This is a genomic window from Thauera sp. (assembly GCF_035444905.1).
GTDB lineage: Bacteria > Pseudomonadota > Gammaproteobacteria > Burkholderiales > Rhodocyclaceae > Thauera.
Map to the genome: position 1 here is coordinate 1 of NZ_DAOMPS010000034.1, position 48,007 is coordinate 48,007.

At 68.4% G+C, this 48,007-nt stretch carries 48 protein-coding genes; 16 read left to right on the plus strand and 32 right to left on the minus strand.

The window, feature by feature from the left end; genetic code table 11:
• Positions 1-186 precede the first annotated feature (186 nt).
• Positions 187-1,350, plus strand: a complete 1,164-nt coding sequence (locus tag PLC66_RS14640) for a UbiH/UbiF family hydroxylase (RefSeq protein WP_324541681.1) — start codon at positions 187-189, stop codon at positions 1,348-1,350.
• Positions 1,351-1,366: 16 nt separating this feature from the next.
• Complete coding sequence (locus PLC66_RS14645) at positions 1,367-2,095, plus strand: DsbC family protein (RefSeq protein ID WP_324541683.1); 729 nt, start codon at positions 1,367-1,369, stop codon at positions 2,093-2,095.
• A 71-nt stretch (positions 2,096-2,166) separates the two neighbouring features.
• Here PLC66_RS14645 and mltA read toward each other — a convergent pair whose 3' ends face one another.
• Complete coding sequence (gene mltA / locus PLC66_RS14650) at positions 2,167-3,417, minus strand: murein transglycosylase A (protein WP_324541685.1); 1,251 nt, start codon at positions 3,415-3,417, stop codon at positions 2,167-2,169.
• A 122-nt stretch (positions 3,418-3,539) separates the two neighbouring features.
• On the opposite strand from mltA, the gene PLC66_RS14655 reads away from it, so the two are divergent.
• Positions 3,540-4,418, plus strand: coding sequence for an ATP-binding protein (locus tag PLC66_RS14655; protein ID WP_324541687.1), 879 nt, complete (start codon positions 3,540-3,542; stop codon positions 4,416-4,418).
• On the plus strand, positions 4,415-5,362 hold the full coding sequence (locus tag PLC66_RS14660; RefSeq protein WP_324541689.1) for a Nudix family hydrolase: 948 nt from the start codon (positions 4,415-4,417) through the stop codon (positions 5,360-5,362). The genes PLC66_RS14655 and PLC66_RS14660 overlap by 4 nt, the downstream gene beginning before the upstream one ends.
• Positions 5,363-5,395: 33 nt before the next feature.
• Here PLC66_RS14660 and PLC66_RS14665 read toward each other — a convergent pair whose 3' ends face one another.
• The 12 genes from PLC66_RS14665 to PLC66_RS14720 form a co-directional block, all read right to left on the minus strand.
• Positions 5,396-5,632: a DNA gyrase inhibitor YacG gene (locus PLC66_RS14665; protein WP_324541691.1), complete on the minus strand. Its 237-nt coding sequence runs from the start codon at positions 5,630-5,632 to the stop codon at positions 5,396-5,398.
• 7 nt (positions 5,633-5,639) lie between these two features.
• Positions 5,640-6,395, minus strand: coding sequence for a cell division protein ZapD (gene zapD / locus PLC66_RS14670; protein ID WP_324541693.1), 756 nt, complete (start codon positions 6,393-6,395; stop codon positions 5,640-5,642).
• 90 nt (positions 6,396-6,485) lie between these two features.
• On the minus strand, positions 6,486-7,109 hold the full coding sequence (gene coaE / locus PLC66_RS14675; protein ID WP_324541695.1) for a dephospho-CoA kinase: 624 nt from the start codon (positions 7,107-7,109) through the stop codon (positions 6,486-6,488).
• Between the two features lie 26 nt (positions 7,110-7,135).
• Positions 7,136-8,050, minus strand: a complete 915-nt coding sequence (locus PLC66_RS14680) for an SPOR domain-containing protein (RefSeq protein ID WP_324541696.1) — start codon at positions 8,048-8,050, stop codon at positions 7,136-7,138.
• A gap of 90 nt (positions 8,051-8,140) precedes the next feature.
• On the minus strand, positions 8,141-9,505 hold the full coding sequence (locus tag PLC66_RS14685; protein WP_324541697.1) for a TrpB-like pyridoxal phosphate-dependent enzyme: 1,365 nt from the start codon (positions 9,503-9,505) through the stop codon (positions 8,141-8,143).
• Between the two features lie 24 nt (positions 9,506-9,529).
• Positions 9,530-10,267: a type III pantothenate kinase gene (locus tag PLC66_RS14690; RefSeq protein WP_324541699.1), complete on the minus strand. Its 738-nt coding sequence runs from the start codon at positions 10,265-10,267 to the stop codon at positions 9,530-9,532.
• The gene (locus tag PLC66_RS14695) at positions 10,264-11,076 is read right to left on the minus strand and encodes a biotin--[acetyl-CoA-carboxylase] ligase (RefSeq protein WP_324541701.1); all 813 of its coding nucleotides are present in this window, start codon (positions 11,074-11,076) and stop codon (positions 10,264-10,266) included. The genes PLC66_RS14690 and PLC66_RS14695 overlap by 4 nt, the downstream gene beginning before the upstream one ends.
• A gap of 255 nt (positions 11,077-11,331) precedes the next feature.
• Positions 11,332-12,750 (minus strand): nitrogen regulation protein NR(I), encoded by a 1,419-nt coding sequence (gene ntrC, locus PLC66_RS14700; RefSeq protein ID WP_324541703.1) that lies wholly within the window; start codon positions 12,748-12,750, stop codon positions 11,332-11,334.
• Positions 12,751-12,781: 31 nt separating this feature from the next.
• Entirely contained in the window at positions 12,782-13,849 is a 1,068-nt protein-coding gene (glnL, locus tag PLC66_RS14705; protein WP_324541705.1) for a nitrogen regulation protein NR(II), read from the minus strand.
• Between the two features lie 56 nt (positions 13,850-13,905).
• A complete protein-coding gene (locus PLC66_RS14710) occupies positions 13,906-14,394 on the minus strand; it encodes a DUF4124 domain-containing protein (protein WP_324541707.1) in 489 nt (162 codons plus the stop codon).
• A 136-nt stretch (positions 14,395-14,530) separates the two neighbouring features.
• Positions 14,531-15,940, minus strand: coding sequence for a type I glutamate--ammonia ligase (gene glnA, locus PLC66_RS14715; RefSeq protein WP_324541709.1), 1,410 nt, complete (start codon positions 15,938-15,940; stop codon positions 14,531-14,533).
• Positions 15,941-16,156: 216 nt separating this feature from the next.
• Positions 16,157-17,332 (minus strand): cation diffusion facilitator family transporter, encoded by a 1,176-nt coding sequence (locus PLC66_RS14720; RefSeq protein WP_324541711.1) that lies wholly within the window; start codon positions 17,330-17,332, stop codon positions 16,157-16,159.
• A 58-nt stretch (positions 17,333-17,390) separates the two neighbouring features.
• Between PLC66_RS14720 and PLC66_RS14725 the strand changes: the two genes are divergently transcribed.
• Together PLC66_RS14725 and nadA are read left to right on the plus strand one after the other, a co-directional pair.
• On the plus strand, positions 17,391-17,843 hold the full coding sequence (locus PLC66_RS14725) for a rhodanese-like domain-containing protein (protein WP_324541713.1): 453 nt from the start codon (positions 17,391-17,393) through the stop codon (positions 17,841-17,843).
• Between the two features lie 56 nt (positions 17,844-17,899).
• Positions 17,900-19,000 (plus strand): quinolinate synthase NadA, encoded by a 1,101-nt coding sequence (gene nadA / locus PLC66_RS14730; RefSeq protein ID WP_324541715.1) that lies wholly within the window; start codon positions 17,900-17,902, stop codon positions 18,998-19,000.
• 28 nt (positions 19,001-19,028) lie between these two features.
• Here nadA and PLC66_RS14735 read toward each other — a convergent pair whose 3' ends face one another.
• Positions 19,029-19,961, minus strand: a complete 933-nt coding sequence (locus tag PLC66_RS14735) for an AraC family transcriptional regulator (RefSeq protein ID WP_324541717.1) — start codon at positions 19,959-19,961, stop codon at positions 19,029-19,031.
• 309 nt (positions 19,962-20,270) lie between these two features.
• Here PLC66_RS14735 and antA point away from each other — a divergent pair, with 309 nt between their 5' ends.
• The 5 genes from antA to clsB all read left to right on the plus strand — a co-directional run bounded on the left by antA (position 20,271) and on the right by clsB (position 25,458).
• Positions 20,271-21,659 carry an anthranilate 1,2-dioxygenase large subunit gene (gene antA / locus PLC66_RS14740; protein ID WP_324541719.1) on the plus strand — a complete coding sequence of 463 codons (1,389 nt, stop codon included), beginning with the start codon at positions 20,271-20,273 and terminating at the stop codon, positions 21,657-21,659.
• Positions 21,660-21,663: 4 nt separating this feature from the next.
• Positions 21,664-22,155: an anthranilate 1,2-dioxygenase small subunit gene (gene antB, locus PLC66_RS14745; RefSeq protein ID WP_324541721.1), complete on the plus strand. Its 492-nt coding sequence runs from the start codon at positions 21,664-21,666 to the stop codon at positions 22,153-22,155.
• 147 nt (positions 22,156-22,302) lie between these two features.
• A complete protein-coding gene (locus tag PLC66_RS14750) occupies positions 22,303-23,430 on the plus strand; it encodes an ABC transporter substrate-binding protein (RefSeq protein ID WP_324541769.1) in 1,128 nt (375 codons plus the stop codon).
• 127 nt (positions 23,431-23,557) lie between these two features.
• A complete protein-coding gene (locus PLC66_RS14755; RefSeq protein ID WP_324541723.1) occupies positions 23,558-24,304 on the plus strand; it encodes an endonuclease/exonuclease/phosphatase family protein in 747 nt (248 codons plus the stop codon).
• Positions 24,304-25,458 (plus strand): cardiolipin synthase ClsB, encoded by a 1,155-nt coding sequence (clsB, locus tag PLC66_RS14760; RefSeq protein ID WP_324541725.1) that lies wholly within the window; start codon positions 24,304-24,306, stop codon positions 25,456-25,458. The genes PLC66_RS14755 and clsB overlap by 1 nt, the downstream gene beginning before the upstream one ends.
• A 147-nt stretch (positions 25,459-25,605) precedes the next feature.
• On the opposite strand, the gene gluQRS is transcribed toward clsB, so the two are convergent.
• On the minus strand, positions 25,606-26,517 hold the full coding sequence (gene gluQRS, locus PLC66_RS14765) for a tRNA glutamyl-Q(34) synthetase GluQRS (RefSeq protein WP_324541727.1): 912 nt from the start codon (positions 26,515-26,517) through the stop codon (positions 25,606-25,608).
• A 255-nt stretch (positions 26,518-26,772) separates the two neighbouring features.
• Here gluQRS and PLC66_RS14770 point away from each other — a divergent pair, with 255 nt between their 5' ends.
• Positions 26,773-27,189, plus strand: coding sequence for a c-type cytochrome (locus PLC66_RS14770; protein ID WP_324541729.1), 417 nt, complete (start codon positions 26,773-26,775; stop codon positions 27,187-27,189).
• A 124-nt stretch (positions 27,190-27,313) separates the two neighbouring features.
• Here PLC66_RS14770 and PLC66_RS14775 read toward each other — a convergent pair whose 3' ends face one another.
• The 10 genes from PLC66_RS14775 to nosZ form a co-directional block, all read right to left on the minus strand.
• Positions 27,314-27,949, minus strand: a complete 636-nt coding sequence (locus PLC66_RS14775; RefSeq protein WP_324541731.1) for a nitrous oxide reductase accessory protein NosL — start codon at positions 27,947-27,949, stop codon at positions 27,314-27,316.
• Positions 27,946-28,311, minus strand: a complete 366-nt coding sequence (locus tag PLC66_RS14780; protein WP_324541733.1) for a hypothetical protein — start codon at positions 28,309-28,311, stop codon at positions 27,946-27,948. The genes PLC66_RS14775 and PLC66_RS14780 overlap by 4 nt, the downstream gene beginning before the upstream one ends.
• Positions 28,308-28,580, minus strand: coding sequence for an MJ0235 family protein (locus PLC66_RS14785; protein ID WP_324541735.1), 273 nt, complete (start codon positions 28,578-28,580; stop codon positions 28,308-28,310). The genes PLC66_RS14780 and PLC66_RS14785 overlap by 4 nt, the downstream gene beginning before the upstream one ends.
• Positions 28,581-28,593: 13 nt before the next feature.
• The gene (locus PLC66_RS14790) at positions 28,594-29,133 is read right to left on the minus strand and encodes a nitrous oxide reductase accessory protein NosL (RefSeq protein ID WP_324541736.1); all 540 of its coding nucleotides are present in this window, start codon (positions 29,131-29,133) and stop codon (positions 28,594-28,596) included.
• Positions 29,134-29,172: 39 nt separating this feature from the next.
• Positions 29,173-29,988 carry an ABC transporter permease gene (locus PLC66_RS14795; RefSeq protein ID WP_324541737.1) on the minus strand — a complete coding sequence of 272 codons (816 nt, stop codon included), beginning with the start codon at positions 29,986-29,988 and terminating at the stop codon, positions 29,173-29,175.
• 10 nt (positions 29,989-29,998) lie between these two features.
• Positions 29,999-30,946 (minus strand): ABC transporter ATP-binding protein, encoded by a 948-nt coding sequence (locus tag PLC66_RS14800; RefSeq protein WP_324541738.1) that lies wholly within the window; start codon positions 30,944-30,946, stop codon positions 29,999-30,001.
• Positions 30,918-32,213: a nitrous oxide reductase family maturation protein NosD gene (locus PLC66_RS14805; RefSeq protein WP_324541740.1), complete on the minus strand. Its 1,296-nt coding sequence runs from the start codon at positions 32,211-32,213 to the stop codon at positions 30,918-30,920. Before PLC66_RS14805 ends, PLC66_RS14800 begins: the two co-directional genes overlap by 29 nt.
• A 101-nt stretch (positions 32,214-32,314) precedes the next feature.
• Positions 32,315-32,737: a transcription regulator gene (locus PLC66_RS14810; RefSeq protein WP_324541742.1), complete on the minus strand. Its 423-nt coding sequence runs from the start codon at positions 32,735-32,737 to the stop codon at positions 32,315-32,317.
• A gap of 18 nt (positions 32,738-32,755) precedes the next feature.
• Positions 32,756-34,939: a 4Fe-4S binding protein gene (locus tag PLC66_RS14815; RefSeq protein ID WP_324541744.1), complete on the minus strand. Its 2,184-nt coding sequence runs from the start codon at positions 34,937-34,939 to the stop codon at positions 32,756-32,758.
• A gap of 161 nt (positions 34,940-35,100) precedes the next feature.
• Positions 35,101-37,053, minus strand: coding sequence for a TAT-dependent nitrous-oxide reductase (gene nosZ, locus PLC66_RS14820; protein ID WP_324541746.1), 1,953 nt, complete (start codon positions 37,051-37,053; stop codon positions 35,101-35,103).
• A gap of 223 nt (positions 37,054-37,276) precedes the next feature.
• Here nosZ and PLC66_RS14825 point away from each other — a divergent pair, with 223 nt between their 5' ends.
• The 3 genes from PLC66_RS14825 to PLC66_RS14835 are packed head-to-tail and all read left to right on the plus strand — an operon-like array spanning position 37,277 to position 40,061.
• Positions 37,277-38,629, plus strand: a complete 1,353-nt coding sequence (locus PLC66_RS14825) for an ATP-binding protein (protein ID WP_324541748.1) — start codon at positions 37,277-37,279, stop codon at positions 38,627-38,629.
• Complete coding sequence (locus PLC66_RS14830) at positions 38,626-39,168, plus strand: response regulator transcription factor (RefSeq protein WP_324541750.1); 543 nt, start codon at positions 38,626-38,628, stop codon at positions 39,166-39,168. The genes PLC66_RS14825 and PLC66_RS14830 overlap by 4 nt, the downstream gene beginning before the upstream one ends.
• Entirely contained in the window at positions 39,165-40,061 is an 897-nt protein-coding gene (locus PLC66_RS14835) for a DMT family transporter (protein WP_503012219.1), read from the plus strand. The genes PLC66_RS14830 and PLC66_RS14835 overlap by 4 nt, the downstream gene beginning before the upstream one ends.
• Before the next feature lie 33 nt (positions 40,062-40,094).
• On the opposite strand, the gene PLC66_RS14840 is transcribed toward PLC66_RS14835, so the two are convergent.
• The 4 genes from PLC66_RS14840 to ychF form a co-directional block, all read right to left on the minus strand.
• Positions 40,095-41,033, minus strand: a complete 939-nt coding sequence (locus PLC66_RS14840) for a mechanosensitive ion channel family protein (RefSeq protein WP_324541754.1) — start codon at positions 41,031-41,033, stop codon at positions 40,095-40,097.
• 1 nt (position 41,034) lies between these two features.
• Positions 41,035-41,841, minus strand: a complete 807-nt coding sequence (locus tag PLC66_RS14845) for a hypothetical protein (RefSeq protein WP_324541756.1) — start codon at positions 41,839-41,841, stop codon at positions 41,035-41,037.
• A gap of 13 nt (positions 41,842-41,854) precedes the next feature.
• Positions 41,855-42,727 (minus strand): hypothetical protein, encoded by an 873-nt coding sequence (locus PLC66_RS14850; RefSeq protein ID WP_324541758.1) that lies wholly within the window; start codon positions 42,725-42,727, stop codon positions 41,855-41,857.
• Positions 42,728-43,242: 515 nt separating this feature from the next.
• Complete coding sequence (ychF, locus tag PLC66_RS14855; protein WP_324541760.1) at positions 43,243-44,334, minus strand: redox-regulated ATPase YchF; 1,092 nt, start codon at positions 44,332-44,334, stop codon at positions 43,243-43,245.
• Positions 44,335-44,563: 229 nt separating this feature from the next.
• On the opposite strand from ychF, the gene PLC66_RS14860 reads away from it, so the two are divergent.
• Positions 44,564-45,481, plus strand: a complete 918-nt coding sequence (locus PLC66_RS14860; protein ID WP_324541762.1) for an ATP adenylyltransferase family protein — start codon at positions 44,564-44,566, stop codon at positions 45,479-45,481.
• Positions 45,482-45,487: 6 nt separating this feature from the next.
• On the opposite strand, the gene pth is transcribed toward PLC66_RS14860, so the two are convergent.
• The 3 genes from pth to PLC66_RS14875 all read right to left on the minus strand — a co-directional run bounded on the left by pth (position 45,488) and on the right by PLC66_RS14875 (position 47,858).
• Positions 45,488-46,168, minus strand: a complete 681-nt coding sequence (gene pth, locus PLC66_RS14865) for an aminoacyl-tRNA hydrolase (protein WP_324541764.1) — start codon at positions 46,166-46,168, stop codon at positions 45,488-45,490.
• A gap of 45 nt (positions 46,169-46,213) precedes the next feature.
• Complete coding sequence (locus tag PLC66_RS14870; RefSeq protein WP_324541765.1) at positions 46,214-46,819, minus strand: 50S ribosomal protein L25/general stress protein Ctc; 606 nt, start codon at positions 46,817-46,819, stop codon at positions 46,214-46,216.
• 88 nt (positions 46,820-46,907) lie between these two features.
• Positions 46,908-47,858 (minus strand): ribose-phosphate pyrophosphokinase, encoded by a 951-nt coding sequence (locus PLC66_RS14875; RefSeq protein WP_324541767.1) that lies wholly within the window; start codon positions 47,856-47,858, stop codon positions 46,908-46,910.
• Between the last annotated feature and the right edge of the window lie 149 nt (positions 47,859-48,007).

The window sequence follows — 48,007 nt, forward strand, 5'->3', positions numbered from 1 at the left end:
GCCGATGATAGTGAGGTCCGCCCTCGTGAAAGTAGGTCATCGTCAGACTAAACCATTCAGCACAAGCCCGAGTCGCGTCCAGCGTGATTCGGGCTTTTGTGCTTTGAGCGCGGGGCGCTGCCCGTACGTGACGCCCATTCGCAGCTCGGGCAGAATCAACTGCTCTTGTTGCTCGGCGGGAACCAGATGAAATTCGATGTGGTCGTCGTTGGTGGCGGTTTGGCCGGTGCCGCACTAGCAGTCGCGTTGCGCCGCAGCAGACTCAGCATTGCCGTGGTGGAGCATGCGCCGCCAGTGCGCCGCACTGACTGGGATCAGCGTATTTACGCCTACAGTCCCGCAAGCGCGACCTTCCTCGCCGAACTCGGCGTGTGGTCGCACCTCGATCGGGCACGGCTGATGCCCGTGGGCGAGATGCAGATCTTCGGTGATGCGGGCGGCGAGCTCAGGTTTTCCGCTTACGACAGCGGTCTCGCGGAGCTCGCATGGATCGGCGAATCGAGCCTGGTGCATCTGGAACTGTGGGAAAGTCTCAAGCGCCAGCACAATGTCACGCTGTTCTGTCCGGGCGTGCCCGCCGACCTCGTCGTGGAAGACGGCGGGGTGACGCTCCGCCTCGCGGATGGGCGCAACATCGCCGCGGGACTGGTGGTCGGCGCGGACGGTCGCGATTCCTGGGTCAGGGAAACGCTCGGCATCGAGGCGAGGCAGACGCCCTATGGTGAGCGGGCGGTTGTGGCCAACTTCCGCTGCGAACACCCGCATCGCGGTACGGCGTTCCAATGGTTTCGCGAGGACGGTGTGCTGGCCTGGCTACCGCTGGCTGACGGCTTGATGTCCATGGTATGGTCGGCGCCGGATGTGGTCGCGGACGAGCTGATGAGCATGGACGAGGCGGGTTTTTGCCGCCGGGTGGCGGAGGCCGGTGGAGGGCGTCTCGGCGCCCTCGAGCTGATTACGCCCCGGGCTGCGTTCCCGTTGCGGCTGATGCGGGTTGAAGAGATCGTGCGCCCTCGCGTCGCCCTGATCGGCGATGCGGCGCATGCGATCCATCCGCTGTCGGGGCACGGGATCAACCTCGGTTTTCAGGATGCCAAGGTGCTGGCGCAGGAGCTCGCGGCCGTGCCCTCATGGCGGGATGTCGGGGACCATGCGGTGCTGCGCCGGTATGCCCGCCAGCGCGCCGAAGAGCCCTTCCTGCTTCAATACCTGACGCACGGACTCAATCGCCTGTTCGGAGCACGCAACCCCGTGGCGGGCCTGTTGCGCAACACCGGAATGAACCTCACCGACCGGCTTCCGGTCGTAACGGATGCGCTCATTCGCTATGCCGTCAATGGCCGCTTCTGACCCCTCGGAGAAACTGATGCAATCCCTGTTCATGCGTTCTGCCCTCAAACCCCTCTCACTTGCACTTGCACTCGTGATCAGCGCGGCCGCTCAGGCGAGCGAGGCTGACGTGAAGAAGGGCATGGAGGCGTTCATCGGCGCGCCCGCGGTCGAGTCGGTCACCCGCACCGAGTACGGCGGCCTGTATGAGGTGGTGCTGAAGAATGGCCAGCTCGTCTACACCGATGCGAAGACCAGCTTCATCATCGACGGCAATGTGATCGATACCGCGACGCGGCGCGACGTCACCCAGGCGCGCCTGACCCAGCTCGCCGCGATCGATTTTTCCACGCTGCCGCTCGAGCAGGCGGTGAAGGTGGTGAAGGGCAAGGGCACGCGCGTGATCGCGACCTTCGAGGACCCGAATTGCGGCTACTGCAAGCGCCTCGGCAAGGAGCTGGCGCAGATGGACGACATCACCATCTACACCTTCCTGTACCCCATCCTGAGCGAGGACTCGGCGATCAAGTCGAACAACATCTGGTGCGCGAAGGACCAGGGTGACGCCTGGACCTCATGGGTGGTCGACGGCAAGGAGCCTGCCAAGGCCGACTGCGATGCCGCGGTGGTGGCCCGCAACGTGGAGCTCGGGCAGAGTCTGCGCATCAGTGGCACGCCGACCATCTTCCTGGCCGACGGCACCCGGATCGGTGGCTATGTTCCGGCAGCCGAGCTGGAGAAAGCGCTCGCCAAGGTCAAGCGCTGATCGCTCACCGACTCGCATTCGCGTCCCCAGCCGCCGACCCAGGTGAGCATCGGCGGCAGGGCGTCCCGCAGTCAGCGCGCCACGGGGGGTGACATGCCGCGCGGCAGCAAGACCCACATGCTGCCCTGCTGACGCATGCGGCCGGCTTCCCGCCCGGCCTCGGCCCCGAAGCCCCAGAAAAAGTCCGCGCGCACCACGCCCTTGATCGCACCACCGGTGTCCTGCGCGAGCACGAGGCGGTTCAGCGGCCGGGTGCTCAAGGGGTAGGTGGTAGACAGGAAGACCGGTGCGCCCAGCGGGACGTAGCGTGGATCGACAGCGATACTGCGGCCTTCGGTCAGCGGGACGCCGAGTGCGCCGATTGGCCCACCGTCGGAGGCGGGCAGTTCGCGGAAGAACACATAGCTCGGGTTGGCATTGAGCAGCTCGGCCAGGCGCTTCGGGTTGTCCTGTGCCCAGCGCTTGATGCCGTCCATCGACGCCTTGTCCAGCGTCAGCTCCCCCTTTGCCACCAGCCAGCGGCCGATCGACTGATACGGGTGTCCGTTCTGGTCCGCATAGCCGACGCGGACCATGCTGCCGTCCGCCAGTCGCACGCGCCCCGAGCCTTGCACCTGCAGGAAGAACAGGTCGATCGGATCGTCGGCCCACAGCAGCACCGGCGCAGGGACATCGGCCCCCCGTTCGGCGATCTCCTCGCGCGTCCAGTAGGGCAGCACCTTGTTTCCCACCACCCGGCCGCGCAGGCGCAGGTGCTTGAGATCGGGATAGACGTCACCCAGTTCGATGGTCAGCATGTCCTTCGGTGCGCCGTGCACCGGCCAGCGGCTGCGATTGTTGCGCGTGCGGCTGCCGTGGATGAGGGGCTCGTAGTAACCGGTGACCAGACCCTCGGTGCTGCCGTCGGCGTTGACCAGGCGCCATGGGACGAAGTGCGTCTCGAAGAAGCGGCGCGCATCGGCCGACGTGGGCGCGCGACCGAGGAGCCCTGCTGCTTCGCACACGTCCTTCCAGGCCGCCTGACGTACCAGGGTCGAGCATGAGGTGCGCAGTGCAGGCCAGGCGGCAGCCGGGTCGTCCTCCGCCCATGCGCCCAGTTGCTCCCAGGTGGCAGGCTGCAGCGGCGGGGCGGCTTCGGCCGGTGCTGCGGTGGGAGCGGCACCGGGGCAGACCGGACAGGCCGGGCAGGCAGGCGGTGGCGGGCAGGTCGCAGCGGCCGCGTGAACGGGCGCGGGGGGCTGATGAGCGCAGCCAGCCGCGAGAAGGCCGAGGAAGATGGGAAGCGCAAGGCGCCTGGCGAAGGCCGGAATCATCGGATGCATCGGTTAAACTCGAAAGCAGGAACCGCGCAGTATACCGGCCGCGGCGAGTCACGGGCCGGCTGGCCGGGCCCCGCTGCGTGGCTGCCGAGTGACCCCTATGAATGGATGCCCCTGACGCAAAGATGACTGAGTTTGCAGACCTGCTGAGCCGTGCCGAGCGCGTGCTCGAACGCCTCGAAACCCTTCTTCCTGGTTCGGCCGAGGCCCCCGATTGGGGGGGCGCCGTCGCCTTTCGCTGGCAGCGCCGCCATGGCCGCGCAGCCTTGAAGCCCGTCCGCCTGCCGCACCGCATCGCGCTTGCCGATCTGCAGGACGTCGATGAGCAGAAAGCGCGGATCGACCGTAATACGCGTCAGTTCCTCGCTGGGCACCATGCCAACAACGTCCTGCTCACCGGGGCACGGGGCACGGGCAAATCCTCGCTGGTCAAGGCCTTGCTCAACGAGTACGCCGCGCAGGGGCTGCGACTGATCGAGGTCGACAAGAGCGACCTGGTGGACCTGCCCGAGATCGTCGAGCTCGTCGATGGGCGGCCCGAACGCTTCATCCTGTTCTGCGACGACCTCTCCTTCGAGGAGGGCGAGGACGCCTACAAGGCGCTCAAGAGCGTGCTCGACGGCTCGGTTTCGGCGATGTCGGACAACGTGCTGGTGTATGCGACCTCGAACCGTCGCCACCTGATGCCCGAGTATCACGACGAGAACTTGCAGGCTCGTCATGTCGACGGCGAGCTGCACCCCGGTGAGGCAGTCGAGGAGAAAATCTCGCTGTCCGAACGCTTCGGCTTGTGGATTTCCTTCTACCCCTTCAGCCAGGATGACTACCTGGACATCGTTGCGCACTGGCTGCGCAGCTTCGGCGTGTCGCGCAAGGCCATCCTCGCTGCGCGCCAGGATGCGCTGCAATGGGCCTTGATGCGCGGCTCGCGCTCCGGGCGAGTGGCCTGGCAGTTCGCCCGCGACCATGCCGGCCAGCTGCAGGACAAGGGGCGCGGACGATGACGCGCAAGCTCGTCGATGTGGCCGCCGGAGTGCTGCTGCGCGCGGACGGCAGCTACCTGCTGGGGCAGCGGGCGGCAGACACGGTGTACGCCGGCTACTGGGAGTTTCCCGGTGGCAAGGTCGAGCCGGGCGAGACGCCGGCGCAGGCCTTGTGCCGCGAGCTCGAAGAGGAACTCGGCATACGCGTCACGCGGCTGCGACCCTGGCTGCGTCGCGAGCACCTCTACGAGCATGCGCACGTCAGGCTTCATTTCTTCGAGGTGGCGGCCTGGGAGGGCGAGCTCGATGACCGTGTGCACAGCGCGCTGGCCTGGGTCCGTCCGGTTGATCCCGCACCTGCGCCAATGTTGCCTGCCAATGGTCCGATCCTGAAGGCGCTGCGGCTGCCTCGCCTGATGGGCATCACGCAGGCCGCAAGGCTCGGCGTCGACGCGCAACTGGCCGCCGCCGAGCGCGAGATCGGCCATGGCCTGCGCCTGGTGCAGTTGCGGGAGTCCGGCCTCGACGAGGGCGCACGTGAGGTGCTGGCGCGGGAACTGGCCGCAAGGCTGCATGCCTGCGACGGGTTGCTGGTGGTGAATGGAGACGTTGCGCTCGCCGCCCGTGTCGGCGCCGACGGCGTCCACCTGCCGGCGCGCCTGCTGATGACGACGCAGCTGCGCCCAGCCTTCGAGTGGGTGGGCGCGTCCTGCCACACGCGTGCAGAGCTGGAGCATGCGGCCGCCCTGGGGCTGGATTACGCCCTGCTCGGCCCCGTCCAGCCGACCGCGACACATCCCGACCAAGCGGCACTGGGCTGGAGCGACTTTGCCGCGCTGTGCGCGGGCTTGCCGTTGCCGGTATTCGCGCTCGGCGGCCTGGGCAGCGCAGACATGGACAGGGCGCGCGATGCCGGCGCGCATGGTATCGCCGCGATCCGCGGCGTATGGGGCGTTGCGGGCTAGGCTTGCGTCGGTCGCGGCTGAGGGCCGTGCCGCTCAGCGCGGCCGGCCTTCACCGATGCCGGGCGGGGCGAAGGTTTCGCCGCTGTCTTCGCCGTCCGGCGGCGAGCTTGGCACGCGATAGCTTTCCGAGGCCCAGGCGCCGAGATCAATCTGCCGGCAGCGCGCCGAGCAGAACGGCCTATAGCGGCTCTCTGGCTGCCAGACCACGGGCTTGCCGCAGCTGGGACAGCTCACGGTGCGCGGTGTGGTGCTGCGCGGCGCGTCGTTCATCGCGGACTCACAGGCTGCAGAAGGTGAGCTCGAAGGCGACGTCGCGCTCGGCCAGGCGAGGGCGGGCGACGGTCTCAGGCAGCATGAAGCGAACGTTCAGCGCGTACTTGTTGGCACTGATTTCCGGCACCACGGCTTCGGCGCGGGCGAGGCGTACGCGCACCATCTGCGCACTGCGGCCGGCCATCGTGAGCTGGAAGGCGCCGCTGCGTGCAAGCTGCGCCTCGGCGCGTCCGCTCGCGCGCAACAGGCGCAACACGATCTCGATGCCGTCGCGGATCGGCGCCATCGGCTGGATCCAGGTGTCGAGGTCGCCGCGGCGGACCTCCGGTTCGCGATTGAGCCAGTAGTGGTAGGAGGGCAGGTCGAACTGGCATACGCCACCCGGGATCGCGGCGCGGCTGCGGATGCTCATCAGCCACTCGTTCTCGCGCAGGTATTGGCCGATCTTGCCCGCCATCGCGAGCAGGCCGGTTGACGCCTGTTCGATCTCGTAGAGCGCGCCGGCGAGCGCCTCTTCGGAGATCTCGGGATTGTTGCGGAAGGACATCAGGATCTGACGCTGGCGCTCGAGCTCCTGCACCAGATCGACCTTGAGATCGGCGCGGCTGGCGACCTCGAGTGTCTCGAAGATGGTCTGCAGCGCGACGTGGTGATCCTGCGGCGCGCCTGCGGCGGTGAAGTGTGCGATCTTGAGGAACAGATCCTCAAGACGCAGCAGGGTGCGGATGCGCTCGTTGAGAGGATATTCGTAACTAATCACCGCACACAGTCCGCAAGTATTGCGCCCCTTGAATTCGGGCCGATGATAGCACAGCCCCCCTTTGGCACAGGCGGCATGGCCCCTGGCGCCTCATCGCGCGCGGGCGGCGGCGAGATAGGCGGCATGCAGCCGGTCGACCTGCGTCTGCAGTGCGGCGAGCGAGCCGCCGTTGTCGATGACGTCGTCCGCGACGGCAAGGCGTTGCTGCCGGCTCGCCTGCGTCGCCATGATCGCGCGGATCTGTGCCTCGTCGAGTCCGCTGCGCCGGCTGACGCGTTCGATCTGCAGCGCCTCGGGGCAGTCCACCACGCAGATGCGATCGCAGCGCCCGCGATAGCTGCCCGACTCGACCAGCAGGGGCACGGCCAGAATCACGTAGGGTCCGACCGCCGCCCGGCACTGGCGCGCGCTCTCGTCGCGGATCATGGGGTGGAGGATGGCCTCGAGCTGGCGACGGGCATCGGGCTGGCTGAAGGCGCGGGCTCGCATCGCCGCGCGGTCGAGGCTGCCGTCGGCCGCGATCATGGCGTCGCCAAAGCTGTTGCGGATGGCGTCGATGGCTGCCCCGCCCGGCGCGGTCAGCGCATGGGCGATGTGGTCGGTGTCCACCACGCTGGCGCCGAGTGCGGCGAAGCGCTCGGTCGCGGCGCTCTTGCCGCTGCCGATGCCGCCGGTGAGGCCGACGATGTAGGGGCGCTGGGCGAGGTCGTTCATGCGGTCGTGGCGGATGGGCGAGGGGGTCAGCGCGCGGCGCAGGACTGGCGTTTCGAAGCAACGCGCGCGATGCCCTGTTCGACGCTGCGCAACTGCGCCGCGGGCAGGGTGGCCTGCATGCGATAGCTCGTCGTCATGCGCGGCTCGACACCGGCATTGCTGACGCCGCGTGCGCGAAGCTGGCTGAGCAGCACGCGGGCGCGGTTCTCGGTCTTGAACACGCCGAGCGACACGGCGTACTGGGTCGGCCCCCGCTCCTGCACGATGAAGGTGTCGCTGACGCCGAGCAGGCGCAGCTCCGCGACCCGGGTGTCGGCCTCGGCGCGGCTGGGCTGGGGCGGGATCCGCACCCACCAGGAGTCGGGCGTCTCGTTGCGGCTGCGGACCGCCGTCACGCCGATCCGGCGCAGGCCTTGGCCGAGACGGTCGGCTTCGGCGGCGGTGAGGCCGGCCCAGGCCTGGCAAATGGTGGCGGGGGCGGGTGCAGTGGGCTCCGCGGGCGCGACCGGCTCGGGCGGCAAGGGCGCGACAGGCACCGGCGCCTCGGCGACCGGGGCGGGATCGACGGCCGGGCTGTCGCGGTTGATCGCGTCCTCGGCGTCGATGACGAGGGCGTGCGCGTCGCCTTCATCCTCTGCCGCCTGCGCGGGCGCCGCTTCGGGCTCGACCACCAGGTCCGCTGTCGGTGTCGCTGCGGGCGTCATTGCGAGGGCGGGCGGGGCCTCGGGTGCCGTCTCGGCGAGTTCGAGCGGCCGCGCGTCGGCCTCGTCGGCGGACGGGCGCGCCTCGTGCGCCAGGCGGATATGCTCGGGGTTGAGCTGGTTGGCGATGCGCTCCGGTTCGCCGGTCGGCACGCCGCCGCCCAACCAGCCCTGGATGGCGGCGAAGGCGAGGGCATTGAGCACCAGGAACAGGATGAGCAGGAGGCGCAGGGTCGTCATGCCTTCAGCGTTGTCGATGGCGGCGCGCGCCGTTGGGGGGTGGTCGTCGCAGCGCGCGAAGCGCGCGCGGCGACCGTTCGTCGTCGCTGCTCAGCCCAGCTTCGGCAGGTGGGCAAGCGAGGCGGCGACCGCGTCGGCAGGGTAGTCGTAGTTCTCCAGCTTGCCCGAGAAGAAGCGTTCGTAGGAGCTCATGTCGAAGTGGCCATGGCCGGTGAGGTTGAAGAGGATGGTCTTCGTCTCGCCGCTCTCCCTGCACTTGAGCGCCTCGTCGATCGCGGCGCGGATGGCGTGGCAGGACTCAGGCGCCGGGATGATGCCCTCGGCGCGCGCGAACTGCACGCCGGCCTCGAAGGTGGCGAGCTGGGGCACGGCGACGGCTTCGATCAGGCCCTCGTGGAAGAGCTGCGACACCAGCGGCGAGTCGCCGTGGTAGCGCAGCCCGCCGGCGTGGATGCCTGGCGGCATGAAGTCGTGGCCGAGGGTGTACATCTTCATCAATGGTGTGAAGCCGGAGGCGTCGCCGTAGTCGTAGGCGTACTGGCCCTTCGTCAGCGTCGGGCAGGAGCTGGGCTCCACCGCGACGCAGCGCAGGCCCTCGGCGCGCTTGTCGCCGGCGGCCTTGTCGGCGAGGAAGGGGAAGGCGATGCCGGCAAAGCTCGAGCCGCCGCCGCAGGGGCCGATGACGACGTCGGGGTAGAGACCGACCTTGTCGAACTGCTTCTTGGCCTCGAGGCCGATGATGCTCTGGTGCAGCACGACGTGGTTCAGCACCGAGCCCAGCGTGTAGTTGGTGTCGGCGCGGCCGGCGGCTTCCTCGACTGCCTCGGAGATGGCGATGCCGAGCGAGCCCTGGTTGTCCGGGTCCTCGGCAAGCAGGCGGCGACCGGTCTCGGTCAGCTCGGAGGGGCTGGCGAACACCTCCGCCCCCCAGGTCTGCATCATCAGGCGGCGGTAGGGTTTCTGGCCGTAGCTGACCTTGACCATGTACACGCGCACCTCGAGGCCGAACATCTGCCCGGCGAAGGCGATCGACGAGCCCCACTGGCCGGCGCCGGTCTCGGTGGTCAGGCGCTTGATGCCGGCCTGCTTGTTGTAGAAGGCCTGCGGCACCGCGGAGTTGGGCTTGTGCGAGCCGGCGGGCGACACGCCCTCGTACTTGAAGAAGATCTTCGCCGGCGTGCCCAGCACTTGCTCCAGGCGCACCGCGCGCACCAGCGGGCTCGGCCGCCACAGCCGGTAGATCTCGCGCACTTCCTCGGGGATCGCGATCCAGCGCTGGGCGCTCATCTCCTGCTCGAGGATGGCGCCCGGGAAGATCGCCCCCATCTGCTCGGGCGTCGCGGGCTTGCCATCGGGCCCGAGCGGCGGCGCGAGCGGGCTGGGCAGATCGGCGACGACGTTGTACCAGTGGGTCGGAATGTCGGCGGCGTCGAGCTGGATACGGGTGGCTTCCATCGTGTCTTCTCCCTCTTGTGTGTGTCAGTGTCGAGTTAGGGCAGCGGCGCCGGCAATCGCGCCCAGGCCGAGCAGGACCAGATTGTCGATGCGCCGCAGCGGAATGCCGAGCAGGTCGGCGAAGCTGGCGGCGGCGCCGCCCCCGAGCAGGCAGGTCGCCCCGGGGGCGTCGGCTATCTGGCAGAACATGCGCTCGACCGCACCGGCCTGGGCCTGCAGGCAACCCGAGCGGATCGCATCGATCGTGCGCCGCGGCTGCAAGGCGAAGTGGCCGTCGGCCAGGGGCAGTTGCGCCGTGCCGCGAGCCAGCGACTGCTGCATCAGGTCGACGCCGGGCAGGATCAGGCCGCCGAGAAAGTCCCCTGCCGCCGACAGCAGGTCGACCGTGGTCGCGGTGCCGGCGGTGACTACCAGGCAGGCGTGCGCATGCGTCTGGCGGGCGCCGATCAGCGCGGCCCAGCGATCGGCACCCAGCTGCGCGGGCTGTTCGTAGAGGTTGCGTACGCCGCAGCACGAGGCACCGGGGTGCAGCCAATCGACCGCCAGTGGGCCACAGGCGGCGGCGATCGCGTTGGCCACGCCGATGCCGGCGACGTTGCAGCCGAAGACCCGGCCGAGTCCGGCGTGGCGCCGACAGATGGCGGCGAGCTCGCCGATCGCCTCATGCGCGAGTGCGCCCTCGTCGACCGCGCGCAGCGGCTCGCCCGGCGAGATGACCCGCCACTTGATGCGCGTGTTGCCGGCGTCGACGAGCAGGATCACGCCTTCGCTCCAGGCAGGGGGCGCAGCGAGACGTCGCCTACCAGCACGCGGCGTGTGCCCGCCTCGGTGCGCAGCAGCAGGGCGCCGTCGTCATCGACGCCACTGCAGATGCCCTCCAGCGTGTCCGTGTCGCTGCAGATGCGCACCGGCAGGTCGGCAAACGCATTGCGCTGCTGCCAGGCGCCGCGCAGCGCGGCGAAGCCCGCCGCGGCGTAGGTCTCGAGCAGGCGCTGCAGTTCGACCAGGACGCTGGCGAGCACGAGGCTGCGCGCGGGCGGGGGCGCCTGCAGTGCGCGCGCGAGATCGGTGACGCCCTCCTGGTCCGGGACTTCGGCGTGTGCGGGAAGGTCGACATTGATGCCGATGCCGATCACCGCCGCCGGGGTGCGGCCGCGCCCCGGAAGCAGCTCGACCAGGATGCCGGCCAGCTTGTCGCCATGGACCAGCACGTCGTTGGGCCATTTCAGCTGCACGCCCTGCACGCCGAGCTGCTCCAGCGCCCGTGCCACGGCAATGCCCGCCACCAGCGACAATCCAGCCGGTACCGGCGCGCCCGGGGCGAAGCGCCACAGGGTCGAGAAGGTCAGGCTGGCGCCGTCCCAGGACAGCCACTGCCGGCCGCGGCGTCCGCGTCCGGCAGTCTGACGCTCGGCCACCACCACATGCACGCGGCCGTCATCGGCCGGCGTGGCATCCGTCAGCACGCTGTTGGTCGAGGCGCACTCGACGCGCCAGTCGATCACGAAGCTGTCGGCGAGGGCGCCGATGGCGCGTTCGAGCTCGCGCCGCGCTTCCGTGTGCGACCGCACTGCGACCTCGGCAGGGTCTTGCGGCAGCGGGGTAGATTCCGTCGCTGCATCTGCAGCAGGGCCGGCATCAGAGCCGGCAGGACAGCCCGCGGCGGGGGCGGCTGGGGAGGGGGCGGCAGGCGGCAAGGCGGCAATCCGGCGAAGGGGAACGATGCCGCATTATCCGCCATCCTGATTTGATGCACGAGCCCGGTGCACGTCCCGATCGGCCCGGGGACTGTCGAGCCCTGTGCCGGGTACCTCGCCGGAGCGCGCTCAGTGCTCCGGCTCGTCCCCGTTGCGCGCCTCTTCCATGCCGAGCTCCTGGATCTTGCGGCTGATCGTGTTGCGGCCGATGCCGAGCAACTGCGCGGCCTCGATGCGGCGCCCGCCGGTGGCGGTCAGCGCGCGTCGGATCAGGGCGCGCTCGAATTCGCGCGTCAGGCGATCGAAGACCTCGCCCGGAGTCGTCGCGATCAGGCGGTCGGCTTCGGCTCCCAGGCCCTCGATCCAGCTCGTGGGCGCCTCGCGCCCCGGCTGTTCGCGCATCTCGGGCGGCAGGTCGGCGACCTCCACGGTCTGCGCCGGCGCCATCACGGTGAGCCAGTGGCACAGGTTCTCGAGCTGGCGCACGTTGCCCGGAAAGGGCTGGCCCTGCAGGTATTCGAGCGCGGCGTCGGAGATGCGCTTGCGCTCGACACCAAGCTCCTGTGCGCTCTTCTGCAGGAAGTGGCGGATCAGCAGCGGGATGTCCTCGCGCCGTTCGCGCAGCGGGGGCAGGCGCAGGCGGATGACGTTGAGGCGATGGAACAGATCCTCGCGGAACAGGCCCTGGCGCACGCGCTCCTCCAGGTCCTGGTGGGTGGCGGCGATCACGCGCACGTTGGCGCGGATCGGCTGCTGGCCGCCGACGCGGTAGAAATGGCCGTCGGACAGCACGCGCAGCAGGCGCGTCTGCAGCTCGGCCGGCATGTCGCCGATCTCGTCGAGGAACAGCGTGCCGCCGTCGGCCTGCTCGAAGCGGCCGCGGCGCTGGGTGGCAGCGCCGGTGAAGGCGCCGCGCTCGTGGCCGAAAAGTTCGGATTCGAGCAGGTCGCGCGGGATCGCCGCGGTGTTGATGGCGATGAAGGGCGCGTCGCGGCGCGGGCTGTGGCGGTGCAGGGCGCGCGCGACCAGCTCCTTGCCGCTGCCGGATTCGCCGTTGATCAGCACCGTGGCGTGCGAGTGCGCGAGGCGGCCGATGGCGCGGAACACCTCCTGCATGGCCGGCGCCTGGCCGAGGATCTCAGGCGCGAGCGAGGTCTCCTCCGCTGCACCATGCTGGTGCGCACCCTGCTCGAGCGCACGGCGAACGAGCGCCACCGCCTGGTCGACGTCGAAGGGCTTGGGCAGGTATTCGAAGGCCCCGCCCTGGAAGGCGGACACCGCGCTGTCGAGGTCGGAGTAGGCGGTCATGATGATGACCGGCAGTTGCGGATGGCGGGCCTTCACCTTCTGCAGCAGATCGAGGCCGGACTCGCCCGGCATGCGGATGTCGGACAGCAGCACCGCTGGCGGCTGGGGCGTGCGGGCGAGCTCGGCGAGGGCGTCGTTGGCCGAGCTGAAGCTGGTGTGGGTGATGCCTTCGCGGCTCAGGGCTTTCTCGAGTACCCAGCGGATGGAACGGTCATCGTCAATGATCCAGACGTTATTCATTTTGTATGCACTATTCTGGTGCGTCCGGTGTTCAGACGCGGTCGGAGATCGGCAGCAGGATCGTGAAACAGGTCCGCCCTGGGCGGCTGTCCACGTCGATCATGCCCTGGTGTTGTTCGATGAAGCTCTGGGCGAGGGACAGGCCCAGCCCGCTGCCACCGTCCCGCCCCGATACCAGCGGATAGAAGATCTTGTCGCGGATCTCCGCCGGGATGCCGGGGCCGTTGTCGATCACTTGCAATTCCAGTGCCAGCCTGAAGCGGCGCTTGGCGAGGGTGACCTGGCGCGCGATGCGGGTGCGCAGCAGGATCTCGCCCGCGCCCTCGAGCGCCTGTGCGGCGTTGCGCACGATGTTGAGCACGGCCTGGATGAGCTGCTCGCGGTCGGCAGTGAGCTCGGGCAGGCTGAGATCGTAGTCGCGACGCACCGTAAGCTGCGGGAACTCCGCCAGGATCAGCCGGCGCACGCGCTCGAGCACGTCGTGGATGTTGAGCTGGGTCGGCCGCATCATGCAGTGCGAGCTCAGCAGGCGGTTCATCAGGTCCTGCAGGCGATCGGCCTCGGCAATGATGACGTCGGTGAATTCACGCAGTTGCGGGTCGTCCAGCTCGTGCTGCAGTAGTTGCGCCGAGCCGCGGATGCCGCCGAGCGGGTTCTTGATCTCGTGCGCGAGGTTGCGGATCAGCTCGCGGTTGGCCTGCTGCTGGTGCAGCAGCTGTTCCTCGCGGGCGACCCGCAGCTGCGCATCGATCGGGCGGAACTCCAGCAGCAGGCGCACACCCGAGGTTTCCACCGGCGTCACCGTGCAGTCGAGCCGAACCGGTTCCGAGCTGTTGCGGCTGATGGTGAGATCCTGGCCGGTATAGCTCCAGTTGGTGCGCAGCGCATTGTCCAGTGCCGCCGCCAGCCCGGGGGGGCTGCCGAGCAGGCGTGCCAGAGGCTGGCCGACGAGCTTGCGCTGGCTGATCGCGAACAGGTTTTCCGCCCCCGGGTTGAGGTAGCGGATCACCAGCCTGCCGTCGACGAGAACGACCGCCGACGACAGCAGCTCGAGTCCGGCAAAGGGGCCGGTGGCAGAGTGGAGTGGGGGCGATGGCATGGGCGCGTCCTGAAGGTCCATCGTTCAAAAGCAAGATGCGCGCCAGGCTTCGGGGGCTACCTCAGGCCGGAGATCTCCCGCCGCAGCGCCTCGATGTTGCGCTTGTGCAGCTCGACCTTGTCCTTGAAGGGTTGCAGGCGGTCGAGCACCCGCTGGTAGTTGCGCTCGTCGCCGTGGCGGATCGACTCCTGCTCGGCCAGTGCCTTTTCCGCCTCGGCCAGCGCCGTCTCTTCGGTCGCGAGCTCGGACTGCAGCACCTGCCGGCGCGCATCGTCGCGGCTGCGCTGGTCGTTGGGGCTCACGCGCGGAAAGGCGCCCGGGCTTGTCGCAGCCGGCGCGGCGGGCGCCGCTGCGGGCCGGCGCACCGGTACCGGCACCGACGACACCGGCAGATCCGACTCCAGGCGCACGCAGCCGCGGCCGAGGGTGCGATCGTTGGTATAGGTCACCCGACCATCGGCGTCAGTGCATTTGTAGATGTCGGCCCAGGCAGGTGCGCTCAGGGTCGCGAGCAGAAGCAGCAGGAAGAGTCGGGGCGAACGCATGCGCTTGTGCGGGCCGGCGCGTCCGGGGAGATCCCGGCAGCGTGGTCCTTATCCTTTCGGAATGAAGCCTGATTAGACCCCAGAAAAAAGGGACGGGCAATGCCCGTCCCCCTCGTTGTGCGCAGTGGTTCGCTGATTAAAGGCTGTAGTACATGTCGAACTCCACCGGGTGGGTGGTGATGCGCATGCGGTCAACTTCTTCCTGCTTCAGCGCGATGTAGGCATCGATGAAGTCATTGGAGAACACGCCGCCGCGGGTCAGGAAGTCGCGATCCTTGTCCAGGTACTCCAGCGCCTGCTCGAGGCTGGTGCACACGGTCGGAATCAGCGCGTCCTCTTCCGGCGGCAGGTCGTACAGGTTCTTGTCGGCCGGGTCGCCCGGGTGGATCTTGTTCTGGATGCCGTCCAGGCCCGCCATCATCAGCGCGGCGAAGCACAGGTAGGGGTTGGCCAGGGGGTCCGGGAAACGCGCCTCGATGCGGCGGCCCTTGGGGTTGGCGACGTAGGGGATGCGGATCGAGGCCGAACGGTTGCGGGCCGAGTAGGCCAGCTTGGTCGGGGCCTCGTAGTGCGGCACCAGGCGCTTGTAGGAGTTGGTGCCCGGGTTGGTGATCGCGTTGAGCGCGCGGGCATGCTTGATGATGCCGCCGATGTAGTACAGCGCCATCTCCGACAGGCCGGCGTAGCCGTTGCCCGCGAACAGGTTCTGGCCGTCCTTCCAGATCGACTGGTGGACGTGCATGCCGGAGCCGTTGTCGCCGACGATGGGCTTGGGCATGAAGGTGGCGGTCTTGCCGTACTGGTGCGACACGTTGTGCACGATGTACTTGAGCACCTGGGTCCAGTCGGCGCGCTTGGTCAGCGTGCTGAACTTGGTGCCGATCTCGCACTGGCCGGCATTGGCCACTTCGTGGTGGTGCACTTCGACCGGCACGCCGGCCGCTTCCAGCGCCAGGCACATGGCGGCGCGGATGTCGTTCAGGCTGTCGACCGGCGGTACCGGGAAGTAGCCGCCCTTGACACGCGGACGGTGGCCGGTGTTGCCGCCTTCGAACTTGTCGGCGGTGGACCAGGCCGCTTCTTCCGAGATGATCTTGCTGTAGACGCCGGACATGTCGACCGACCATTCGACGGCGTCGAAGATGAAGAACTCGGGTTCCGGGCCGAAGAAGGCGGTGTCGCCGATGCCGGTGCTCTTCAGGTAGGCCTCGGCGCGCTTGGCGATCGAGCGCGGATCGCGATCATAGCCCTTGCCGTCGGACGGTTCGATGACGTCGCAGGTCAGTACCAGCGTCGTTTCATCGAAGAAGGGGTCGATGTAGGCCGACGAGGGCTCGGGCATCAGGATCATGTCCGAGGCCTGGATGCCTTTCCAGCCCGCGATCGACGAGCCGTCGAAGGGGTGGCCGTGCTCGAAGTGCTCTTCCTCGAAGGCGGACACGGGCAGGCCGACGTGCTGCTCCTTGCCGCGGGTATCGGTAAAGCGCAGGTCCACGAAGCGCACTTCGTTTTCCTGGATCAGCTTCATGACGTCTTGTGCGTTCATTTTCACTCCTGGTGAGATGGCGGTGTTTGCGTTGAGCGGGTGGAGCAGCGGTTGTTGGTCGGTGCGCCGGATTTCTGAAGAGCCATGAAGCACTAAGCGTGCCAGGTAGTAAAGAATCCGTGACTCATTGTGCCACAAGGGCAGATGCCCGAAAGCGGTGCCTGCATGGGAGGTGGTATGCACCGAATTGGGGCAAAAGCTTCTGATAGCGCACCATTACGGTGCTCCATTGTAAAAAAGGCGGATTGCGCGGTAGTGCGGATGAGCTTTGAGCCAGGCCTGGCGGCGCTGCCCGAAGGCATCCAGCTGCTCAGTGTCGAGGCTGGCGGGGATCATGATCTCGACCTCCAGCCGCTCGCCGAGATAGTGGATCTGAACCCGCTGCGGCCGTGGCGCGGCCGGCCCTAGCAGCGCGCGCACGACCTCGAGGACTTCGCTGCGTTCGGGAATCGGGCCGGGTGGCACGACCTGCAGGTCGGCATCGTCTTCCGGGTCGATGTGCACCAGGACGTCCTGCACCTCGGGGTGTGCGTCGCGCACGCGCAGATAGACGGCGTCCGAGATGCGATGACCTTCCGACACCGTGAGCCGCGGGTCGACCTGTACATGAGCGTCGCACAGCACGCGGTCGGCCATGCGGCGGGTACGCATGTCGTGCAGGCCGATCACGCCCGGCGTGTCCTCGATCGTGCGCCGCAGGCGCTGGAGTTCCTCGGCCGGCAGGCCGGTGTCGATCAGCTCGCGCACCGACTTCAGCGCCAACTTCACGCCCATGTGCAGGATCAGGAAACCCACCACCGCCGCGGCCAGCGGCTCGAGAAAGGGGTAGCCCGCCAGGCTGCCGCCGATGCCGGCCGCGACGACCAGCGACGAGGCCGCGTCCGAGCGCGCATGCCAGGCATTGGCCTCCAGCATCGGCGCCTTCAGCCGGCGTCCGGCGGCAAGCGTGTAACGGAACAGGCCCTCCTTGGCGAGGATGGTCAGCAGCGCCATCACCAGTGCCGCCGGGTGCAGTTCGGGCAGTTCGTCGATTGCCTGCAGGCGCAGGCCCGAACTCCACAGGAATCCGATGCCGACCGCGGCCAGCACTACCCCCAGCACCATCGTCGTCACCGTCTCGATGCGGCCATGGCCGTACGGATGATTGAGATCGGCCGGGTGCGCGCTGCGCTGGCCGGCGATCAGCACCATGAGGTCGGTGACAAGGTCAGAGAGCGTGTGCGCGGCATCGGCGACGAGGCTGAAGGCATTGGCGAACAGACCGACGATGACCTGGCACACGGTGAGGGTGGCGTTGGTGCAGATGGCGACCAGCGTGGCGCGGCGGATGCCGCGACTGCGTGCCTGCTGGGGGCTGGCGGCATGACGGGAGGGGGCGTTCTGGATCTGCATGGAGAGCGCGGCGGACGCGTTATACTTCGGCAAATTCTGATTCTAGACGGATGTGCGCATGGGAACCCTGTCGGACTTGTTGACGCTGGCGCGTGAGCGCGCCGAGAACCTCGGCCTGCCCTACCAGGGCGCGCTCACTCCGGCCGAAGCCTGGCAGGTGATGCAGCTGGCACCGGGGGCGAAGCTGGTCGATGTGCGTACGCGCGCCGAACTCGACTGGGTGGGCCGCATCCCCGGAACGGTCGAGATCGAATGGAAGTCTTACCCTTCGATGCAGGACAATCCGCACTTCATGACGCAATTGACGCATCAGGTCGATCCCGAGGCCTTGGTCATGTTCCTGTGCCGTTCCGGCGCGCGCTCCGACTCCGCGGCAAAGGCGGCCTCGGCCGCCGGCTACGCCAACTGCTACAACGTTCTCGAGGGCTTCGAGGGTGACCGCGACGCCACCGGCCAGCGCAACCGCATCGGCGGCTGGCGCCATGCCGGCCTGCCCTGGCAGCAGGGCTGAGGGCGCCGCGCCCAGGCGCTGTTTTTGAACCCATTGCAAGGACCGGGATTCGCACCATGCAAGTCGCCACCATCAGCTTCGACCGCTTCAATGTGCTCGCCGACAACGAGGCGCAGGAGCGCATCCGTGCCGCCCGCGCCCGCCTCGGCGAGCGTGCGGTGCTGCTGTGCCACCACTACCAGCGAGCCGACGTCTACCAGCACGCCGACCTGACCGGCGATTCGCTCAAGCTCGCCCGCCTGGCCTCGCAGACCGACGCCGAATACATCGTGTTCTGCGGCGTGCATTTCATGGCCGAGGTCGCGGACATCCTGTCCAAGCCGAGCCAGGTCGCCATCCTTCCCGACCTCGCCGCCGGCTGTTCGATGGCCGACATGGCCAGCCTGGCCAAGGTCGAGCGCTGCTGGCGCGAGCTGGCCGAGGTGCTCGACAAGCCCGACGAGATCATCACCCCGGTCACCTACATCAACTCGGCAGCCGATCTCAAGGCCTTCTGCGGCGAGCACGGCGGCATCGTGTGCACCTCGACCAACGCCCCGACCATCCTCGACTGGGCCTTCGCCAAGCGCGAGAAGGTGCTGTTCTTCCCCGACCAGCACCTTGGGCGCTGGACCGGCTACAAGAAGGGCATCCCGCTCGACGAGATGGTCGTGTGGGACCCCGACCTCGAGTACGGCGGCCTCACCCCCGAGCAGATCCGCAAGGCCAGGATCCTGCTGTGGAAGGGGCACTGCTCGGTGCACCAGATGTTCCAGCCGGTGCATATCGACCGCTGGCGCGAGAAGCACCCCGATGGCTTCGTCATCTCCCACCCCGAGAGCATGCTCGAGGTGTGCCAGAAGTCCGATTACGTCGGCTCGACCGAATTCATCCTCAACACCATCACCCAGGCGCCGCCCAACACCCACTGGCTGGTGGGTACCGAGCTCAACCTGGTGAGCCGGCTGGCCGAGGAGATGAAGCCGCAGGGCAAGGTGGTGCAGTTCATGGCGCCCACCGTGTGCATGTGCTCGACCATGCAGCGCATCGATCCGCAGCATCTCGCGTGGACGCTGGAGAACCTTGCCGAAGGCAAGGTGGTGAACCAGATCAAGGTGCCCGAGCACGAGGCCGAGCTCGCCCGCATCGCGCTCGATCGCATGCTCGCCGTGTCCTGAGCCCGCGCCTGCCAGCACGGGGGGGCAATCAGCGCGCGTACCTCGCCTGCTGCCGTGTCACCGTCTGGGAAGGGGTTTCGCCGAACAGCTTCCGATAATCGGCGGAGAAGCGGCCGAGGTGGGTGAAGCCCCAGTCCATGGCGATCGAGGACACGTTGCCATGGTTGCGGTCGTCGAGCAGATTCCGGCGCACCTGTTCCAGACGGTATTGCTTCAGGTAGGCCATCGGCGACAGCCCGAAATATTGCCTGAAGCCCTCGAACAGCTTGTGCCGCGACACCCCGGCCGCGGCCTCGACATCCTCGAGCGCGAGGCTCTCGTGCGCCCGGGCGTGCATGAACTCCTTCGCACGCAGCAGGTAGTGGGGATGCCGGGTGCCCGCAGCCTGCGCCAGGGCAGCCGAATAGTTGTTCGGTTGTGACAGGATCAGGCCCTTGATGAGGGCCTTCTCGAGGTCGGCCGAAAAGTAGCTGTCGCCATACAGTTCGGCCGCGCCCTCCAGCTCGCTCAGCAGGTGCCTGACCATGCGCCACCAGGCGGCCTGGCGGCCACTTGCGGCATCCATGCCGGCATCGAAGATCAGCGGCTGCTCGGCCGGGCGCTGCAGCAGTTCCTGCAGCACCTGGCGCATTGCCGTGCGCGTGATCGCAACCTGAAGCTTGCGGCAGTTGCCGGCGATGGTGAGTTCCTGCGTGTCCTCAGGCGACACGATCACGCCGGTGTCACGGTCCGACACCAGCCGTCCGCTGGGGGTGACGAGTTCCTGCTCGCCGGTGACCGGCAGACTCAGGCTGTAGCAGTTCAGCGGCGTCTCGTTGCGGATCCCGATCGTGACGTCGGTGCCGTACTCGATGATCCCCATCGTGGTGGACATCGACTTCAGCACATTGCCCGAATGCTGGAACTGAAGCCGGTTCGGTGCCCCGACCTTGAGCAGGTGGGGGCCGCAGATCGCGGCCATCCACGAGCGCGCGCCTTCGGGGTCGCGGCGGACGGTACGGAGATCCGGCGGCGATGTGTCTCTGCATCGGGGGTGTCCATGCTGGGTCCGGGGGTGGGGCTCTCGCCCGCCGAGTCTGTCGCTCAGTCACCTGTAAATCATAGTCTTTCCCGGCACTTGTGCAACTGCGGCGGCCGCCTCGAGGGTGGCCGCCTGGGCCTCAGGCCGAGGCCGGATTTTGTGGACAGAGATCCCCGACTTCCCGGATAGCTCGCACAGCGCGGCGAACGTCTAATGGCTCCCGTAGCAAGCCCACCGCGAGGAGACCCCATGAACACCACCCGAACCCATACCGAATGGCGTGAATTCGTCACGAACTGCCTGGATTTCCGCCCCGGCGATGGCGTGTACCGGATTGCACGCGACATGTTCACCGAGCCCGAGCTGTTCGATCTCGAGATGGAGATGATCTTCGAGAAGAACTGGATCTACGCCTGCCACGAGAGCGAGATCGCCAACCCGAACGATTTCGTCACCATGCGCGCCGGCCGCCAGCCGATGATCATCACCCGCGACAGCAACGGCAACCTCAATGCGCTGGTCAATGCCTGCCAGCATCGCGGCGCGACCCTCACCCGTGTGTGCAAGGGCAAGCAGGCGGCCTTCACCTGCCCGTTTCACGCCTGGACCTACAAGAGCGATGGCCGCCTGCTGAAGGTCAAGGCGCCGTCCGAGTATCCGCAGGACTTCGATCTCGCCGCGCACAACCTGAAGAAGGCGCGCATCGAGAGCTACAAGGGCTTCGTGTTCATCAGCCTGGATGTGGACGGTACCGACAGCCTGGAGGACTTCCTGGGCGACGCCAAGGTGTTCTTCGACATGATGGTGGCGCAGTCGCCGACCGGCGAACTCGAGGTCCTGCCCGGGCGCTCGCAATACACCTTCGATGGCAACTGGAAGCTGCAGTGCGAGAACGGCCTCGACGGCTATCACGTCAGCACCGTGCACTACAACTACGTCGCCACCGTCAAGCGGCGCCAGGAGGTCAATGCCGAGAAGGGTAGCGCCGCGGCGGGCACGCTGGACTACAGCAAGCTGGGCGCCGGGGATGCCGAGACCGACGATGGCTGGTTCTCGTTCCGCAACGGCCACAGCCTGCTGTTCAGCGACATGCCGAACCCGAGCGTGCGCCCCGGCTACGCCACGGCGATGCCGCGCCTGGTCGAGCAGCATGGCCAGCCGCGCGCCGAGTGGATGATGCACCGCCTGCGCAACCTCAACATCTACCCGAGCCTGTTCTTCATGGATCAGATCAGCTCGCAGCTGCGCATCATCCGGCCGCTGGCGTGGAACAAGACCGAGATCATCAGCCAGTGCATCGGCGTCAAGGGCGAGTCGGACCAGGACAGGGAAAGCCGGATCCGCCAGTTCGAGGACTTCTTCAACGTCTCCGGCATGGGCACGCCGGACGATCTGGTCGAGTTCCGCGAGGCCCAGCGCGGCTTCCAGGCGCGGCTGGAGCGCTGGAGCGACATCTCGCGCGGCAAGGACAACTGGGTGGAGGGAGAGACCGCCAACAGCCGCACGATCGGCATTGCCCCGGTGCTGACGGGCACCGAGTTCACGCAGGAGGGCTTGTACGTGAATCAGCATGGCGCCTGGCAGCAGTTCCTGCTCAAGGGCCTGGACAAGAAGCTGCAGCAGTCGAACAAGGAGTGAGCAGATGAACCCCAACCAGCAATACGCCGTCGAGCAGTTCCTGTATCGCAAGGCCGAGTTGTGCGACCAGCGCGCCTGGGACGAGTACCTCGAGCTGTTCGACGAGCACAGCGAGTTCCATGTGCCGCAGTGGGACTCCGAGCACGAGTACACCACCGACCCCAAGCGCGGCATGTCGCTCATCTACTACGCCAACCGCTCGGGCCTCGAGGATCGCGTCTATCGCATCCGCACCGGCAAGTCCGCCGCGTCGACGCCGATGCCGCGCACCCAGCACCAGATCAGCAATGTGCGCATTGCCGAGCGTGAGGCTGGCGAGCTCGAGGTCAAGGCCAACTGGACGACCTTCCACTATCGCTTCGGCGTGTCGGAGCACTTCTACGGCTACGTCACCTATCACCTGAAGCCCGCCGGCGACAGCTGGAAGATCACGCGCAAGCACGTGGTCCTGCTCAACGACACGATCAACGCCGTGCTCGATTTCTACCACCTCTGATCCGGACGCAGATTCGCGCAGAGTCAACCACCCTGGATCCGTCCGACCCTTTGGCGGCGGGCGGGTCCGACACGAGGAGACAAGACCATGAACACCTTCAACACCAAGGATCTGACGCGTGGGCTGTGCATCACCGGCCTGCTGTCGATGCTCAGCCTGGGGGCGCCGATCGCGCTCGCTCAGGATGCGCCGGTGCGCATCGGCCTGATGCTGCCCTCGACCGGCACCTATGCGGCGCTTGGCGCGGCCATCACGAACGGCTTCAAGCAATACGTCGATGAGCAGGGCGGGATGCTCGCCGGGCGCAAGGTCGAGTACTTCGCCGTCGATGACGAATCCGACCCGGCCAAGGCCACCGAGAAGGCCACGCGGCTGATCAAGCGCGAGCGCGTCGACCTGCTGGTGGGCACGGTGCATTCGGGTGTCGCGCTGGCGATGGCCAGGGTGGCGCAGAACAACAAGACCCTCATGATCGTGCCCAATGCCGGCGCCGACGAGCTCACCGGGCCGCTGTGCGCCCCGACCCTGTTCCGCACCTCGTTCTCCAACTGGCAGCCTGCCTATGCGATGGGCAAGGTCGCCGCCGAGCGCGGGCACAAGACCGTGGTCACGCTGACCTGGAAGTACGCCGCGGGGCAGCAGGCCATCGACGGCTTCAAGGAGGCGTTCGAGCAGGCCGGTGGCAAGGTGGCCAAGGAGATGACGCTGCCGTTCCCGAACGTCGAGTTCCAGCCCTTCCTGACCGAGATCGCCGCCCTCAAGCCCGATGCGGTGTTCGTGTTCTTCGCCGGCGGCGGCGCGGCCAAGTTCGTCAGGGACTATGCGGCGGCCGGCCTGAACAAGTCGATCCCCTTGTACGCACCGGGCTTCCTCACCGACGGTACGCTGGAGGCGATGGGCGAGGCGGGCGAGGGCTTGCTCACCACCCTGCATTACGCCGACGGACTCGACAACGACAAGGATGTCGCCTTCCGCCGAACCTATGCGCAGACCTACAAGCTCAAGCCCGACGTCTATGCGGTGCAGGGCTATGACGCCGCCCAGCTCTATCACGCCGGCCTGAGCGCGGCGGGCGGCGACGTGCGCAAGCAGGACGTGATCATCAAGGCCATGGAGAACGCCACCGTCGACAGCCCGCGTGGTCCTTTCACCCTGTCGAAGGCGCACAACCCGGTGCAGAACATCTATCTGCGCGAGGCGCGCGGGGTCGACAACAAGGTCATCGCCACCCCCATCGAGGCCCTCGCCGACCCGGCGCGCGGCTGCAACATGTAAGCACTTGCCGTGCGGCACGCGTGAGGATTGCTCACGCGTGCCGCCGGGCGCGGTAAACTCGCAGGCGCAAGCCAGCCCTGCTGGCCGGTATCGACGATCCCGTCCTGAAGGGGAGGAGGCTCACGCCGTGCTGCGCATCTGCACCTACAACATCCACAAGGGTTTTTCGCAGTTCAACCGCCGCATGGTGGTGCATGAACTGCGCGAGCGCCTGCGCAGCCTGGACGTCGACCTGGTCTTCCTGCAGGAAGTGCAGGGCCTGCATCTGGGCCACCCGGCGCGCCACCCGGACTGGCCGCTGCAGCCGCAGCACGAGTTCCTGGCCGAGGACGCCTGGCAGCAGGCGGCGTACGGCGGTAACGCGGTGTACGACCATGGCCATCATGGCAACGCCATCCTCAGCCGCCATCTCATCCTCAGCACCGCCAACCAGGACGTCTCGGACCACCGCTTCGAGCGCCGCGGCCTGCTGCACTGCGAGGTGCAGTTGCCCGCCTTCGACACGCCGGTGCATTGCGTGTGCGTGCACCTGGGACTGATGGCCGGCAGCCGGCGGCGCCAGATGACGGCGTTGGCCGAGCGTATGGAGCAACTCGCGCCGGGCGACACGCCGCTCATCATTGCCGGCGACTTCAACGACTGGCGCAACCACGCCGATGACCTGCTCGGTGCCCGGCTCGGCCTCACCGAAGCCTTCGGCAGCGGCCGTGGACGGCCCGCGCGCAGCTTCCCCAGCGCCTTGCCCTTCTTTCGGCTCGACCGCATCTACGTGCGCGGCTTTCGGGTCCGCCAGGCGAAGGTGCACTACGGTGCGCCCTGGGCGCAGATCTCCGATCATGCGGCGCTCACCGCCGACCTCGAGCCAGCGCCCTGATGCAGTTCGTCGCCGGTAACGCGGTGGCGCTGCTCGAGAACGGGCAGCAGTACTTTCCCGCGCTCGAAGCCGCGATCGATGGCGCCGGCTCGGAGATCTTCCTGCAGAGCTACATCTTCGAGAACGATCGCACCGGGCGGCGCATCGCGGCGGCGCTGGGGCGGGCGGCGGCGCGCGGCGTGGCGGTGCGGGTGATGGTCGACGGCTTCGGCGGGCGCAGCTTCGTCTCGACCCTGATGCCCGAACTCGTCGACGCCGGCGTGCAGGTGCTGATCTACCGCCGCGAGGTGCGCCTGCTGTCCCTGCAGCGCCACCGCCTGCGCCGGCTGCATCGCAAGCTGGTGGTGATCGATGGTCGCCAGGCCTTCGTCGGCGGCATCAACATCATTGACGACTACACCGCGCACGGGACGCCGCATCCGCGCTACGACTATGCGGTGCGCATCGAGGGGCCATTGCTGGCGCCCATTCTTGCCTCCGTCCACCGCCTGTGGTGGCTGGTGGCGTGGGCGAGCTTTCGGCGCCGCGAATATCACCCGCTGCGTGCCGAAGCCCACGTCGCACCGGCGGGGCGGATTCGCGCCGCCTTCGTGCTGCGCGACAACCTGCGTTACCGGCGGGCGATCGAGGAGGCCTACCTGCTGGCGATCGCGCGCGCCGAGCGCGAGATCCTCATCGCCAACGCCTACTTCTTCCCCGGTCGCCGCTTCCGCCAGGCGCTGGCCGAGGCGGCAGCGCGCGGCGTGCGCGTCACCCTGCTGCTGCAGGGGCTGGCCGATCATCCGATGCAGGCCTACGCCACGCGCGCCCTGTATCCCTACTTCCTTGGCTGCGGCATGCGGCTGTACGAGTACCACCGTAGCCATCTGCATGCAAAGGTGGCGGTGATCGACGAGTGCTGGGCGACGGTGGGCTCCAGCAACATCGACGCCTTCAGCCTGCTGCTGGCACGTGAGGCCAATGTGGTGATCGACGACAGGGGCTTCGCCACCCAATTGCGCGCCAGCCTGGCGCGCGCCATCGAGGTCGGCGCGCGCGAACTCCGGACTTCGGACTGGCAGCGCCTGCCGGCGATGCGGCGCGCGCTGAGCTGGGTCGCCTATCAGCTGGTGCGCCTGGCGATCGGGATTGCCGGCCTAGGCCGCCGCCACTGAGCGGGCGCGGCCGGCAGGCGCTCGGTGCCCGATCCGGCGAGCCTTTTCGAGCTTGATGCAGCGCCCGCTCACCACTGTCCGACCCGCCGCTGCAGGGCGAACGGTCTCGCCTCGAGGGCTGATGATCCTGGCGCGGATCCCGGACTGTCAGAAGAAGCCGTGCGCAACCGCCTGGCGGCAGTGCGGCACGGTGTCGATCGACCAGTGGGCGCTTGCCCACTGCCACAACTCGGCGAGCGTGGCGCGGGACAGGGCGTCCGGCGGCTGCTGGCCGAGAAAGTGCAGCGCGGCCAGCAGCGCGGGGATCGGCGCCTGCGCATCCACGGCGCGCGCCAGCGTCTGCTTGGACAGCTTCTCGCCTGCCGCATTGGTCGCCAGCGGCAGGTGGGCATAGGTCGGCGTGGGGGCGCCGAGCAGGCGCTGCAGGTGGATCTGGCGCGCGGTCGAGTCGAGCAGGTCGGCACCCCGCACGACGTGGGTCACGCCCGCCTCGGCGTCGTCGACCACCACCGCGAGCTGATAGGCGAACAGGCCGTCGGCGCGCCGCACCACGTAGTCGCCGCTGTCGCTCGCCAGCTCGACCTGCTGCGGCCCCTGGATGACGTCGTCGAAGCGGATCACGCCGTCGGCAAGCACTCGCCACGCCCGCGCGTGCCGCCCGGGCGGCAGGCCCTTGCGGCAGGTGCCCGGATAGCGCCGTGAGCCGTCGCGCGCCAGCGGCGCGTCGGCCAGTTCGCGCCGGCTGCAGGCGCAGGGATAGGCCAGGCCGTCGGCGACCAGGCGATCGAGCGCGTGCTGGTAGGCCTCGGTGCGGCGCGACTGCCACACGATGTCGCCATCCCACTCGAAGCCGAAACGCGCCAGCGTGGCGATGATGCCGTCGGCCGCGCCGGGCACGCTGCGCGGCACATCGACGTCCTCGATGCGCAATAGCCAGCGTCCGCAGCGGGCGCGTGCGTCGAGGTAGCTGCCGACCGCGGCAACCAGCGAGCCGAAGTGCAGCGCACCGGTGGGAGAGGGGGCGAAGCGGCCGATGTAGGGTGGGGTGTGGGGGCTCATGCACCTGAGCGGCGCGTGCGCAAGGAGCGCGTCACGGACGGCGTGGGATCGAGGCTGCGCGCGATCATAGCACTGCATCGCAGGCGGCAGCGCGCACGGGTTGCCGGGGGCTGGCGTGCGCAGGGCGAGGACAGGCAGGGCGTGCGTCTTGCGCAATTTGATGGCCATCAATCCAATGCGCCGCCTTTGTCGCTAGTGTGCCCATCATTCGCAGCCTGCCTGCTGCGACTGATCACGACGAAACGGAGAAAACCCATGAGCAAGTTCCCCTTCATTCTTGCAGCTGCCGCATCCGTCCTGCTCGCCGCCTGTGGCGGTTCCGACTCGGGGACCCCGGCAGCGCCGGCCGCCGCACCCGCGCCGGCCCCGGTCGCCGCCGCTCCGGCCCCTGCGCCGGCCGCGCCCGCGGCGCCGGCCAATGCCGTCGGCGAGAGCATCTACAAGAAGACCTGCGCGCTGTGCCACGCGGCCGGCGTGGCCGGCGCACCGAAGCCGGGCGACAAGGAGGACTGGGCCCCGCGCATCGCCCAGGGCGAGGAGATCCTGTACAAGCACGCCATCGAGGGCTACACCGGCGCCAAGGGCATGATGCCGGCGCGCGGCGGCGGCGCTTCGCTGACCGATGACGAGGTGAAGGCCGCGGTCGACCACATGGTCGCGCTGTCGAAGTAAGGCTGATCGCGAGCGCGGCGGGCGGGACACCGCCTGCCTGGCAGATGGGGCCCGCGCGGGCCCCATCTGCGTTCACGTGGCCAGGGCGAGCCCAACGGGCAAGCACAGGGGCACGCCCGCAGGCTCAGTGGGTGTGGTGGCGGTGGTTCGCGTCGCGCAGGCCGGCAACGGTGGCAGGCTCGATGTCGCCGAAGCGCAGCCTGCGGCCACCCTGTTCGGCGATGAAGGCCTCGGCTGCGGCGATGTCGGCGAAGGCGGGCAGGTCGGGGCCGCGCATCGGGCCACGGATGCCGGCGTCGATGACGAACACCGCCTCGCGGGCGTCGAGCCAGCGCCCGCTGCGGAAGTCGGCGACATACAGCGCGGCGGCGTCGTCGGCGCGGTGGGTGGCGTCGAAGCGCGCGGGCTCGGCAAGGAACAGGAAGAGGTCGACCGGTGAATCGAAGAAGTGCGCCGCGCCATCGTCGAAGATGATCTGCGCCGCCCACCGCGGGAAGCGCGCCGGGTACATGCCGCACACCGCACAGCGCGCATCGGCGGGAACCGGACGGGCGTCGTGCATCGCCAGCCCGGAGGCCGGGTCATAGGGGTGGGGCGCAGCCACGCGCGCCGGCGGCACGATGCAGATGTCCTCGTGGGGGGGCTCGAAGGCGACGGTCGGGCGCGCGCCGTGCTGCCACAACAGCACGCCGGCGAGGCCGGCGGCGAGCATGGCACCACCGGCCAGCAGCGCGCGTCGCCGACCGTCGACCATGATCATGCGGCGCGGCCCGACAGCAGCGGATCCAGCATCAGCGCATCGACCAGACGCAGCAGATTGTTCTCCGGGGTGTCGTCGATACGGGTGAGCGGGTCGGCCACGACCGTGCCGTCGGCCCGATGCAGGTGATTCGGTGCGCTCGCCAGCCCGGCGTGGAGCGGGGCGGTGTCGATGCCGAGCTCCGTCCCATCCGCGCAGCGCCAGCGCAGGGAATAGGCGTCCTCGGCCGCGTAACGGATGGTCAGCTCGGTGCCGTTGGTGAGCGTGAACGTCAGCGCGTCCTGCGTCAGGCACGGCGCGGCGGCGAGGCTGGCGGCACGTTCCGCGGCCAGGGTGGCGGCCAGTTGCGGGTGCAGGCTCATCGTGCGTTGACCTCCTGCAGGATGCGGGCGACCTCGGTGCGGGCGATCTCGTGCGTGTCACCCAGGATGCGCGCGGCCAGGTAGTGCTCGTAGGCGGGGTGCTCGGCCACTTCGGCGGCCTTGATGCGCGCAAGAAGCGCTTCAGGGCTGTTGGCGCCGAAGGCCTCGAGCACGGTGCGACGATGCTCGCGGCTTTCGTACATCAGCCGGCTGAATCGTTGCACCTGTTCGGCATCGTCCGGGGGCAGGGCGTCGTAGAGCGGGTCCATGTCGTCGTCTCGATTACATGCGTTGGTCGTGGAGGGCGCCACCGTCGAGCACCACCATGTCTGCGGTGACCTCGTTGAAGCGCAGCACCCGGCCGCCGTACTGCTCGGCAAAGGCGCGCGCGTCGGCTTCGCTGGAGAAGGAGGCGGCCGTCGGGCCCATGCCCCCCAGCCGGCTCGAGCCGAAGACGTAGAAGGCGGTCCTGGCGTCGATCCAGTGGCCTTGCGGGTTGTCCCAGTCGGCCTTGCCCATGTCCTGCACGTAGATTGCGCGCACCACGCGCGCCTGCTCGGGGTTCAGGTGGATGCTGAACATCTCGATGGTGTCGCAGAACCAGTCCGGCTCGGTGCGCCCGGCGTAATGCATCTGCACCTTGGGGCCGGGGTAGTCGGCGAGGATCATGCCGTCGAGCGCGCAGCTCGTGCTGCGATCGATCTCGAGCGGGACGAGGGCGCCGCCGCCCTCGCTGCCGCTGCCGCAGGCGGCGAGCAGGCCGGCGGCCGCGGCGCCGATCAGGAAGCGGCGCCGGCTGTGGCAGGCATGGTGTGTGCACATGGGAAATCGCTCCATTCGTTCATTGCATGATGCGCGGCTTCAGCGCCGGAAACGCCACGCCGCGATCGCCAGCGGGACCGCAATCCAGGCCGCCATCACCAGGCCCAGCAGCCAGGGCTGGGCCAGGACGGGCGGGAACACGGTGGCCAGGCCGTACAGCGTGCGGACCTCCTCCAGCGTGAAGATGTTGAGGATGCGGAACACGTCGGCCGGGTTGAGCAGCAGCACGTAGGGCAGCGCCTCGCCCCCCCACTGGCCGCCGGTCACCACCAGCACGCCCAGCACCAGCAGGTCGAAGATCAGCACGAAGAAGAACCACATCGCGATCGCCAGCCCGGAGGCGCGGGTGCGGTCGCCGGCGAGCACCGACAGCATCACCGCCAGGCTGAGGAAGGCGCAGCCCAGCAGCACCGAGCTGAGCATGAAGCCGAAGTAATGGAACAGCGCGCTGACGTCGAGCTGGGCCGACAGCACGACGCCGACCAGGCCGAAACCGGCGATGGTGGAAAAGGTGAGCGCCCCCGCCAGGCCAAGGTACTTGCCGAGCAGCAGCTCGAGGCGGGTGATGGGCATCGACAGCAGCAGGTCGAGCGAACCGCGCTCGCGCTCGCCGACGATGGCATCGAAACCGAGCACCAGCGCGATCAGCGGGATGAGGTAGATGACCAGGCTCACCAGGCTGGCGATGGTGACCTCGATCGAGCGAAAGCCCACTGCGCCCTGCTGGGCCGAGCCGAAGTAGGCGATCGACAGCGCGAACACGGTGAATACCAGCGCCACCGCCAGCACCCAGCGGTTGCGGATGCGGTCCCAGAACTCCTTGCCGGCGATGGTGGCGATCTGCGAGAACTCCATGGCCTGCCTCTCAGTCGGAAAAGCCGAAGAACACGTCTTCGAGCGAGGGTTCGCGCACGGTGAGGTCGAGCACCTTGCCGTTCAGGCTGGCGAGCGCGGCAATGACGGCCATCTTGGAGTCGCGGGCGCACTGCACGGCGACGTGGCCGTCGCGCGCCTCAATGGCACCCACCGGTAGGTGGCCGAGCACGTTACGCACGGCCTCGAAGTCGGCCGGGGCGACGCGCACGTCGAACCACAGCGGCAGATTCATCTGCTCGCGCAGGCCGGCGACCGTGCCGAGCGCCTGCACCTTGCCGGCGGCCATGATCGCCAGCCGGTCCACGCGTTCCTGGATCTCGGCCAGGATGTGCGAGGTGATGACGGTGGTCACGCCTTCGCTGCGCAGCTGGCGCAGGATGGCGTAGAAGCCGCGGATCGCTTCGGGGTCGAGGCCGTTGGTCGGTTCGTCGAGGAACAGGATGCGCGGCTTGCCCAGCAGCGCCTGTGCAAAGCCCAGGCGCTGGCGCATGCCCTTGGAGTATTCGCGGACACGCCGGCGGGCAGCGTGAGTGAGGCCGACGCGCTCGAGCACGCGCGGGTTGTCGGCCGGCGCCACGCCCTTCAGGCGGGCGAAGAAGTCCAGCGTCTCGAGCCCGGTGAGGTTGTCGTAGAGCACGACGTTCTCCGGCAGGTAGCCGATCTTGCGCCGCACGGCGCGAAAGCTGCCGCCGCCGGTGCCGACCGGCGCGCCATCGATGCGGATCTCGCCGGCACTGATCGGGATCAGGCCGAGCATCATCTTGAACAGCGTGCTCTTGCCGGCGCCGTTGTGGCCGATCAGGCCGAACAGCTCGCCGCCCCGGATGTCGAGGTCGACGCCGTCGACCGCGTGAATCGCGCCGAAGTGCTTGCGCACGCCGCGGGCGACGATCACCGCGGCGCCGGCCTCATTGTGCGCGCGGGAAGTGTCTGCCACGCCATTGGCTCCAGTCAGGGTTGTTCGGCGCCATCCGCGGATTCGGATCGACGATGCTCTGCGCCCGCAGCAGCGGGAACTGCTGGGCGACCACGCGCAGGGTCTGGATCGCCGGGCTGCCGAGCAGCAGCTTCATCATCGGATGGCGCCAGGTCAGGCGGTCGACGAGGTCGTTGGCCTCGTAGGGCACGTCGCCGATGCCGTCGCCGTCGCGGTCCCAGCCCAGGTAGTTGCCCCAGTGATTGCCTTCTTTCTCGCCCCAGACCAAGTCGCGGGCGCCGACATAGCGCACCTGCTCGCGGTTGAAGATGAAGTCGTTGCGCTCGACGACGTTGTTCTTGGAGCCCGCCCACAGGTGCACCCCGACCACGTTGTCGACCACGGTGTTGCCGCGCAGGGTGTTGTATTCAGCGTCGTAGATGAAGAAGCCGCGCTGGTTGCCGGCGACCACGTTGTTCTCGATCAGCGAGTCCTGGATGGTGCGCAGCATGATGCCGTGGTCGGAGTTGGCCCAGGCGCGGTTGTTGCGCACGGTGAGCCGCCGGACTTCCATCAGCGCCAGGCCGCCGCGATTCATCCAGGTGTCGTTGTTCTCCCACAGGTTGTCGTAGGCATTCATGTAGTGCGTGCCGTAGCGGCTGTGGTGCAGCTTGTTGTCGCGGAACACGGCGTCATGCGAGACGTCGACATAGAGCGCGTCACGCACGAAGCTGATGTTGTTGCCGATGATCTGCGCGCGGTGGGTGTTGTAGAGCTGGATGCCGTTGCCGCGCTGCGACGAGGCGTATTCGCGCTTGCCGGTGATCAGGTTGCCCTCGATGAGGACGTCGTTGGCCTTCTCGATCCACAGCCCGAACAGGCTGTAGGTGATGTCGCAGTTGCGCACCACCGCGCGGTCCGAGCCGGGAACGAGGTAGATGCCGGCGTTCTGCTCGCGCAGGCTGTCGCCCGAGTCCGACACGATCAGGCCCTCGATCGTGACGTCGGTGGCGCTGACGCGGATGGTGTCGCCGCGCAGTCCGCCCGAAATCGTGGGGCGCTCGATGCCACGCAGCGTCAGCGGCTTGTCGATGCGCAGGTTCTCGACGTAGCGTGCGCGCTCGACCTCGATGACATCGCCGGGGGCGGCGCGCTCGATCGCGGCCTGGATCGATTCGCCGGCCTGGACCCGCCAGGTCGCCGCGCTCACCGGCAGCGTGCAGGCGGCCAGCACGGCGAGGGCGGCGGCAAGACGGGGCAGACGGCGGCGGAGTGCAGGCAGGAGCATCGATCGGTTCGGGTGGGGTACGGACAGCAGTGTGCGGCGAAGTGTCGCACGCTGCCTTGATCTGGGTGAAGCCGCGCCCGCCCCCGTCGATGACGCCCGAATCAGAGGACGAGCAGACCCAGGCTCTTCAGGGCAATGAACAAGGTGGCGCCGATCAGCAGGTTCTTGAAGCCGACATAGCACACCATGTCCATCAGGCTCGCCTTGCGGTAGCAGCGCCCCCACCACGGCCCGTCCTTCACGTAGGGTTTGGAACCCAGTCGCACGATGACCTCGAACACGCTCCAGCCGAACCACCAGCCGATGATGGCGCCTGGCGTCAGGCTGCCCAGCGCCGCCAGCACCCAGGCCAGGCTGGCGGCGATCGCCAGTGCCAGGCCGGCGGCCTGGATCAGGCGCTGGCGCTCGAAGCCACGCCGGCTCCAGGGCCACAGATGGTCCCAGAGCTCGGCCACCAGGCGCACGGCGCCCTTGTCCGCGTAGGGGGGGGTGACCGCTTCGGTCAGGATGCGTGGATCGACCATGGTCTTGTCCTCCTGCTCTCAGGCTTTGCGGGTGGCGCCGGCCACCGGCTTGATCGGGATGAAGTAACCGTCGGCGCCGATCGGCGTCAGGGTCAGCCCGGCCTTGGTGCGCCGCTTGCGCTCCTGCGCCAGCGGCGGGCAGGCGTGGTCGTCGGTGTACATGACCATGCAGTCCAGGCACAGCATGCATTCACGATGGTCGATGCGGCCCTTGTCGTCGATCGCCAGCGAGCCGCAGCCTACCGCGCAGGCCTTGCACGAGTCGCATTCCTGCTTGCGCTTGAGGCCGAACCAGCGGAAGGTCGTCGGCATCGCCAGCGCGGCGCCGAGCGGGCACAGGTACTTGCAGAACGGGCGCTCGGTGAAGATCGACAGGCCGAGCAGGCCGGCGGCGAACAGGGTGTAGGGCCAGCTGCGATTGAACAGGCCGACGAGGAAGGTGGTCTTGAAGGGCTCGACCTCGGCCAGCTTCTCGGCCAGCCCCATCGACAGCACCGACACCGCCAGCAGGCCGAAGAAGACCCAGTACTTCACCCACTTCAGGCGGTTGTGCCACTTCATCGGCAGCATGAACTGGAAGCGCTTGAGGCCCAGCTTGCCGCCGATCTTGTAGAGCAGCTCGGACAGCGAGCCGAAGGGGCACAGCCAGCCGCAGAACAGGCCGCGCCCCCACAGGAACACGGTGACGATGATGAAGATCCAGAACAGGAAGATGAAGGGGTCGGTCAGGAACAGCTCCCACTTCCACTGGAACAGCAGCGCATGGAACCAGGTCAGCACCTGGGTGATCGAGGGCTGTGCGAGCAGGTAGAAGCCGACGAAGAAGATGCTCACCAGCCAGGCGGCGTACTTGAAGGCGTCGATCGGCCACTTGTTCTTGCGCGAGGCCATGCGCGTCAGGCGGTCGCGCATCGCATACACGGTGGCGACCCCCACCAGCAGCACCGAGAACAGCACGATCTCGACCGCGCGCATCTTCCACACCCGCACCCAGGGCGCGTCCGGCTTGACCACCTTGGGGCGGCCGCCTTCCATGTACTTGGCCGGCACCCAGTACTCGCTGTCGAAGCTGACGAAGTCGCGGTGGCCGGTGTTGCGGTCGAGCTTGTTGCCGAGGAAGACCAGGTTCCATGGATAGGCCGCGGCAAAGCCCGGGTCGCGGATGATGAAGATCGCCGATTCCTTGTAGGCCGGCGCGCCCTCCGCCTGGACGCCCCACAGGTTCAGGTAGTCGAGGTCGCGGAAGGTGTAGGCGTCCATCTCCTGCGCGACCTGTATGCGGTCGTAGATGCCGCCGCGCACGAAGCCCGAGCCCTTGAACGAGTCGCTGCCGTTGGAAATGATGAAGATCGCGTGTTCGTTGTCCTTGAGGCGCGACATCAGGCTGTTGTAGCCACCTTCGCCGAGCACGCTTTTGCCCACCGAGGGAGTGTTGAGGTAGCCGAAGAACATGTCGACATAGGCTTCGGCAGCGCGCGGCATGCCCAGCTGCTCGGGCTTCACGGTGAGCCGGCGTACGCTGCCGTTCTTGACGAGCTGGTCCCAGCTCGGGCGCTCATCGACCGCGGCGAAGCGGATCGCGGGCCGCGGCTCGACCTTGAGGATGCCGACCTGGCGCGCGATCGCCACGCCCGAGCGCATCACCACCTGGTTCTGCGCAATCACCGTGACCGTGGCGCCGGTGATCGCATCGAGGCCGATGTAGCCTTCCTCGTTGCGTGCCTTGCCGATCTCGATCTTGTCGCCGACGAACTTGCCCAGGTACTGGTTGACGAACTTCGTCAGCACGCTCTCGGGGATGCCGAGCAGCAGGATTGGTTCGCTATGGCGCAGGATCTTGGTGCCGGTGATGATGCCGGCGGTATCCATGCCGATCAGGGTGATCACCGGCTTGCCGGAGTAGGCGGGGATGTCGACGATGTCGGTGGACAGGAAGACGTAGCCCACCAGCTTGCGTTCGCCGCCCTCGTCGCGGTAGCCCTCGACATAGGTCGGTTTTCCCATCCGGTGCGAGAAACGGGTCGCGCCCGGCAGCACCTCGGTACAGGCGACGTGGGCGCACAGGTCCGGGTCGGTGTTGATCTGGGCGGGCAGCGGGGCTTCGTACGCGGTCTGCGCGACCGCTGGCACGGCGCCCAGCAGGGTGAGGGCTGCGAGCAGGGCGCCGATGGCGACGCTGCGCAGGGCGGAGAACGGCTTCATGGTGCGCTCCGGTTGAATGCTGGCAGGCAGTCTAGTCAGTGCCCCTGCGTGTCGCCTTGTTTATCATCAATTTCTGATTCAGCGGGACCTGATATCGCTCGACCAAAAGACGACAAGGGGCTTGCGCCCCTTGTCCGGTCCAGCCTGGCAACGTTTCCTGCTTAGGCTTCGACGATCATGCGCGAGCGCATCTCGAGGTGCAGCGCGTGGCAGAAGTGGGTGCAGTAGCACCAGAACACGCCCGGCTTGTCGGCGGTGAAGGTCACCGAGGCGGTTTCCTGCGGGTTGACGATGAAGTTGACGTTGTACTTCGGAATCGCGAAGCCGTGCGTCAGGTCTTCGATCTTGTCGAGGTTGGTGAGGATGATCGTCACCTCGTCGCCCACGCGCAGTCTGAACTCGCGCGGCTCGAAGGCCGGCGCCAGCGAGGTGATCTTGACCGTGACCTTGTTGCCGTCGCGGAACACGCCCGCTTCCTTCGGATCCTTGACCGCGAGCGGGAACTCGTTGAGGTCATAGACCTGCTTGGGCTGCAGCAGCTCGCGCTTGAAGATGATGAAGTCGTGCGGCTCGGGACGCACCGGGTGGTCGGCGACCAGCACCATCTTCTCGCCCGAGATGTCGACCAGCTGCTCGGTCTCGGCGTGCAGCGGGCCGACCGGCAGGAAGCGGTCCTTCGAGAACTTGCAGCCCACGCACAGCCACTTGCCGTCGGCGAACATGGTCTCGGATTGCGAGGCGTTGATGTGGCCGGGCTGGTAATGCACGTCCAGGCGGTCGACCACGTACTGCGCGCTCTGATCGCCGCCGTGGAACTTGATCGCCGCATCCACGTTCCACTTCACGATCTGGCTGTCGAGAAAGAGCGTGGTGTAGGCGTTGCCGCGGCCGTCGAAGGCGGTGTGCAGGGGGCCGAGGCCGAGTTCGACTTCGGCCACGATGGTCTTGTCTGCATCGTCGAGCTTGCCGTCGAACCATTCGAGCACCTTGCTGAGCTCGATGACGGTGGCGGTCGGCGACAGCTTGCCGGCGCAGATGAAGTACTTGCCGTCCGGGCTGGCGTTCACGCCGTGCGGGTTCTTCGGCACGGTCACGTAGCACACCAGCGAGGTCGTCGGGTCGGTGTTGGCGGCCTTGGTGCCATCGACCACCGGCACGCGGGAATTGCCATAGGTGGTGTACTTGCCGTCCTTCACCGCCTGCTCGATGCGGGCGATGTTGAAGAACAGGCAGGCGTCGCGCTCGGCCGACATCATGTCCTCGAAGCGCGCACCGCCCTCGGTGTTGTACTGGTTGACCGCGGCGAGCTTGCCGTCGTAGGAGGTCGCGCACAGGTCGCAGTTACCGTCGATGACCACCTGCCAGCGCACGTCCATGGTCTCGGCGTCGACGCAGGAGAACAGCGTGCGGTAGTTCTCCGGGCTGTCGAGGTCGCGGCCGTCATTGGGCAGCGGGATGTGGAACTCGGCGCCGCAGAACACGCGGGTGGTGTAGTTGATCGCCGGGTCGACCGGGTCGCGCTTGTCCGGGAAGATGCCGTGGAAGCCCTGCACGTTGGGCAATTCGGTGATCTTGTCGCAGACGAAGTAGTCGAGGCGGATACGCGCGATGCGGCTGTTGATCTTGTCGTTGATCCAGGCGTAGCGACCGTCGTAGTTGCCGTCCTTGTAGGACGCATGGGTGTGGTGGGTGTCGCCGACGGTGTACCTCAGGCTGCCATCGGCCTTGGTGCCCATGACTTTCTTGGACTCGTTGGTGTGCCCCCAGCCCACCAGCGCATCGGGCACGAAGCAGGGCACACGGTGCAGTTCGCGACCGGAGGGCAGGCCGAGCACGCGGAAATCGCCGGTGTGGCCGCCGGACCAGAAGCCATAGTAGGTATCGAGCTCGCCCGGCTTCAGGTGCGGGTCGTTGTAGGCCGCCTTGGCGGCGACGGCCGGCGCCGCCGGGGCCGCGGCGGGTGCGGCCGCGGTAGGTGCGGATTCCTTGTTGCAGGCCGACAGGCCGACCGACAGGCCGGCACCGGCGAGGCCGGCGAAGGCAGCGGTGTTGAGGAATTTGCGGCGGCTGGGGTCGGGCATCGCCTCGACCGCGTTCATCTTGCTTTCGTCCATGATTTCTCGCTCCCGTGTTCAGGTGTGATCGCCGGCGTCCATCAGTCAGTCGGCCCCGCGCGCCCCTCGCGCCGGGATTGGCTGTACCGCCTGCCTGTGACAAGTTGTCCTGTGACGTTTTGTCGCAGCTGCATTCTATGAAGTTGAAATTCAGCGAACCTTGATGTATCGCAAAGACGGCAATACATCGCATGCACAAGAAAGGGCCCTTTCGATGACCGGGATGTGGCGTAGGAACGGGGAGGGCACCGGGCTCGAGTCGGCATCGCACACGCTGAGTGCGGTGCGCACCGAGCGCGGTCGCTTGCTCAAGCTGCGCTGGCTGTCGCTGGGGGCGATGGCCGTGCTCGCCTTCGTGGTGTTCCCATGGCTGGCTCCGGCACAGGCGATGGCGCCGCTGGCGGCGGTGACGCTCGGCCTGCTCGCGGTCAACCTGGGGCTTGCCGCCGGTGCGGCGCGCTGGCTGGTCGGGCCCACCGGGGCGATGCTGCAGCTGGCGATCGACCTGCTCGCCTGGGGCGCCTTCCTGTACTACGCCGGCGGCGTGACCAACCCCGCCATCTCGTTGCTGCTGCCGGTGGTGGCGATCGGCGCCTCGATCCTGCCGGCGCTGCAGGCCTGGCTGCTGGCCGGGCTGGCGATCGGCCTGTACTCGCTGCTGTGGCAGTACCACGAGCCCATCCGCCTGGCCAATGCGGAGCAGGCCATGCATTGGCACCTGGCCGGCATGTGGCTCAGCTTCGCGTTATCGGCGGTGACCGTGGTGTGGTTCGTCGCCCGCCTCAATGCCGAGCTCGCCCGGCGCGAGGACGAGCTCGCCGAGGCCAAGGCCGCCCGGGCGCGCGATGCCCATGTCGTCGGCCTGGGCAAGCTTGCGGCCGGCGCCGCGCATCGGCTGGGCACGCCGCTGGGCACGCTACGCATCCTGGCCGACGAGCTCGCGCGCCGGGGCGACGTGGCCGTCGAGGCGCGCGAGGACATCGAGCTGATGCGCGCGCAGATCGACCATTGTCGCGACATCCTCAACAGCCTCACGCGCGAGGCGGGGCAGCCGCGCGCGGAAGGCGGCGGCGCTATCGACGCCCGCCGCTGGGTCGAGCAGGTGGCGGCGCGCTGGCAGCAACTGCGTCCGGGTGTGGCGCTGCGGATCGACGGCGAGGGCGCGCCGATCGTTGCCGACGCCTCGTTGGGCGAGGCCTTGCACAACCTCATCGACAATGCCGCCAACGCCAACGCCAACGCCAACGCCAACGCAGATGCCGATGCCGATGCCGATGCCGATGGCGGCGCGATGGCGGCCGCCGTGCCGCCCGTGGCCGCGGTGGAATTGAGGCTGAGCGCCGCTGCCGGCATGGTGACGGTCGAGGTCGCCGATCGCGGCCCCGGACTGCCCGCGGCACGCATCGATGCGGCGCGCCGGGCGCCGCTCGGCGCCCATGCGCAGGGCATGGGCGTGGGGCTGATGCTGGCGCATGCGGCGGTCGAGCATCACGGCGGGCGGCTGGCGTTCCGTCCGCGCCCCGGCGGTGGCACCATTGCGTGCTTGATGATCCCGTCCCAGGCTGCACCCGAATGATTGCCGACAACGCTCCCACGCTGCTCGTCGTCGATGACGACCCTGCGTTCAACCGCGTGCTGGTGCGCGCGCTCGCCCAGCGCGGCTTCGACACCTATGGCGCCACCGACAGCGAGGGGGCGCTGGAGCTGGCCCAGGACCATGCGCCCGAGTTCATCGTGCTCGACCTCAACATCGGCGGCGAATCCGGCCTCAAGCTGATCCGTCCGCTGCTCGAGGCCAGCCCCGGCGCCCGCATCCTTGTGCTCACCGGCTACGCCAGCATCGCCACCGCGGTCGATGCGGTGAAACTGGGCGCCATCCAGTACCTGGCCAAGCCCGCCGAGCTCGACGCCATCATCAAGGCGCTGCGCGCCGAGGACGTGGTCATCGATGCCCATGTGCCCGACGCGCCGATGTCGGTCGACCGCCTGGAGTGGGAGCACATCCAGCGCGTGCTCGCCGAACATGAGGGCAACATCTCCGCCACCGCGCGTGCGCTGCAGATGCACCGCCGCACGCTGCAGCGCAAGCTCGCGCGTCCGCCGGGCGGCGCGTGAGCGCGGTGACGCCCCCCGCCCACACCCTGAAGGCCGACCTGTGGCTGCTGGCGACCACGCTGCTCGCTGCCGCCGGCTGGATCTTCTCCAAGGAAGCGCTCGCCGGGCTGGCGCCGCTGCAGTTCGTCAGCCTGCGTTTCCTGCTTGCCGGCGTCGTGCTGCTCGCCTTCGCCTGGCCGCAGCTGCGCCGGCTCACGGCCGCGGGCCTCAGGGGCGCCCTGATCGTCGGCGCGCTGTTCGCCGCGGCGATGGCGCTGTGGATCACCGGCCTGGAGCACGCCACCCACATCGGCGAAGGCGCCTTCATCTCCAGCCTCGGCATCGTCATGGTGCCGCTGATCGGCTGGCTGCTGTTCGGCGAGCGCCCGCCGCGCATCACCTGGGTGGCGATGCCGCTCGCGCTGCTGGGCTTTGCCTGCCTGTCGCTCGAGCAGGGCTTCCGCTTCGAGCCCGGGCAGTGGTTCTTCCTCGGCGCCGCGCTGATGTTCGCTGTGTTGTTCACGCTCAACAGCCGTATCGTGCGCAACGTGCCGCCGCTGGCGCTGAGCGCGGTGCAGGTGCTGATGGTCGCGGTGCTGATGCTGCCGCTGTCGCTGCTGCTGGAGCGCTGGCCGGAAACGGTCGCCGCGCCGGTCGTGGGCTGGCTGCTCGCCAGCGCCATCCTCGCCACCACGCTGCGCTTCTTCGTCCAGCTCCACGGCCAGAGCCTGACCAGCGCCAGCCACGCGGCGGTGATCCTGATGCTCGAGCCGATGTGGACCGCGCTGGTGGCGGCCTGGTGGTTCGGCGAGACGATGAGCGCGCAGCAGTTCGTCGGCTGCGCGCTGATCTTCTCGGCGCTGGTGCTGAGCCGCTGGCGCTGGGTCAGGGACTTGCTGCGCAGCCCGGGCTGAAGGGGCGGCACGCGCCCGCGGCCGGATCGCGCCTCACAGCGTCTCGTCCCGCATCGTGCCGCGCAGTGCGCACGGCGCCGCCGCCGGCGCACGCTCGAAGCTCACGCCCCGTTCCCGGAGGGCGAGGTCGATCAGGCTGAATACCTCGTCGCGGCACATGGGCTCGCGGTCGTGCTGGGGTACCCAGTACTTCACCCGGTAGCTGATGCCCTGGGGGCCGTACTGCACCACCTGCACCTCGGGCGGCCTGCCGTCCACCAGGCTCTGCGCGCCGGCCAGCGCCACGCGGATCAGCTCCCTGGCCTCGGCCACCGGCAGGTCCACCGGCAGCGTGAGCTCGACATGGTCCCGGTACTCCTTGCGCGGCGCACTGAAGTTGGTGATGCGCTGGCGCGAGATCTGGCTGTTGGGCAGGATCACGTAGGTGCTGTCGCGCGTGACCAGGCGTGTGGTGCGCCAGCCGATCTCCTGCACCCGCCCCTGCGCCAGGGTCTCGATCCTCACCCAGTCGCCCATGCGAAACGGCGCCTCGATGCCGAGCGCGATGCCCGACAAGGTGTCCGCGACGACGTTGCGGATGGCGAAGCCCAGCACCGCCAGCACCAGGCCCGAGCCGGTCAGCAGGCCCGACAGGCCCTGGCGCAGCAGCAGCGACAGGGCGAGCAGGGTGGCCACGGCGAAGAGGACGACCCGGAACAGGTCGAGCAGGACCTTGGGCACCGGCCGCTGCCCCTTGCGGCGCTGCGACAGCCGGCTGCTCGCCAGCGCATGCAGCAGGTGGGCGCCGACCAGCAGGGCGAGGGCGAGGGCCGCATTGCGCACGGGAGCGCGCCAGTCCTGCAGCGGATGGGCGGCGGGCAGGCGCTGGAACAGGGGCTCGGCCAGGCCTGCGACCAGCAGCAGCAGGGCAAGTGCAGCCGCGGCGCGCAGCCACGAGGGAACGGGGCTCGGTGCGTCGGGGGTCGTCTTCATCTCAGCGGCTCCCCGGTGTGGCCACAGCGGCGGCCGGGTGCAGCAGTTGGCGCGCGTGCAGCTGGGGCAGGCTCCAGCCCTCGCCCAGCAGCAGCATGCGGGTGTCGAGCGCGGCGGCACGGGCGGCCGGCGCCTCGCTGCCAAGGTCGTGCATCCGTTTGGCTTGCAGGCTGACCCAGCGCAGCGGATGGCGGCGCGCCAGCGCGCGCCACAGGGCATGCGCGCCCTCGGATTGGCGCGCGCCGCTGACCAGGCACAGGCCGCGGCCGAGTGCCCAGGCGTAAACGGTGCTGGCGATGCCCCGACCCTGGTAGGCGGGCGCGTACTTGGAATGCGGCGAGCGCACGTGGCGATCGGTGCGGCGGTCGACCTCGATCAGACGGTTGAACACGGTGTAGCCGGCCAGGCAGCCGCGGCTAGGGTCTTCGACGTACACGTAGTGTTCACCGTCGGCCTCGCGGTGGTGGAAGATCAGGCCGGCTCGCAGCGCGGGCAGGCGCGCGCAGGCGTTCATGGCGTCGCCCGGCGTGTGCAGGCGGCGGTGCAGGGCGGCGAGTTCGGCTTCGATGTCTTCGTCGGGCTGGTTGACGTCGATGCGCAGCTCGAGGCGCGGTGGGTGGGTGTGCGCCTGAAGCAGGCGGCGGAGCGGGTGCAGGCGCCGCGCCAGGGACAGCACGGCGCCCAAGGCTGCGCGCGCGGGCGGCGGCTGCGGAAAGGCCAGCGCCGAGCGCGGCGAAAAGCTGCTGCGGTGCGAGGGCGGGGTGTGCAGGTAGCCGAGCGAGCGGCGGGCAAGGGCGGTTGCGTTCATCGGTCGTCCTCCCTCAGCACGCCGCCGTACCGGCCCACCAGCCGCTCATCAGGCCTTCGGGGCGCTGCGGGGCGCTCACCCGCGCGCTGCTCTCCCAGGCCTCCATCTGCACGTCGAGACCGGCGAACACGCCATAACCGGCGCCGGCGCGGATGGCCTCGCCCGCGTTCAGGCTCTCGCCGGCACGGATCGCCCCGGCGGCCCCGATCACCCTGCCGGCCTTGATGCCCCAGCCGGCTTCCAGGTGCATGCCGACCTCGATCGAGCCGCCCGCGGCGATGCCCTGGCCGGCGCGCAGGGTGTGCGCCACGCGGATGTCGCCACCCACCTGCAGGCCCTTGGCGCAGCGCACGCCTTCCTCGCCCTCGAGATCGAGCCCGATGAAGGCGTTGCCGGCGATGCGCACGCGGCCGCTGCAGCGCAGGTCCCAGCCGGTGCGCACCTCACCGTCGCAGCGCAGCTCGCCGGCGCAATCCACGCCCCAGCCGGCGCGTAGATCGCCCCCGACACGCAGCCCGGCCTCGGCGCGGATGCTGCCCTCGACCCGCAGGTCGGCACCGATGCGCAGCTCGCCGCCGGCGCGCACGCCGGCACCGGCATGCAGTGAGCGCCCGACGCGCACGATGCCATCTACCTCGACGCTGCCGCGCACCTCCAGCGTGCCGGCAAACACGATCGCCTCGGCCTCGATCGCGTCGAGCACCCGTACCTCGTCGGTGGCGCCGAACTGTTCCAGCAGCCAGCAGGCGTCGCCGACGCGGCCGGCCGCGACCATCTCGTCGAGCATGGCCTGATAGTTGCCGCCGTCGCCGAACTGGCGGACGAACCAGCGGAATCCGTCGGTGCAGGGCCGCTTCGCCCTGACGAAACTGCGTGTGAGAACCATTGCATCACCCTCGTGCATCGCATGGCCGCGCCATGGCGCGGCATCCTGGGGGGCAGCCGACGGGGTGTCGATGACCGGGGTGGCCCGGATGGACCGGGGCCTGACCGCCTGGGCGGTCTGGGAGCGGGGGACTGGACAGGGGCCCGCAGCGGCTGCACGTTGATCGGGAGGCGCGTCATGCGCGTCCCGGGCAAGGTGCCGTGCGGGGGTGGGGCTTAGCCCCGGTACTGGCCCCGCACGGCCTGGGAAAGCACGGCGGGAGACCCTGTGACCTTGAACGCGAGCTGGGTCGCGAGATCGCGCAGCGGCGACATCATGCTGCGCGCGCGAACGCGGCCGCCTGCGCGCAGTGGAGCGCGGCAGCGGGCGAAGCGGTGATGGGCAGGCATGGTCATCGGGCAGGCAATCGGTGTGACTGTTTTGAGCGCGTATTGTAGGCCAGGACGCGCGGCGTGTCCCGTGCCGCGTGGGCGGCCGAATGACCGACACCACGGCCTGGCTTGATGCGACGTGCGTCAGACGTTGAACAGGAAGTTCAGCACGTCGCCGTCCTTGACCACGTACTCCTTGCCTTCGGCGCGCATCTTGCCCGCTTCCTTGGCGCCGGCCTCACCCTTGAACTGGATGAAGTCGTCGAAGGCGATGGTCTGGGCGCGGATGAAGCCGCGCTCGAAGTCGGTGTGGATCACGCCGGCCGCCTGCGGTGCGGTGTCGCCGACGTGGATGGTCCACGCGCGCACCTCCTTGACGCCGGCGGTGAAGTAGGTCTGCAGCCCGAGCAGCTTGTAGCCGGCGCGGATCAGGCGGTCGAGGCCGGGCTCTTCCAGGCCCATGGTCTCGAGGAACTCCTTCTTGTCGGCGTCCTCGAGATCGGCGATCTCGGCCTCGATCGCGGCGCACAGCGCGACCACCTCGGCCCCTTCGGCGGCGGCGTGGGCGCGTACGGCGTCCAGATGAGGGTTGTCGGTGAAGCCGTCCTCGGCGACGTTGGCGGCGTACAGCACCGGCTTGGCGGTGATCAGGCAGAAGGGTTTCAGTGCGGCCCATTCTTCCTTGGCGAGCTCGAGCGCGCGCACCGGCTTGCCCTGGTCGAGCTGGGCGAAGCACTTCTCGAGGACGGCGACCAGGATCTTGGCCTCCTTGTCACCCGAGGCGGCGGGGCGCTTGTAGCGGTTGATCGCCTTCTCGACGGTGGCCATGTCGGCGAGCGCGAGTTCGGTGTCGATGACCTCGATGTCGCGGATCGGATCGACGCTGCCGGAGACGTGGATCACGTTGTCGTCGGCGAAGCAGCGCACCACGTGCACGATGGCGTCGGTCTCGCGGATGTTGGCGAGGAACTGGTTGCCCAGGCCTTCGCCCTTGGAGGCGCCCGCGACCAGGCCGGCGATGTCGACGAACTCGACGATGGCAGGCTGGATCTTCTGCGGCTTGACGATCTCGGCGAGCTGGGCGAGGCGCAGGTCCGGCACTTCGACGATGCCGACGTTGGGCTCGATGGTGCAGAAGGGGTAGTTCTCGGCCTGGATGCCGGCCTTGGTGAGGGCGTTGAAGAGGGTCGACTTGCCGACGTTGGGCAGGCCGACGATTCCGCATTTCAGGCTCATTTGAATCCTTGATCGTTCCGGCGGCAGCGCGGCCGCTTCGCGGCTACGGGCTTGATCCGGTGTGGAAAACCGGGGATTGTACCGTGTCACGGCGCAGGGCTCCAAAGGCCGGCGGCGCGCCGGCGCAGGGGGCAGCGGCGGGAGCGGCGTGGCTCTTGCCACGTGCCTGGCCTACAATCGCCCGTCCTGCATTTGTGCAAAATAGAAACCAGAAACAAGGGAGGCGAGGATGAACACGAACTGGATCGAGGCGATCGATGCCCGCAGCGCCGCAGCGCTGGCGTCGGGGGCGCTGGTGCCGGTGCAGGCCGAGGAGGTCGGGATCGAGGACGCTGGCATGCGCTTCATCGTGCGCTGGGTGTCCTCGCTGGCGGCCAAGGATGCGAGCAAGGCGGCGGCCAAGGCCGAGGCAGGTGAGGGCGCCAGGGACGACAAGACGGTGGCGATCCCCGGCGGTCCGCGCGACCCGAACTTCAATCCCTTCCTCAATCCCGACCCCGAGCTTACCGTCGGGGCGGTGGGGGCCGAGCACGTCGCGATCCTGAACAAGTTCCCGCTGTGCGCGCGACATCTGGTGCTGGCGCGGCGGGAATTCGCCGAGCAGCTGACGCCGCTGGCGCACACCGACTTCGCCGCGCTCGCCGCGCTGATGGGCGAGGCGGGCGGGATCGGGCTCTATAACGGCGGCACGGCCGCGGGGGCGAGCCAGCGCCACAAGCACGTGCAGTGGATGCCCGAGAGCGCCGGCAACGCCAGCCTGCGCCTGTTCGCGCCGGGGCTGCCGGCCGCGCTGGCGGAGCAGGGCGTGGCCACCCATCCGGCGCTGCCGATGCGGCATTGCTTCGTGCGCGTGCGCTGCGGGCGGGGCGAGGCGGTGGGGCCGGCGGCCGACAGCCTGCTGGCGGGCTTCGAGCGTGCCTGCGCCGAGCTTGGCCTGCGCCCGGGCGAGGATGGCCTGCTGCCGCCTTTCAACCTGCTCGTTGGCGAGGGCTGGCTGCTGGCGATTCCGCGCAGCCGGGAACATTTCGAGGGCATCTCGATGAGCGCGGTGTGCTTCGGCGGCACGCTGTACACTCGCCATCCCGAGCAGATCGACGCGATCCGCGCGGTCGGCCCGCTGCGCGCGCTGGCGGCAGTCGGCTACTGAGCGGGCTCAGGCGCCCGAGCCGTCCCCTGCGGGCGGCTCGCCGTCGCCGACCGGCGCAGCCGGCCCGCGGGGCTTCGGCGGCTTCGGGGGGCTGGGCGGCGCGGGGCGGGCGTTGAGTCGGGTGGCGGCGGCGTTGAGCTCGCCGCGCTGGATCTGCGGCCAGACCGCGAGCGCCTTGTCGATGGCCTCGTCGATGAGCTGCTGCTCCTCGCGCCGTGCCGGCTTCAGCACGAAATTGACCACCTCGTTGCGATCGCCGGGATGGCCGATGCCGATGCGCAGGCGCCAGTAGTCGTTGGTGCCGAGGTGGGCGGAGGTGTCCTTGAGGCCGTTGTGGCCGCCAAGGCCGCCGCCGAACTTCAGTCGCAGCTGGCCGGGCGGGATGTCGAGCTCGTCATGGACGACGAGGATCTCGGCCGGCTCGATGCGGTAGAAGCGCGCCAGCGCACCAACTGCCTGGCCGGAGCGGTTCATGTAGGTCTGTGGCATCAGCAGCCACATGCCGGCCTCGCGCGCGTTGGCAACCAGGCCGTGAAAGCGGGATTCGTGTGAGAAGCGTGCGCCGAACTGGTCGGCGAGCCGCTCACAAAACCAAAACCCGGCGTTGTGCCGGGTTTCAGCGTATTCGGCCCCCGGATTGCCGAGGCCGACGATCAGACGAGGCGGGCGCGTGGGCGCGTTGCTCATCGAGGGTCGGTCTCCGGCATCCGGGCGGCAGGCGTCGGAAGGGGCTTACGCCGCCTCGCCTTCGCCCTCGCCTTCAGCAGCCGCGCCCTTGACCAGCAGCGCGGTGGCGACGACCGGGTCGCCTTCGCCATGGGCCACCAGCTCGACGCCGGCCGGCAGCGTGATCTGCGACACATGCACCGACTGGCCGACTTCCAGCGCCGACAGGTCGACCGTGATGAACTCGGGCAGGTCCTTCGGCAGGCACTGGACGTCGAGTTCGTTGATGGTGTGCGAGATCATGCAGCCACCGAGCTTGACCGCCGGGCTGACGTCGTCGCCGACGAAGTGCAGCGGCACCTTCAGGTGCATCTTCTGGTCGGCGGCGACACGCTGGAAGTCGATGTGAAGCACTTGCTGCTTGAACGGGTGCCACTGGGTGTCGCGCAGCACCACGGATTCCTTGCTGCCGTCGACGTCGATGCTCAGCACGGAGGCGTGGAAAGCTTCCTTGCGCAGCAGGTGGTAGAGCTCGTTGTGGTCCATGGTGACCGGCAGCGCGTCGCCCGCACCGCCGTAGATGATCCCCGGGACGTGGCCGGCGCGACGCAGGCGGCGGCTCGCACCCGTACCCTGCGCGTCACGCTTGGTGGCCTTGAATTCGATTTGCATGGTGTTGCTCCTGAGTGAAATGTCCTCGCCCGCGACCAGGCGAAGACGGTAAGAGCCCGCGCGGCACGTGGCCGCAGGGGCGAAAGCCTTATTCCATGAACAGCGAGGAGACCGACTCCTCGTTGCTGATGCGCAGGATGGTGTCGGCCAGCAGCGAGGCGACCGAAACCTGGCGGATGCGCGAGCTGGCCTTGGCGTCCTCGCGCAGCGGGATGGTGTCGGTGACGACCAGCTCGTCGAGCGCCGAGTCGTTGATGCGCGACACCGCGGCGCCCGACAGCACGGCGTGCGTGCAGTAGGACAGCACGCGCTTCGCGCCGTGTTCCTTGAGCGCGGCGGCCGCCTTGCACAGCGTGCCGGCGGTGTCGACGATGTCGTCCATGATCACGCAGGTGCGGCCCTCGACCTCGCCGATGATGTTCATCACCTCGGACACGTTGGCCTTGGGGCGGCGCTTGTCGATGATCGCCAGGTCGCATTCCATGCGCTTGGCGAAGGCGCGCGCGCGCACCACGCCGCCGACGTCGGGCGAGACCACCAGCAGGTCGTCGTACTTCTGCTTGTCGAGGTCGGCGAGCAGCACCGGTGCCGCGTAGACGTTGTCCACCGCGATGTCGAAGAAGCCCTGGATCTGGTCGGCGTGCAGGTCCATCGTCAGCAGGCGCTGGACGCCGACGGCCTGCAGCATGTTGGCGACGACCTTGGCCGTGATCGGCACGCGCGCCGAACGCGGGCGGCGGTCCTGGCGGGCGTAGCCGAAGTAGGGGATGGCGGCGGTGATGCGGCCGGCTGAGGCGCGCTTCAAGGCGTCGACCAGCACCAGCAGTTCCATCAGGTTGTCGTTGGTCGGCGAGCAGGTCGGCTGCAGCACGAAGACGTCCTTGCCGCGCACGTTCTCGAGCAGCTCGACGTTGACTTCGCCATCCGAGAAGCGGCCGACGGTGGCCGAACCGAGGGAGATACCCAGACGTCGCGTCACATCGGCGCCAAGCTTGGGGTTGGCGTTGCCGGTGAAGACCATCAGGCTGCCGTGGGGCATTTTCAGCTACTCCGAAGCCGTAAGAAACGACGCGCGAATAAATGTCACCGCGCAAAAACGACTCGGGCAGGCTCGTGGCCTGCCCGTCGTTGTATGGCTGGGGAGGAAGGATTCGAACCCTCGAATGCCGGAATCAAAATCCGGTGCCT

Bases quoted from the DNA above. Each gene is read 5' to 3' on its own strand.
- coaE (WP_324541695.1), bottom strand. From the start codon at position 7,109: ATGAACGACCTCGCCCAGCGCCCCTACATCGTCGGCCTCACCGGCGGC.
- PLC66_RS14640 (WP_324541681.1), top strand. From the start codon at position 187: ATGAAATTCGATGTGGTCGTCGTTGGTGGCGGTTTGGCCGGTGCCGCA.
- PLC66_RS14850 (WP_324541758.1), bottom strand. From the start codon at position 42,727: ATGGTTCTCACACGCAGTTTCGTCAGGGCGAAGCGGCCCTGCACCGAC.
- mltA (WP_324541685.1), bottom strand. From the start codon at position 3,417: ATGCATCCGATGATTCCGGCCTTCGCCAGGCGCCTTGCGCTTCCCATC.
- gluQRS (WP_324541727.1), bottom strand. From the start codon at position 26,517: ATGAGCCCCCACACCCCACCCTACATCGGCCGCTTCGCCCCCTCTCCC.
- PLC66_RS14845 (WP_324541756.1), bottom strand. From the start codon at position 41,841: ATGAACGCAACCGCCCTTGCCCGCCGCTCGCTCGGCTACCTGCACACC.
- nadA (WP_324541715.1), top strand. From the start codon at position 17,900: ATGCAAGTCGCCACCATCAGCTTCGACCGCTTCAATGTGCTCGCCGAC.
- PLC66_RS14790 (WP_324541736.1), bottom strand. From the start codon at position 29,133: ATGTGCACACACCATGCCTGCCACAGCCGGCGCCGCTTCCTGATCGGC.
- PLC66_RS14875 (WP_324541767.1), bottom strand. From the start codon at position 47,858: ATGCCCCACGGCAGCCTGATGGTCTTCACCGGCAACGCCAACCCCAAG.
- nosZ (WP_324541746.1), bottom strand. From the start codon at position 37,053: ATGGACGAAAGCAAGATGAACGCGGTCGAGGCGATGCCCGACCCCAGC.
- PLC66_RS14750 (WP_324541769.1), top strand. From the start codon at position 22,303: ATGCTCAGCCTGGGGGCGCCGATCGCGCTCGCTCAGGATGCGCCGGTG.
- PLC66_RS14680 (WP_324541696.1), bottom strand. From the start codon at position 8,050: ATGACGACCCTGCGCCTCCTGCTCATCCTGTTCCTGGTGCTCAATGCC.
- PLC66_RS14780 (WP_324541733.1), bottom strand. From the start codon at position 28,311: ATGAGCCTGCACCCGCAACTGGCCGCCACCCTGGCCGCGGAACGTGCC.
- PLC66_RS14725 (WP_324541713.1), top strand. From the start codon at position 17,391: ATGGGAACCCTGTCGGACTTGTTGACGCTGGCGCGTGAGCGCGCCGAG.
- PLC66_RS14665 (WP_324541691.1), bottom strand. From the start codon at position 5,632: ATGAACGACGCGCCGCGCAGCACCACACCGCGCACCGTGAGCTGTCCC.
- antB (WP_324541721.1), top strand. From the start codon at position 21,664: ATGAACCCCAACCAGCAATACGCCGTCGAGCAGTTCCTGTATCGCAAG.
- glnL (WP_324541705.1), bottom strand. From the start codon at position 13,849: ATGCCATCGCCCCCACTCCACTCTGCCACCGGCCCCTTTGCCGGACTC.
- PLC66_RS14825 (WP_324541748.1), top strand. From the start codon at position 37,277: ATGTGGCGTAGGAACGGGGAGGGCACCGGGCTCGAGTCGGCATCGCAC.
- PLC66_RS14655 (WP_324541687.1), top strand. From the start codon at position 3,540: ATGACTGAGTTTGCAGACCTGCTGAGCCGTGCCGAGCGCGTGCTCGAA.
- PLC66_RS14770 (WP_324541729.1), top strand. From the start codon at position 26,773: ATGAGCAAGTTCCCCTTCATTCTTGCAGCTGCCGCATCCGTCCTGCTC.
- PLC66_RS14860 (WP_324541762.1), top strand. From the start codon at position 44,564: ATGAACACGAACTGGATCGAGGCGATCGATGCCCGCAGCGCCGCAGCG.
- clsB (WP_324541725.1), top strand. From the start codon at position 24,304: ATGCAGTTCGTCGCCGGTAACGCGGTGGCGCTGCTCGAGAACGGGCAG.
- PLC66_RS14870 (WP_324541765.1), bottom strand. From the start codon at position 46,819: ATGCAAATCGAATTCAAGGCCACCAAGCGTGACGCGCAGGGTACGGGT.
- PLC66_RS14815 (WP_324541744.1), bottom strand. From the start codon at position 34,939: ATGAAGCCGTTCTCCGCCCTGCGCAGCGTCGCCATCGGCGCCCTGCTC.
- ntrC (WP_324541703.1), bottom strand. From the start codon at position 12,750: ATGAATAACGTCTGGATCATTGACGATGACCGTTCCATCCGCTGGGTA.
- glnA (WP_324541709.1), bottom strand. From the start codon at position 15,940: ATGAACGCACAAGACGTCATGAAGCTGATCCAGGAAAACGAAGTGCGC.
- PLC66_RS14810 (WP_324541742.1), bottom strand. From the start codon at position 32,737: ATGGTCGATCCACGCATCCTGACCGAAGCGGTCACCCCCCCCTACGCG.
- PLC66_RS14795 (WP_324541737.1), bottom strand. From the start codon at position 29,988: ATGGAGTTCTCGCAGATCGCCACCATCGCCGGCAAGGAGTTCTGGGAC.
- PLC66_RS14660 (WP_324541689.1), top strand. From the start codon at position 4,415: ATGACGCGCAAGCTCGTCGATGTGGCCGCCGGAGTGCTGCTGCGCGCG.
- PLC66_RS14785 (WP_324541735.1), bottom strand. From the start codon at position 28,580: ATGGACCCGCTCTACGACGCCCTGCCCCCGGACGATGCCGAACAGGTG.
- PLC66_RS14720 (WP_324541711.1), bottom strand. From the start codon at position 17,332: ATGCAGATCCAGAACGCCCCCTCCCGTCATGCCGCCAGCCCCCAGCAG.
- PLC66_RS14645 (WP_324541683.1), top strand. From the start codon at position 1,367: ATGCAATCCCTGTTCATGCGTTCTGCCCTCAAACCCCTCTCACTTGCA.
- PLC66_RS14735 (WP_324541717.1), bottom strand. From the start codon at position 19,961: ATGGCCGCGATCTGCGGCCCCCACCTGCTCAAGGTCGGGGCACCGAAC.
- PLC66_RS14775 (WP_324541731.1), bottom strand. From the start codon at position 27,949: ATGATCATGGTCGACGGTCGGCGACGCGCGCTGCTGGCCGGTGGTGCC.
- PLC66_RS14830 (WP_324541750.1), top strand. From the start codon at position 38,626: ATGATTGCCGACAACGCTCCCACGCTGCTCGTCGTCGATGACGACCCT.
- PLC66_RS14710 (WP_324541707.1), bottom strand. From the start codon at position 14,394: ATGCGTTCGCCCCGACTCTTCCTGCTGCTTCTGCTCGCGACCCTGAGC.
- pth (WP_324541764.1), bottom strand. From the start codon at position 46,168: ATGAGCAACGCGCCCACGCGCCCGCCTCGTCTGATCGTCGGCCTCGGC.
- PLC66_RS14805 (WP_324541740.1), bottom strand. From the start codon at position 32,213: ATGCTCCTGCCTGCACTCCGCCGCCGTCTGCCCCGTCTTGCCGCCGCC.
- PLC66_RS14685 (WP_324541697.1), bottom strand. From the start codon at position 9,505: ATGGAAGCCACCCGTATCCAGCTCGACGCCGCCGACATTCCGACCCAC.
- antA (WP_324541719.1), top strand. From the start codon at position 20,271: ATGAACACCACCCGAACCCATACCGAATGGCGTGAATTCGTCACGAAC.
- ychF (WP_324541760.1), bottom strand. From the start codon at position 44,334: ATGAGCCTGAAATGCGGAATCGTCGGCCTGCCCAACGTCGGCAAGTCG.
- PLC66_RS14840 (WP_324541754.1), bottom strand. From the start codon at position 41,033: ATGAAGACGACCCCCGACGCACCGAGCCCCGTTCCCTCGTGGCTGCGC.